Genomic DNA, 57,671 nt, shown 5'->3' on the forward strand with positions numbered 1-57,671 from the left:
CTTTTTGTCGCGTTTGACAAAAAGTGACTCGCCGTAAGGGCGAAAAGGTGATTAAGCGTCTCCATCGTAAATGGACTAAGCCCACTCTCAATACCCACGCAAAACTTCAAGCTTCAAGCCTATCCAGAATGTGCTCATATACCGAGCAAACACTCTCAATAGATAAACAAACGTCCAATTCGAACACTAGAATTCGGCAAGGCGCCATACCTCATAAGCCGGCGTCTCATAAGGATGGCTCCCCTTGAGCGCAGCGACGACCTGAGCAATCAGGCCGTCAGCAACCACAAGCTCCACCTTCCACTCCTCCACCACCTCGACCTGGCCAGCCTGCCCGAGGTACGGCTGGCTGCCGTCCAACGGGCGAAACTGCCCCTGGCCCAAGGCCTGCCAAGCGCAGTGGTCATACCCACCGATGCGCCCGCCACCAGCGGCGAACACAGCAGCCTTTACCACCTCCACATGGCTGGCAGGGACAAAGAAGGCGAGCTTATACACGCCTTAGTTCACCCACACCCGAGCATTGCGGAACATGCGCATAAGTGCCGCGTCTTCCTGCCACTCATCCGGGCGCCAGGAGTTCTGCACGGCACGGAACATACGCTCCGGGTGCGGCATCATGATGGTTACACGGCCATCGCGGCTGGTGAGACCAGTGATACCGCGCGGCGAGCCGTTCGGGTTGGCCGGGTAGGCTTCGGTGATCTTGCCGTGGTTGTCGACGTAGCGCATTGCCACGCAACCGGAAACATCCGCTTCCACCAATGCCTCTTCGCTGGCGAACTCGGCATGGCCTTCACCGTGGGCGATGGCAATTGGCATGCGCGAACCGGCCATACCCTGCAAGAAGATCGAGTTGGACTTCTGCACCTCGACCATGGCCACCCGCGCCTCGAACTGTTCGGACCGGTTGCGCACGAAGTGCGGCCAGTACTCGGTGCCCGGGATCAGCTCGTGCAGGTTGGACATCATCTGGCAACCGTTGCACACGCCCAGGGCGAAGCTGTCGCTGCGCTCGAAGAAGGCCTGGAAAGCATCGCGGGCGCGGCTGTTGAACAGCGCCGACTTGGCCCAGCCCTCACCTGCACCCAGCACGTCACCGTAGGAGAAACCACCGCAGGCGACCAGGCCCTTGAAGGCCTCGAAGTCGACACGACCCGCCAGGATATCGCTCATGTGTACGTCGATGGCGGCGAAGCCTGCGCGGTCGAAGGCGGCAGCCATCTCGACCTGGCCGTTGACGCCCTGCTCACGCAGGATGGCCACCTGTGGGCGAATGCCTTTCTTGATGTAGGGGGCAGCCACGTCATCGTTGACGTCGAAGCCCAGCTTCACCGACAGGCCAGGGTTGTCTTCTTCCAGCAGCAGGTCGAATTCCTGATCGGCGCAATCGGCGTTGTCGCGCAGGCGCTGCACCTGGTAGCTGGTTTCGGCCCACTGACGCTGCAGCATGCGGCGGTCGTCGTCGAACAGCACTTCACCGTTCAGGCTGATGGACACCTCGGCGTTGTTGACCGGCTTGCCGATCACGGCCACGCACTGCTCGCCCAGGCCGGCGGCGCTGAACTGGGCCAGAACGTCCGGGGTGGCATCCTGGCGAACCTGGATCACCGCGCCCAGCTCTTCGTTGAAGAGGATGGCGGCCACATCGGCCTTGCTGTCGGTCAGCGGATCGAGTTGCAAGTCCAGGCCACAGTGGCCGGCAAAGGCCATTTCCAACACGGTGGTCATCAGGCCGCCATCGGAGCGGTCGTGGTAGGCCAGCAGGTGGCCGTCTTCGTTCAGGCCCTGGATCACCGCGAAGAACGCCTTGAGGTCTTCGGCGTCGTCGACGTCGGGTGCCTGGGCTGCGATCTTGCCGTAGGTCTGGGCCAGGATCGAGGCGCCCATGCGGTTCTTGCCACGGCCCAGGTCGACCAGAATCAGGTCGGTCTCGCCCTTGTCCATACGCAGTTGCGGGGTGAGGGTCTTGCGGATGTCGGTGACCGGAGCGAAGCCGGTGATGATCAGCGACAGCGGCGAGGTAACGCTTTTCTCGACGCCCTCTTCGCTCCACTTGGTCTTCATCGACATCGAGTCTTTACCGACCGGGATGGTGATGCCCAGTTCCGGGCACAGCTCCATGCCGACGGCCTTGACGGTGTCGTACAGGCGGGCATCCTCACCCGGGTGGCCCGCAGCGGACATCCAGTTGGCCGACAGCTTGATGTCGGACAGCTTGTCGATGCGCGAGGCGGCCAGGTTGGTCAGGGTCTCGCCAATGGCCATGCGACCGGACGCCGGGGCATCCAGCAGGGCCAGCGGGGTGCGCTCGCCCATGGCCATGGCCTCACCGGTGTAGACGTCGAAGCTGGTGGCGGTCACTGCGCAGTCAGCCACCGGCACCTGCCAGGGGCCGACCATCTGGTCGCGGGCGACCAGGCCGGTGATGGTGCGGTCACCGATGGTGATCAGGAAGCTCTTGCTGGCCACGGCCGGGTGGTTGAGCACGCGCTGAACGGCGCTGTCCAGGTCCAGCTCGCTCGGGTCGAAGTCATCGCCCAGCTCGGCTTCGCGGGTGACCGAACGGTGCATGCGCGGCGGCTTGCCCAGCAATACGTCCAGCGGCATGTCCACCGGGGTATTGCTGAAGTGGCTGTCGCTTACGGTCAGGTGTGGTTCCTCAGTCGCTTCACCGACCACCGCGAACGGGCAACGCTCGCGCTCGCAAATGGCCTGGAACCGCTCGAAGTCGCCAGCGCTGACGGCAAGCACGTAACGCTCCTGCGATTCGTTGCTCCAGATTTCGTGCGGGGCCATGCCCGGCTCGTCGTTGGGCACGTTACGCAGTTCGAAGCGGCCACCGCGGCCACCGTCGTTGACCAGCTCGGGGAAGGCGTTGGAGATGCCACCCGCGCCTACGTCGTGAATAAAGGCGATGGGGTTGCTGTCGCCCAGCTGCCAGCAGCGGTCGATGACCTCCTGGCAGCGGCGCTCCATTTCCGGGTTCTCGCGCTGTACCGAGGCGAAGTCCAGGTCAGCCGAGCTGGCACCGGTAGCCACGGACGAAGCAGCCCCGCCGCCCAGGCCGATGAGCATGGCTGGGCCGCCGAGCACAATCAGCTTGGCGCCAACGGTGATTTCGCCCTTCTGCACATGGTCTTCACGGATGTTGCCCATGCCGCCTGCGAGCATGATCGGCTTGTGGTAGCCGCGCACCTCTTCACCGTGGGGGGTGTTGATGGCTTGCTCGAAGGTACGGAAGTAACCGGTCAGGGCCGGGCGGCCGAATTCGTTGTTGAACGCAGCGCCGCCCAGCGGGCCTTCGATCATGATGTCGAGGGCGTCGACGATGCGCTCGGGTTTGCCATAGGCCTGCTCCCATGGCTGCTCGAAGCCGGGGATGCGCAGGTTGGACACGGTGAAGCCGGTGAGGCCAGCCTTGGGCTTGGCACCACGGCCGGTGGCACCTTCGTCGCGGATTTCACCGCCGGAACCTGTCGAGGCACCCGAGAACGGGGCGATGGCGGTCGGGTGGTTGTGGGTTTCCACCTTCATCAGGATGTGCACCGGCTCCTGCACCGCACCGTACTGGCGGGTTTCAGGGTTGGGGAAGAAACGCCCGGCGACGTTACCGACGATGACCGAGGCGTTGTCCTTGTAGGCCGACAGCACGCCCTCGCTGTGCATCTGGTAGGTGTTCTTGATCATGCCGAACAGGCTTTTTTCCTGGGCCTGGCCGTCGATGTCCCAACTGGCGTTGAAGATCTTGTGGCGGCAGTGCTCGGAGTTGGCCTGGGCGAACATCATCAGTTCGATGTCGTTCGGGTTGCGCTTGAGGCCCTGGAACGCATTGACCAGGTAGTCGATCTCGTCTTCGGCCAAGGCCAGGCCCAGGTCGATGTTGGCCTTGGCCAGCGCATCACGGCCACCGGCCAGGATGTCTACCGAGGTCATCGGCTTGGGCTGGGCATGGCTGAACATGTCGGCGGCCTGCTCCAGCTGGCCGAGCACGCGCTGGGTCATGCGGTCGTGCAACTCGGCAGCGACGCGGCTGGCGTCGGCCTCGCTGAGGTTGCCGGCAACGTAATAGGCGATGCCGCGCTCCAGGCGCTGGATCGACTGCAGGCCGCAGTTATGGGCGATGTCGCTGGCCTTGCTCGCCCAGGGCGAGATGGTGCCCAGGCGCGGCACGACCAGGAACAGACGACCGGTGGGTTCCTGTACCGGTACGCTGGGGCCGTACTTGAGCAGACGGCCCAGCACCTGCTGCTGGTCAGCGGTCAGCTCGCCGTCGACATCGGCGAAATGGGCGAATTCGGCATACAAACCAGTAACAGCGGGGACTTTCTGGCTCAGTTGCTCGAGTAATTTACCGTGGCGAAAGGCAGAAAGGGCAGGAGCGCCGCGCAGGATCAACATCGTCGGGACAGCCTCAGAAGGGGTGTACTTGGAGGCCGTGCATTCTAGCCTAATTCGATGGCTTCGGCACCCGCTCTGCGCCACGCCTGCCAAGCGGCCGAACCGGACTTTCGGGTCAGAAAAGCAGCGGTAAGCTGCAAGCGTCAAGCTGCAAGAAAGAGCGAACCGTGCCGCATCCGCTTTTTCTTGCAGCTTGCAGCTTGCAGCTTGCAGCTTGCAGCTTGCAGCTTGCAGCTTGCCGCTTGCCGCTTGCCGCTTGCCGCTCAAAAGCCGCTATCAGACTCCCTGGTAGTTGTCGAGATATGGCGCAGCCAGTCCTTTGCGTATACTGCAACCTATGTTCGCCCACACTGCTTTGCGCCAGCGTTGCGCCAAATGGCTTTTCGCAACCGGTCTCTTTCTGCTGCTCGGTGCCTGCGTTGAAAAACCCAGCACCCTTGAGCGCGTGAAGGAGGACGGCGTGCTGCGCGTGGTCACCCGCAACAGCCCGGCCACCTACTTCCAGGATCGCAACGGCGAAACCGGCTTCGAGTACGAGCTGGTCAAGCATTTCGCCGACGATCTGGGCGTGAAGCTGGAAATCGAAACCGCAGACAACCTCGACGAACTGTTCGACGACCTGGGCAAACCGTCCGGGCCAGTCCTGGCGGCGGCGGGGCTGGTCACCAGCGAGCGGCGCAAGGCCCAGGCCCGGTTCTCCCACCCCTACCTCGAGGTGACCCCCCAGGTCATCTACCGCAACGGCCGCCCACGCCCTACCGATGCCCAGGGCCTGGTCGGCAAGAAGATCCTGGTGCTCAAGGGCAGCAGCCATGCCGACCAGCTGGCCGAATTGAAAAAGCAGTACCCCGGCCTGCAATACGAGGAATCCGATGCCGTCGAGGTAGTCGACCTGCTGCGCATGGTGGACGAAGGCCAGATCGACCTGACCCTGGTGGACTCCAACGAACTGGCCATGAACCAGGTGTACTTCCCCAATGTACGCGTGGCCTTCGACCTGGGCGACACCCGCGACCAGCGTTGGGCCGTGGCACCTGGCGAAGACAACAGCCTGCTCAACGAGGTGAATGCATTCCTCGACAAAGCGCAGAAGAACGGCACCCTGCAGCGCCTGAAAGACCGCTACTACGGGCACGTCGACGTGCTGGGCTATGTGGGCGCCTACACCTTCGCCCAGCACCTGCAGCAGCGCCTGCCCAAGTACGAAAAACACTTCAAAAGCTACGCCAAGGTCGAGCAGGTGGACTGGCGCCTGCTGGCAGCCATTGGCTACCAGGAATCCATGTGGCAGCCGGAAGTCACCTCCAAGACCGGCGTGCGCGGCCTGATGATGCTGACCCAGCGCACGGCCCAGGCCATGGGTGTGTCCAACCGCCTGGACCCCAGGCAGAGCATCCAGGGCGGCGCCAAGTACTTCATGAAGATCAAGGCCGAGCTGGACGACAGCATTCAGGAACCGGACCGCACCTGGTTCGCGCTGGCAGCCTACAACGTGGGCACCGGGCACCTTGAAGATGCACGCACCCTGGCCAAGCGTGAAAAGCTCAACCCCAATAAATGGCTGGATGTGAAAAAGATGCTGCCACGGCTCTCGCAGAAGCAGTGGTACCGCCAGACCAAATACGGGTACGCCCGCGGCGGCGAGCCGGTGCACTTCGTCGCCAACATTCGGCGGTACTACGACATCCTGACCTGGGTGACCCAGCCTCAGCTGGAAGGCCAGGTGGCCGAGGGCAACCTGCATGTCCCCGGCGTGAACAAGGACAAGCCCGCGGAGCAGTCACCGCCGATGTAAGCTCGCGGGCCCTGTCGCCTGCAAGCCACCGCACAAGGCTCATGGATTTAGCAGGGCCCTGTGGAAGCAACTGTCTTCCACAAGATCTCAAAGCTCGCGCAATCACTGTGGGAGCGGGTTTACCCGCGAACACCGGCGAAGCCGGTGCCATGCACCGCGCTGCCTGCTTCGCGGGTAAACCCGCTCCCACAGGTGGCGTGGCGTGCTTGAGAGATCGGTGGCTTGCCGAGATCAGGGCCGCAGCCGCTCAGCTCTTGGCGCGGCGAGCTTTGAAGAACTCGCTCAAGATCTGCCCGCATTCCTCGGCCAGTATCCCACCCTCGAACATCACGCGATGGTTGAGAAAGCCTTGGTTGAAGAACTGGCCCTGGCTTTGCACGATACCCGCCTTTGGCTCCAGCGCCCCGTATACCACCCGCGCCACCCGCGAATGCACAATCAGCCCCGCACACATGCTGCAGGGCTCAAGCGTCACGTAAAGCGTGCTGCCCGGCAGGCGGTAATTGCTGACCGCGTGCGCGGCAGCACGGATGGCAACCATTTCGGCGTGCGCGCTGGGGTCGCTGTCGGTGATTGGCCGGTTAAAACCTTGGCCAATCACCTGGCCATGTTGCACCAGCACCGCTCCCACCGGCACCTCACCCAGTTGCGCACCCTCGGCGGCCAGGGCCAGGGCCATGCGCATGAAGTCCTGGTCGCGGCTGCGGTCGATGATCTGCGGGCGCATCAAACCACCGCGATCGCGGCCATCAGGCCGGTTTCCATGTGGTCGATGACATGGCAGTGGAACATCCACGTGCCAGGGTTATCGGCCACCAGCGCCACCTGAGCACGCTCGTTGCGGCCCAGCAGGTAGGTGTCGGTAAACCAGGGCTCCTTGATGTCGTGGCGATTCGACCCGATCACCTTGAAGCTCATGCCATGCAGGTGGATGGGGTGCTGGTACTGGGTCATGTTCTTCAGCTCGAAGATGTAGCTCTTGCCCTGTTTGAGCGTAGCGATCGGGCGGTCGGCGCAGGTCTTGTCGGTGATATCCCAGGCCTGGCCGTTGATCTGCCAAAGGCTGGGGGGCTTGCCCTGGTCGGTGCCTACCGACACCTTGCCCGCCCATTCGAAATTGAAGTTCAGCTTTTCGGCATTCTCCAGGTCCGGCTCGGCGATCGGGTTGGCGGGCAATGCCGCCGGCCAGTCACCGGGGGTGTCGTTGCTGGCCACCGAACGCAGGGTACCCAAACGTACAAAACCGTCGCGCAGCGAGATCTCTTCACCCGCCTGTGGGATGCGAATGGCCAGGCAGATGCGCATGCCCGGGCCCAGCCAGTACTCATCCTCCAGCGGCCGCGGAGTAATGGGGTTGCCATCCAGCGCATATACCCGTGCCTCGCAGTTGCCCTTGAGGTTGAGCCGGTAGGTCCAGGTGTTGTCCAGGTTCAGCAGCCGCACCCGCACCACTTGCCCGGCCGGCAACTCGGTGACGGCATCGGCCTGGCCATTGATGGTGATCAGCCGCCCGGCGGTGCCGTTGCGCGCAGCTTCGCGTGGGACGCTGAAGGGCATCCAGGCGCCCTGCTCGTCCACATGCCAGGTTTTCAGGCTGAGGGTGCGCTCGTGCTGGAAGCCCGTGGGCTCGCGCTCCTCGACAATCAGCGGCCCAACCAGGCCACGGCCAAGCTCTTCGGAGCTGCTGACGTGAGGGTGGTACCAATAGCTGCCGGCGTCTGGCACGCGGAACTTGTAGTCGAAATACTCCCCCGGTTTGACCGGCAACTGCGATACGTAGGGCACGCCGTCCATTTCCAGCGGCAGGCGAATGCCATGCCAGTGGATGGTGGTTTCGATCGGCAGGTGGTTGATGAAGCGTACCCGCAGCCAGGTGCCCTGACGCACCCGCAATTCGGTACCCGGGGCGCTGGGGCCAAAGGCCCAGGCCTCGGTCTTGTGCCCGGCCACCAGCTCTACCTCCAGCGGCGCCGCAATCAGCTCGTAGTCGTGGCCCGCGTTATCGTCCTCGACCTTGCCCAGCCAGTACCGTGCAGCGCCACCGGCGCCCAGGCCAACCACAACCAGGCCGGTCAGGCCTTTGAGCATTTGTCGACGGGTGAAGGACATGCAGCGGGAACCTCGTGTTAGGCGCTATCAAGCTGCCAGCATGGCTGACGATCAAGGGCGAATACGATACACCTGCATTTGCGAAAGATTAAGTGAAGTGTTGCCGCAGCGCCCACCGCGTCCCGCAAAGCGGGTTGCAATACGGAAAATGCCGCGCCAAATTCCCATTTACACCTTATTCAACAGCCCGAAGCACGGTCTCGCAGGGCACACGCCGTTGCCCATTCGTGGCGCAGCAAGGCGTACTGCTGGGTGTTTTCGTAGATCGGCAGCCCGTCCTGGTCGTTCTTGAACGTCACGAACTCTTTGAAGACGCCTTCGCGGCGCATGCCGAGCTTCTCGCACAGCCGCTCGGATGACTTGTTAGTGTCTTCCACGTAGGCGTACAGCCGGCGCGCCGCGCGCTGCTCGAACAGGTGGGCGAACAACTGGGCAGCGGCCTCATGGGCATAGCCTTGGCCGCCGAAGGCTGGGTTGAAGTTCCAGCCCACCGAGAACGTATCGTCCTCGGCTTCAGCGAACAGATCGCCAATCAGCTTGCCGGAGGTACGCAAGCATACCGCCAGGTACTTGCTGCCGGATGCCCGGTCCAGCGCTTCGCACTCGGCCGCCTGCACGTTCGCGAGGGCGAGCGACAGGAAGCAGCTGGAGACGGGTTGGTGCAGATACTCGAAAAGATCAGCCGCATCCTCCTTGGCGAATGGCCTCAAGATCAGCCGCTCGGTTGCAATGACTTCCATCTAGGTCTCCTGGCGCTCAACGGCGCACTGGGTAAGCTCACGATTATATTGACATGCGCCGCGTATGCAAATTAACGTACGCGGCGTATGCGATTTGTTCAGGACAGCCCATGACCCAGCCACAACGGCGCACCCGCTCCAGCATGATCGAGGAAACCCGTGCCAAGCTGGTGGCGATCGCGCGGCAGGTGTTTGCCACCCAAGGTTTCGCCAATACCTCAATGGACGACTTCACGGCGCAGGTGTGCCTGACCCGTGGGGCGCTGTACCACCATTTCGGCAACAAAGAGGGGCTGCTGATCGCGGTCATCGAGCAAATCGAGGCGGAAGTGGGCGAACGCCTGCAAGCTGTCTCCGACGCGGCCCCTACGCCCTGGGAGGGTTTCCGCCGCCGCTGCCGCACGTACCTGGAGCTGGCGCTGGAGCCGGAAATACGCCGGATCATCCTGCAAGATGCCCGCGCGGTGTTTGGCGATGTGCCCCCCGCTGCGCGTTCGGTCGGCGTTGCTGCTTTGCAGCAGGCGCTGGACGGGCTGGTCGCCGAGGGCAGCGTGGCGCCACTGCACACCGGGGTGACTGCGCGGATGATCTATGGCGCGGTCACCGAAGCGTCATTCTGGATCGCCGAGCCGGACGCCGAAATCGAAACACGCCTGGGCGAGGCCCTCGACAGCCTGGATCGCCTGTTGGGCAACCTGCTTACCCGCTGACGCCACCCTGCCAGGAGAAACACAATGCAATGGCGCAACACCGCCACACGTTTTGGCGCCCTCGCCAAGTTCTTCCACTGGACCACCGCCGCCGCGTTCATCGCCGCCTACATCGTGGTCTATTACGTCATCTGGTTCATGGACGACACCTCGCCAGAGTCCTGGCCCGTGCTGAACGTGCATTGGGCGCTGGGTTTGCTGGTGGGCTTCCTGGTGCTGCCGCGGCTGCTGTGGCGCCTGCTGCAGGTACAGCCACACAGCCCGCCTGGCTCGAAGCTCGAGCACCGGCTGGCGCAGGTAGCCCATTGGGGGCTTTACGGGTTGCTGATCGTCATGCCGCTGACCGGCTACCTGGGTACGGGGGCGCCTACGGACTACGGCGTGTTCAGCGTGACAGGCTTCAACGAGACAGCCGCGTTTGCGTGGATCAGTGCCACGTATGGGGTGAGCTATGAAGCGTTCGAAGTCCCCATCGACGATATTCACCATTTCATCGGCAAATGGGTGGCGTGGGGGGTGGTCGGGCTGCACGTAGTGGCGGCAGTGTTCCACCATCGGGTACGGCGTGACGATGTACTGGTGCGTATGCTGCCGGGTCACTGAGCCGCAAGGGGTACAGGGGTTGCCTCTTCGCGAGCAGGATGCAGGCTTTCGAAGCAGGCATTACCCCTGCAAAGCTGTCTTATTTCTTGGCAGCGAGGTAATCGGTGAGGAAGGCTTCGGCATTACCCTGCTGTGACAGGCCTTCTGAATAGCCCACCGGGCGCGGCTGCGCTTCGCCGGGCAGGTACAGCTCGCCGCCCCACGTGCCCTGCACGATCAGCGCGACGAATTTCTTGCCGTCAACGGTGGTCCAGTAGCGCGTGTCCTTGCTGGTCTTTTCAACGTGCATTTTCTGAATGCGCATATCCCAGTCGTGGTCGATGCCCTCGACCTGCACCAGCGCCTCGTTGGCGGCGCGGTCGCCAATACGCAGCGTCCATACCTTGGCACCTTCAGTGCCCAGGTAAGCGACAACATGCTTTGCCACTTCAGGGCGCTCCTCGGCCTGAGCCTGGCCGAACCACAAGCTGAAGCAAGCAGCCAGCAAAGCTGGCCATTTAAGATAACCGGTCATGATTTTGTTTCCTGATCTGCAACAAACGCGTATTGAAAGCCTCAATATGCACGCTGCCAAGTCACCTGCCCGACCCTCACAACAATCAGCCGGCTGATCACAACGGCCATTGCCGAAAATGCGCGCGCGGTCCCACTTCTGCCCTACGCAACCCTGACGAGAACCACTGCCCCCATGCAATCGCTGACCCCTTACCTGGACACCACCTTCAGTTTCGACAGCCCCGGCTCGCTGGCCCAGGCTGGCGTGCTGGATACGCGTGCAGCGCAGGTAATGGGCAGCGCCACAGGGCACTATCGGGCGCAGACGGTGCGGGAGGGTTTGCAGTACTTCGATTGCCATCTGCATTTTGCAGAACCGCTGCGCATCGACAAGGTGCTACCTGAAAGCCTGTGCATCGTGCAGGTGTTCGACGGGATATGGCAGCACAAGGTAGATGGCACGCTGAACCAGTACGATGCCGGCCGTTTGCATGTGCTGGGCTTGAGCGAAAGCCTGGAAGCTCAAGACCAGTTGCCGGTCCACAGCCATGCGCGCATGGCGGGTGTGCGTATTGCCGGCGATGCGCTGCGCGAGCTGGCCCAGGACGATGTGCAGTTCAAGCCGCTGCTGGCGCTGATGGGCAACGGCATGCAGTTCAACCAACTGCCCCAAAGCCCTTCCTTGAGCCGTCTGTTCCAGCAACTCTACCGCTCGCCCTACCACGGCAGCTTGAGGCGCTTGCACTATGAAAGCCTCAGCCTTGGGATCGTTGTGGAGTTGGCCAGCCATCTGTCTGGCCTGGCCCCAAAACCCACGCTGCACGAAGACCGCAGCCGCAGTGACCTGGCACTGGAAACACGCCGTTTGCTCGACAGCAGCCCAACTGCCCCGCCAACCGTCGCCCAGCTTGCCCGCCAGTTGAACGTGAGCGAAACCACGCTGCGCCGTACGTTCAACCAGCAGTTTGGGTATTCCATCCTGCAGCACGTACGGCGGCAGCGCCTGGAGCTCGCGCGGCTGCTCGTGCTGGAGCGCAAGTGGCAGATCTCGCAGATTGCCTACCATGTCGGCTATGCCAACCCGGCCAATTTCTGCCATGCGTACAAGGCCTACTTCGGGCACACCCCGGGTTCCGAATAAGGCCTTGCTCGCCGCGACAGCTTCACACGGTAATGGGGTCGACCTTGTCCACGTCGATTTCCATGTCCGCCAGCGTCTTGGCCACCACATCGCGGCCAAGCACGCCGTCGTCCGCCAACGCCTTCAGCGCTGCCAGCACCACAAACTGCCGGTCCACCTCGAAGTGCCTGCGTAACGCCTCGCGGGTGTCGGACTGACCGAAGCCGTCGGTGCCCAGCGCCACGAAACGACGGTTGCCCACCCACGGCCGGATTTGATCGGCATGGATCTTCATGTAATCCGTAGCCACCACCACCGGGCCAGGGTGGCCTTCCAGCACTTCAGTCAGGTAAGGCACTTTGGGCTCATCCAGCGGGTGCAACAGGTTCCAGCGCTCGGCCTGCTGGGCATCGCGCCGCACCTCGGTGAGGCTGGTCGCGCTCCAGATTTCACTGCTGACCCCGTAATCACGTGCCAGAATATCGGCCGCCGCGATGACCTCGGGCAGGATCGAGCCGCTGCCCATCAGCTGGACATGGCGCTTTTCGTTGCTGGCGTGCTCGATAGGCAGCCGGTACAGGCCTTTGAGAATGCCCGCCTCGCTACCCTGCGGCAGGTCGGGGTGCGGGTAGTTCTCGTTGAGTACGGTGATGTAGTAGTAGATGTCTTCCTGCTCGACGTACATGCGGCGCATGCCGTCGTGCACGATCACTGCCAGCTCGTAGGCGTAGGTGGGGTCGTACGACACGCAGCAAGGCACGGTAGCCGACATCACATGGCTGTGGCCGTCGTCGTGCTGCAAGCCTTCGCCCATCAGCGTGGTGCGCCCCGACGTAGCGCCCAGCAGGAAACCACGGGCGCGCGCATCGCCTGCGGCCCACAACAGGTCGCCCACACGCTGGAAGCCGAACATCGAGTAGAAAATGTAGAACGGCAGCGTCATGACGCCGTGGTTGGCATACGAGGTACTGGCGGCAATCCACGAGGACGTGGCACCCGACTCGTTAAGGCCCTCCTGCATGATCTGGCCGTCTACGCTCTCTTTGTAGTACGACAGCGTACCGGCGTCCTGTGGGGTGTAGAGCTGGCCCACATGGGAGTGGATGCCGATCTGGCGGAACAGGTTTTCCATGCCGAAGGTACGTGACTCGTCCGGCACGATGGGCACCACAAGCTTGCCGATGTTGGGGTCCTTCAACAAGGTGCTGAGGATACGCACAAAGGCCATGGTGGTGGAAATGGAGCGCTCGCCCGTGCCCTTGAGCTGAGCGTCGAGCGTGGACAACGGCGGGATTTGCAGCGGCTCCACCTGAGCGTGACGCGCCGGCACCTGGCCACCCAGGCTGTCGCGGCGGCCTTTGAGGTAGCGGGCCTCTACGCTGTCATCCGCTGGGCGCAGGTAAGGCAGCTCACCCAGTTGGTCGTCAGTCAGTTCCAGGCCAAAGCGGTGGCTGAATGCCTTCACCGCATCGGCGCCCATCTTCTTCAACTGGTGGTTGATATTCTGCCCTTCACCCGCCTCCCCCATACCGAACCCCTTGACCGTTTTGGCCAGGATCACCGTGGGCCTGCCTTTATGACGGGTGGCCGAGGCATAGGCGTTGTAGACCTTGACCGGGTCGTGGCCGCCGCGCGACAGCTTCCAGATCTGCTCATCGCTCAGGTCGCTGACCAGCTCCAGCAGCTCAGGGTACTTGCCAAAGAAATGCTCACGCACGTAGGCGCCGTTCTGCGACTTGTAGGTCTGGTACTCGCCATCCACACATTCCATCATGCGCTGGCGCAGCAAGCCGGTTTTGTCCTTGGCCAGCAGTGCGTCCCAGCCACTGCCCCAGATCACCTTGATGACGTTCCAGCCAGCGGCGCGGTACAGGCTCTCGAACTCCTGGATCACTTTGCCGTTGCCGCGCACCGGGCCATCCAGGCGTTGCAGGTTGCAGTTGACCACGAAGATGATGTTGTCGAGCTTCTCGCGGCCGGCCAGCGAGATGGCGGCCAGCGACTCGGGCTGGTCCATCTCGCCATCGCCGAGAAACGCCCAGACCTTGCGGCCCTGATGCTCCTTCAGCCCACGGCTTTCGAGGTAGCGCATGAAGCGCGCCTGGTACGCCGCGGTGATCGGGCCCAGGCCCATGGATACCGTCGGGAACTGCCAGAAGTCCGGCATCAGGCGCGGGTGCGGGTAGGAAGACACACCATCACGGTCGGTTTCGCGGCGGAAGTTGTCCAGTTGCTCTTCACTCAGGCGCCCTTCGGTATAGGCGCGGCCATAGATGCCGGGTGCCGAGTGGCCCTGGATGTAGACCATATCGCCCGCAAAGGTGTCGCTGCGGCCACGGAAGAAGTGATCGAACCCCACGTCATACAGCACCGCCGCCGAGGCATAGGTGGCGATATGGCCACCAACGCCGGAATGCTTGCCGGCGCGCAGCACCATGGTTAGCGCGTTCCAGCGGATGTAGGCGTTCAGGCGTTTCTCGACATCCAGGTCACCCGGGTAAGGCAGCTCGCGCTCGGGGGGGATGCTGTTGACATACGGGGTGGTCACCCGCCCGTGGAAGTCGCCGTGCACGGAAACGTCGAAGTCGAGCAGCTGGTCGATCAGGAAGTGCGCGCGTGGGCGCCCCTCGACCTCGACGACCGATGCAATCGAATCGATCCATTCGCGGGTTTCTTGAGGGTCTTCATCGCGAAGCGGATAGCCCTGCGCCATTGGTCACTCTCCTTGATGTGGCATCAGCTGGTCGTTGTTCAACCAACCCTTAGTTGCACTTGCAATTAAATCTATCGTCAATGTCTGTATGATTGCAACTGCAATGAACAGCCCTGACCTGGAAGAACCCATGACCATCCCGACGCCAGACCTCTGGTACAGCTTCATCCGTGCGCACCGCTGCCTCATCCGGGAAATCGAGCGGCGCCTGGCCGAACAGGGGCTGCCGCCCTACGCGTGGTACGACGCCCTGTGGGGGATCGAAAGCGGCGAACAGGGCGCGCGACGCATGCACGAACTGGCCGACGTCATGGCCATCGAACGCTACAACCTGACCCGCCTGGTCGACCGCCTGGAGAAGGACGGCTACGTGGCCCGGGAGAAAGCGGCCGAGGACGGACGGGGTGCAATTGCCCGTATCACAGACAGCGGCCGGGACCTGCGCAAACGGATGTGGGCGGTGTACAAGCACTCCGTCGAAGAGCTGTTTCTGGTGGCATTCGACGAGGAACAACAGCGCGTCTTCGCCAGTGCATTGGAGCAGGCGAGCCGTAACGCTCGCCTGTCGCCAACACCCGGTCAGGCCAAGCGGTAGCGCGACAGCGCCTCGCTCACACTTGCAGTGCTCACTTCGCCACGCTCGGCCAAGGCGCGCAGCACCGTAACCACGATCCAGTGGCGATCGAGGTGCTGGTTAGGGTCCAGGCTATCGGCCCCCAATGCCGTGAAGGGCGCCGCGACATAGGCGCCGAGCTGCGCAGCGACAAACTCGGCATAACCCGTGACCGCGACCACCGGTACCTCACTGGTACCCAGGCACTGTTGCAGGTGGCAACTGACAGGCGGCTCGGCGCGCTGCAGGCGCCTGGACCGGGCCTGCCGCTCGGCATCACGTGCCAGCCGTGTGTAGCTGGGGCAACTCCAGACCTCTGCATCAAGCCCCCACTCCCCGTGCAGCAAAGCCGCCGCCGCGCGCACCTCGCGCAGCATCAGCCCTGCTCCCAGCAAGCGCACCTGCGCCAAGGCCCCCTCAGGGGCCGACGTCAGGCGGTACATGCCCAGATGCGCGGCCGAACGGTCGCAGGCCAGCCCTTCGCCAGGGATATCGTGCAACGTCATGTAGCAGAAGCCTGGCGCGCCTTCCAGATACAGCTCGTGCAGTGCACCGACCAGAATCGCCTTGGCCTCATCCCCGCAGGCCGGGTCGAACGGCGTGCACCTGCGGTTGGACGCCAGCCACAGAGGTAGCCAGGGATGCGCGCCCTTCGCCCAGCGCGACGGTGAGGACTCGATGTCATTGAGGATGATCCCGCGTTCAGCCGTCTGGGCAGTCAGCATGGACACCTCGGCCGACGTCGGTGCCTGCGTCATGTAGAAAAGCGGGCGCTCGTCGCGGCGCGACTGCTCGCTGAACCACAAGGGCCATGCGCTGATCGCCGTACCGCCCTGAGGGTCGGTGGCGCGGTCGTTGATCATCCAGAATTGCCCACTGGTCGTGGTACTGCCCTGCAGTCGCTTGAGCAAATCAAAGACCGTGAACAGCGGCGAGCCGTGAGTGCCCGCCTTGTCCCGGTACCCCCGCTCGATCTCGGCGATGCAGGCTTGAGCGGCCGACATGGTATTGGGGGTGTGCTGTAGGCGCAGGTGGTCCATCCTTGAAACTCCTCATGCAGGTCTTGCGATCTGCAATAGGGATAATGCAGACTGATTGCAAATGCAACCACAAAGGAAGGATCCTATGGCTACGTCTGCATCGCTGCGCCTGTACACCGCCGACACCCCAAACGGCCAGAAAATCTCGATCGCTCTGGAAGAACTGGGGCTCGACTACGAGCAGACCGACCTCGACCTGGGCAAGGGCGACCAGAAGCAGCCCGACTTCGTGAAGCTCAACCCTAACGGCAAGATCCCCGTGCTGGTCGATACCGCACAGGGGCGCACCTTGTTCGAGTCAGCGGTAATCCTCACCTACCTCGCCGAGCAACAGGGGCAACTGGGCGGTGAACAGGGCGTGGACAAGCTGCTGATCCAGCAATGGCTGAGCTTTCAAATCGCTAGCATTGGCCCGATGCTGGGGCAACTGTGGTGGTTCAGGCACGGCACCGACGTCAAAAATGCCCAGGCGCTGGAGCGCTACACCCGCGAGTCCTTGCGCCTGTATGGGGTGGTCGAGGGCGAATTGAGCAAGCGCCCGTTCATTGCGGGAGACCGCTACACCATTGCCGACATCGCGCTGTTCACCTGGCTGCGCACCTATGAGGAGCTGGGCCTGGACATCGGCGCCTTTCCTGCCGTCAAGGCATGGCTCGACCAACTGGAACAGCGCCCTGCCGTGCGCCAGGGCCTGAAGAAGTCCCGCGCCAACGCCTGAACACTTTCCCGCCTGATATAAAGAAGATGTTGATCATGAATATCAACGCTCACCTTCCCATCAGGCCTGGCCAGGACCCCAACCTGGCCAACCTGATCGAATTGCTGCCCTGCGAAATTGACTGCCCCTTCACCTACACCATCATCGACAAGCGCACGCTTGGCTTGTCGACGTTTCTCTCCAGCTACCCGCTGGCCTGGCAACAGGAGTACTGCAGCAAGGCGCTATACCGCGTTGACCCGGTGGTCGCCCACGGCGTGGAAAGCGTGGCGCCCTATTCGTGGATCGAAGCCTTCCAGCGCAAACCGATTGCCGGGCAAGGCGAGTTCGAAGCGCTGATGCGCCAGTTCTCCCTGGACGACGGCTACACCTTCGTGGTGCATGACCCGCAACACAGAATGGGCCTGCTGAACCTGTTCAACCGCGAACACAGCCCAGACTTCCATGCCAGGATCGATGCGATCAAGGGCACCCTGCAACTGGCTTTGGTGGCCTTCCACAGCTCGCTCAACGTCAGCACGAGCAATGTGTCGAGCATCGATCAGGCGCTCACACTGCGCGAGCAAACGATCCTCGGCTGGGTCGCCATGGGCAAGTCCTACAGCGAGATCGCCTGCATCTGCGACATACGCGAGCGGACGGTGAAGTTCCACATGGCCAACGTGGTACGCAAACTCGACGTTCAAACCGCCAAGCAGGCAGTGTTCGAAGCATCGCGTCTAGGTATTGCCTGACGGCAGCGCCACCCACCCAGCCTGCCCGACAGCCTGGCCTGTACCTAGGTACAGTTATCAAGGGGCGCGGAAACCACAATGATTGAGCAGCACTACTGGTCAACCCAACAAGAAGAAGGGAATCACCATGAACCTGTCAGTCCTGCCCGCCCCCGCCTCCACCAGCCGTGCCCTGGAGGACATCACGCAACACGAGATCTCGGCGCTCAAGACGCGCCACAATCTTGCTGATGCTCACACGCACCAACACCAAAGTGCGAGCCAGGCGGCCATCGTTCGAAAGCTGCCACAGCTGTGGAACCGTGCGCAAAGCCTGACCCAGTACGAAAGCGAACAAGCCTTTATCAAGGCGTTTTATCAATTCCATGGCCAGCATCACGCGCTCAAGCGCAGCGATGAGATCTACCTGGTGTACGCCGCGTCGATCGCCATGCACATCACCGCGACCTACCTGCGCAAGCACAACCTGAGTGTGGGCCTCATCGAACCCTGCTTCGACAACCTGCACGACTTGCTCAAGCACATGGAAGTGCCGATGACGCCCCTGCCCGAAGCCATTCTGGCGGACCCCACCCAGGTGTATCAGTTGCTCGAGAAGCATGCGGCCAAGCTCGATGCGATTTTCCTGGTAGACCCGAACAACCCGACCGGCAGCTCGATGTTCGCCGACGGGCCGGAAACCTTCATCGAAGTGGCGCGCTACTGCCGCGATCACCAGAAGATCCTGATTCTGGACTTCTGCTTCGCATCGTTCATGAAAGTAGGCCACCGTGACCGCGTCGACGCGTACGCGATCCTGGACGAAGTGGGTACCGACTACCTGGTGATGGAAGACACCGGCAAGACCTGGCCGCTGCAGGACACCAAGTGTGCCACGCTGATGAGCAGCACTCGCCTGAACCCTGAGATCTACAGCATCGTCACCAGCGTGTTGCTCAACGTTTCCCCGTTCATTCTGCAGGTGGTCACCGAGTACATCCAGGACAGCGAGGCCGACGGTTTCGCCTCGGTGCGCGATGTGCTGCAAACCAACCGCAAGGTGGCACGTGAGTATCTTGACGGTACTTTGCTGCGGTATGTGGAGCCTGCGATCGAAACCAGCGTGGCCTGGTTCGAGATTCTGGACAAGGACCTGTCCGGCGACGACTTGCAGGCCTACCTGCTGGACCACCAGGCCTACGTGCTGCCCGGCCGCTACTTCTTCTGGAGCAACCCGGAACAGGGCCGCCATTATGTACGCCTGGCCCTGGCCCGCGACCCGGGTGCCTTCGAAGCAGCCATGCAGGTGATCCGCCATGCCCTGGAGGCCTACAATGCCTAAGCACCTGCCCATCATCGATGCCACCGTGTTCATGGGCATGCACCACACCGATGCGGCCATTCGCAACCAGTCGCTCAATTTCTTCACCGAGCGGTTCAGCGATCAGGTGAGCATGAGTTTCAGCCAAATCGGCATCTGCGACGCCATCATCTGGAAGAAGGCGCGTGAACTACAGGATGTCTACTACCCCTTCATGGATGTGCTGCATTCGGAAATGGCAATCCAGCGCGGCGGTTACAGCGATCGGGTGATCGAAATGGCGGCCAGCAGCGCCGAGCTGTCCGGGCTTGCCCCTGAAAAGCGGCTGCAGGCGGCGCAGGTGCTCGAATCAGAAGTGCCGTTCTACACCCACGACCGCGACTACCACCAATGCATCGCCTTGCGACCGTTTCTGGCCAGCTTCCGCGAAACGGCGGTACCTGGGTCGTTCCATGGGGCGCTGCAGGCCCTCTACCAGGCATCGCTGGCGCTGAGCGTCGCGCCGGAGGACTTCGCGCATGTCTAAGCATCAGGTGTTGGTACCGCTGGTCACGCCCCTTGATGCGCAGGGGGCCGTGTGCCGGCAAAGCGTTCAGCAATTGATACACAGCTGCGCAGGCGTGGTCAGCGGCTTCATTGCCTGCCTGACCTCAGGCGAAGGGTGGAAGCTGTCCGAGCAGCAGTGGGCAGACATGCTGCGCTACACGCTGGAGTTCGCGGGTGACAGCCATCGTGTGGTGGCCGGTATCGAACTGCCCAGCACTGAAGCGGTGATCCAGCGCGCGGCCCTGGCCGAGCGGTTGGGGGCCAAGGCCATCATGGTCACCTCGCCCTTCGGTGGGCAACTGCATCAGGATCAACTGCTGTCGCATTACCAGCGCATTCATGAACAGGTCCCGCTGGAGCTGCTGATCTACAACGAGGCGGCACTGTCGGGGAACGAAAAGTCTTTCGAGACCCTGCTCCAGATCGCGCGGCTACCGCGTGTCACGGGGCTGAAGGATTCCCCCACCCAGCCGCCCAGCCAGGCACAGGTGGATCGGCTGCGTAGCGAAGGCATCGACTACTTCATCGGCTGGGAGCACCAGCTGGCGGGCACCTTGGTGAGCGATGGCAACGTGGTCTCGCTGGCGAACATCGAGCCCACGCTGTGTCGCATCGCCGCTGAGTCCCACCAGCCAGCGATCGCCGGGCTGGTGGAAGTACTGGATAAGCGTTACGGGTTGGGCGAGGAAGACTGGTATGCCCATGTGAAACGCGAATTGGTCGGCAGGGGGGTGATCGGTACTGCCCTGACCGTACAGGAGCGAGAACGATGAAAACCTCTCAAAAAGCACTGTTTCGCGCCAACCGGGCGCTGATCGAGCGGATGGTACCTCTGCCGGCCGACCTGGTGCAGTTCGAGCGCGCCTGGATCGACAATGCGATCCGTGAAAGCCAGACGCCAGAACAGCCCGCAAGCTTTGCCGAGCTGCGCAAGATGCTGGCCGCGCTGGTGGAGCAGGACAAGGCCGACGAACCGCCCACAGCGCGCTACGTGGCGCAGGACATGAACCTCGACGAGTTCAAGATCCTGGTACAGGAGTTTGCCCTCGATGGCCTGACCGAGGCACAGGTGTTCTACCACCTGATGCCACGCTTGAGCCTGGAGGCCCAGATGCCCATGCTGCGCATGATGATCGACGAGTTCGGCTCCGGTAACATCAAGCGCTCCCACACCACGCTGTACAAGGTGCTGCTCGACGAACTGGGCATGCCAACAGACCTTGAGAGCAACATCAAGGCAAACGGTGAGGCCGGCTGCTCGTTCCCCAACATGTTCTGCTGGTTGACCATGCGGGCCGATGATCCGTCGTATTTTGCCGGGGTGATCACGTACTTTGAGACCGTGGTGCCCTTCTTCTTTGGCTGCTACACCGCGCTGTGCGAGCGGCTGAGCATCAAGGCCCATACCTACTACACCGAACACGTGCACATTGATGCTTTCCATGCCCTGGAAGGGCAACGGCTGCTCAAGGCCATGGATAATGACCGCGCACTCGACTACGTCAAGGCGTGGCAAGGCATCTGTATGGGCCGCCTGATCACCAATACCGCGTTCGATGAGGCGGTGTACAAAGCTCAAGCCTCCAAGGCGGGCAAGGAGGTGGCGCATGCTTGAAGAGGCGGACGTCGCCCTGCGGCCAGCCACCTTCACCGTGCAGGTAGGTGACCAGACCTACGAGGTGCCGAGCCTGTGCCCGCACAGGCAAGGCTGGCTGGAGCATGGCATGGTCAATCATGACCGTCGCACCATCATGTGCCCGCTGCACTTCTCGGTGTTCAGCCTGGAAACAGGCGAACAGTTGAGCGGCCCGGACTGCGGCAGCCTCGCCTGCCGGAAGCTCACTTAACCCCCTGAGCCGCAGCAGCGGCCACTCGACTTAATGATGTGCTGCCTTGCCTAGTCAGCCCCAAAAAGCCGAAAGCCCGCAATTACGCGGGCTCCCGGGGTTTATCTGACCACGTGCTCCTGGCTTACACCGGACGCAGGATCACTCCCACTCAATCGTCGCAGGCGGCTTGCTCGACACGTCGTAGGTCACCCGCGAAATACCTTCGATTTCGTTGATGATACGGCCGCTGACGGTTTCCAGCAGTTCGTACGGCAGGTGTGCCCAACGGGCGGTCATGAAGTCTACGGTTTCGACGGCGCGCAGCGCGACGACCCAGGCGTAACGGCGGCCATCGCCTACCACGCCCACCGACTTCACCGGCTGGAACACCACGAAGGCCTGGCTGGTTTTATGGTACCAGTCAGCCTTGCGCAGCTCTTCGATGAAGATATGGTCCGCACGGCGCAGGATGTCGGCGTATTCCTTCTTCACTTCGCCGAGGATGCGCACGCCCAGGCCCGGGCCTGGGAATGGGTGGCGGTAGACCATGTCGTACGGCAGGCCCAGTTCCAGGCCGATCTTGCGCACTTCGTCCTTGAACAGCTCACGCAGTGGCTCGACCAGCTTGAGGTTCATCTCTTCCGGCAGCCCACCCACGTTATGGTGCGACTTGATCACGTGGGCCTTGCCGCTCTTGGCGCCAGCCGACTCGATCACGTCGGGGTAGATGGTGCCCTGGGCCAGGAACTGGATGTTGGGCAGCTTGCTGGCTTCGGCATCGAAGATGTCGATGAAGGTGCGGCCGATGATCTTGCGCTTCTTCTCGGGGTCGGCTTCGCCGGCCAGGTTGTCGAGGAACTGCTTTTCGGCGTCGGCGCGGATCACCTTGACGCCCATGTTCTCCTTGAACATGGCCATCACCTGGTCGCCTTCGTGCAGGCGCAGCAGGCCGTTGTCGACGAACACGCAGGTCAGCTGGTCGCCGATGGCGCGATGCAGCAGCGCCGCAACCACCGAGCTGTCAACGCCGCCGGACAGGCCCAGCAGGACGTTGGCCGAACCCACCTGCTCACGCACCTGGGCAATGGCGTCTTCAACGATGTTGGACGGGGTCCACAGGGCTTCGCAACCGCAGATGTCCTGCACGAAGCGGGACAGAATGCGACCGCCCTGCTTGGTGTGGGTCACTTCCGGGTGGAACTGCACGCCGTAGTAACCACGGTTGTCGTCGAACATGCCGGCGATCGGGCAGCTGGGGGTGCTGGCCAGCACGTGGAAGTCGGCCGGCATCTGGGTGACCTTGTCGCCGTGGCTCATCCACACGTCCAGGCCCAGCACGCCGTCGGCGTCGATATGGTCTTCGATGCCGTCGAGCAGGCGGCTTTTGCCTACCACGTCGACACGGGCGTAACCGAACTCACGCAGCTCGGAGCCTGCAACCTTGCCGCCCATCTGTTCGGCCATGGTCTGCATGCCGTAGCAGATGCCCAGCACGGGTACGTTCAGGTCGAACACTGCCTGCGGCGCACGGGGGCTGTTGGCTTCGTGAACCGACTCGGGGCCACCGGCGAGGATGATGCCGCGCGGGTTGAATTCGCGGATCGCTTCATCGTCCATGTCGAACGGGTGCAGTTCGCAGTACACCCCGATCTCGCGCACGCGGCGGGCGATCAGCTGGGTGTACTGGGAGCCGAAATCGAGGATCAGGATACGGTGGGCGTGAATATCGAGGGCCATGGGGGAATCTCTGATTCAGCTGCGAGCTTGAAGCTGCAAGCTGCAAGTTGATCGGGGAAAACGCGGTAGCTGCTGAACGCAGCCACCGCTTGGAGCTTGAAGCGCGAGGCTTACCGCTGCCAGCAATCAGCCGACCCGGTAGTTGGGGGCTTCCTTGGTGATCTGTACGTCGTGCACGTGGGACTCGGCCATGCCGGCACCGGTAATGCGCACGAACTCCGGCTTGGTGCGCATCTCTTCGATGGTCGCGCTGCCGGTGTAGCCCATGGACGAACGCAGGCCGCCCATCAGCTGGTGGATGATCGCGGCCAGCGCGCCTTTATACGGGACACGGCCTTCGATGCCTTCCGGCACCAGCTTCTCGGCGCCGGCCGAGGAGTCCTGGAAGTAGCGGTCGGACGAGCCTTGCGCCTGCGCCATGGCACCCAGCGAACCCATGCCGCGGTAGGCCTTGTAGGAACGGCCCTGGAACAGCTCGACTTCGCCTGGAGCCTCTTCGGTACCGGCAAACATCGAACCCATCATCACGCAGGACGCACCGGCAACGATGGCCTTGGACAGGTCACCGGAGAAGCGGATACCGCCGTCGGCGATCAGCGGCACGCCTGTGCCTTCCAGCGCAGCGGCAACGTTGGCGATGGCGCTGATCTGCGGCACGCCGACACCGGCAACGATACGGGTGGTGCAGATGGAGCCTGGGCCGATACCGACCTTGACCGCATCAGCACCCGCTTCGGCCAGGGCCTTGGCAGCAGCGCCAGTGGCGATGTTGCCGCCGATTACCTGCACGTGCGGGTAGGTTTCCTTGACCCAGCGAACGCGGTCGATCACGCCCTTGGAATGACCGTGGGCGGTGTCCACCACCACCACGTCCACACCGGCAGCGACCAGGGCGGCTACGCGCTCACCGGTGTCCTTGCCAGTGCCGACTGCGGCGCCGACACGCAGGCGACCCTGGTCGTCCTTGCTGGCCAGCGGGTAGGCCTTGGCTTTTTCGATGTCCTTGACGGTCATCATGCCCTTGAGGCTGAACTTGTCGTCGACAATCAGCACCTTTTCAAGGCGGTGCTTGTGCAGCAGCTCGCGCACTTCGTTCTTGTTGGCGCCTTCGCGCACGGTGACCAGCCGCTCTTTGGGCGTCATCACGTCGCGGACCTTGGCGTCCAGGCGGGTTTCGAAGCGTACGTCGCGGGAGGTGACGATACCGACCAGATCACCGTTCTCCAGCACCGGAACGCCGGAGATGTTGTTCAGGCGGGTGAGGTCGAAGAGGTCGCGCACGGTGGCATCGGCTTCGATGGTGATCGGGTCCTTCACCACGCCAGCCTCGAACTTCTTGACCTTGCGCACTTCGCCGGCCTGCTGTTCGATGGTCATGTTCTTGTGAATGATGCCGATGCCGCCTTCCTGGGCCATGGCAATGGCCAGGCGCGCTTCGGTGACGGTGTCCATGGCGGCGGAGACCAGCGGAATGTTCAGCTCGATGCCACGGGTCAAATGGGTCTTGAGACTGACTTCATTGGGCAGTACCTCGGAGTAGCCAGGTACAAGGAGAATGTCGTCGAAGGTCAGGGCTTCTTGGCTGATACGCAGCATCGCGGGGGCTCCCGGGCGGGAAAAATGGAAGCGCGCCATTATACTGATGCACGGCGCGCCGCTCAATGTAAATCAAGCTTCAAGTTACAGGCGGCAGGCTACAGAACGGTGTGTGCCACAGGACCCAGGCCTTGACCGACTGGCACTGGCTTATGCCTTGGCGTTCACCTGCACTACTGCCACCGGCTGGTCGAGCCAGTCGGCGAAGTTGTCGAGGAAGGCCTGGGTGAAGCCGGCCTCGCCCCAGTTGTTGAACATGAAGCCCAGGTTGGAGAAGGCGCACGGTTGCAGGAAGATGAAGCCATTGATGTCATCTTCGAACCCACACAGCGGGCAGGTGAAGTTGTCGCTGACCCCAGGCATCCACTCTTCGAGGCTTTCGAACAGCGGCTCGCCCACCTCGCGCCGGCATTCGGGGCAACCGGCTTCTTCAAGAAACCCCTCGGTGGGGGTATAGATGCAGCGCTTGAGCATCACTTCAAGGCCGTTCACCGCTGTGCCAAACGGCAGCTTTTCGGGGTGCAGGGCCACCTTGCGCGCCCCTTCGGCCAGGGCATGGCCCATGCGGTTGCCGGCTAGCCCGCAGGTGGTCAGTTGCTCCTCGACGACCTTTTCCCGTACCAACCAGCGCAGGATGGCACGGGCACGTGCCTCGTGCACGGGGACGGTAGACAGCCGGGGAACGATGATGCTCTGGGTATTCATGAACGGTACAGGCCTGGGAAGCTGCAAGGGTCGGGCTATTCTACCCCCTGCTCAGGTGCTCAGGTACCGGCCGATGAGCGCCAGGCCGCTGGCCAGTACCAGCCAGGTGACCAGCCGAACGAAGGCTTCGCGCGACAAGCGACAGGCGAGCCTGCGCCCGCACCACAGGCCAACGAACATCACTGGCAGCAAGCACAGGGCGAGCAACAGCAACCCCTTGTCGGCATACACCCCGGCGAGTATGAACAGCGACAGCCGTACCACCGTGCTGCAACTGATCAAGGCGCTCTGGGTGGCACGCACCTGCTCCTTGGCCTCCAGCCGCGCGCTCAGGTAGAGGGCGTAGAGAAACCCGCCACTGCCGAACAGCGCCCCGAACAAACCGCCCACCGTACCCATCGGCGCCGCCCACCAGCCGGCCAGGGTGGCCGGCCGCACCTTTACCGCCAACCCGTACAGCGCATACCCCGTCACGAACAGCCCCATCAACAGCAACAGCACGTCCGACTTGAGCTTCAGCAGGAACACCACGCCCAAGGTACAACCGATGGCCATGAACGGCAGCAGCCGCAGCAACTCGCCACGCACTACATCGCGGCGCGAGGGCAGCAGGTTGCCCAGAGCTGCCACGAAGTCCAGCAACACCAGCAGGGGGATGATCCGGGACAACGGCATGAAGTTGATCAGAATGGGCCCGGCCACCAGCGCGGTACCAAAACCGGCAATGCCGAATACCACATAGGCTGCAGCCACCCCCAGCAGGATGGGCAGCCAGCCGAGCGGGCTGAACGGCAGTTGGGCGAGCAGATCAGCGAGCATCCGGGGCACACCTTATAGTCATTTCAACCTACCTTAACCAGACCACAGGCATGCCGGCTAATATCCAATATCGCCACCCGCCATCTCGAAACGGCATAGCCCATGATCTCTACCCGCCAATTACGCTACTTCGTCGAAATCGCCGAAAGCGGCAGCTTCAGCGCCGCTGCCGAACGCCTGTACATTGCCCAGTCAGCCCTCAGCCGCCAGGTGAAGGAACTGGAGCAGCAACTGGGCACGCCGTTGTTCGAGCGCACCGCCCGCCTGCCTCGCCTGACGGCCGCTGGCGCGGCGTTCCTACCGCGTGCGCGCAACGTGCTGCAAGACCTGGAAAAAGCGGGTGACCTGGCCCGCGCGGTCGGCCAGGGCCTGCGTGGCAGCCTGCGGCTCAGCCATTCCAGCACCGTGCCGCTGACCGGGCTGCTGCTGCAACGCCTCAGTGGCTACCTGCAGGAAAACCCAGAGGTGTGCATGGAAATCGCCCAGCTGTCCTCTGAAGGCCAGCTTGAAGAGCTGGCCCACGGGCGCCTGGATATCGGAATGCTGCGGCTGCCGGTACTGCGTCAACACGAAGGGGTATGCATCGAGCCACTGTTCGATGAGCCGCTGTTATTGGCGGTGGCGGGCCACCACGCCCTGGCCAACCGAAAAAGCATTGGCCTGAACGAGCTGCGTGAGCAACCGTTCATCTCCCTCCCCCATCACCAGCGCGGCGGGTTGAGCTACCTGTCGGCAGAACTGTGCATGGCCGCCGGGTTCTTCCCACGGCCGGCCCAGGTGGTTTCGCGCAAGACCACCCAGTTGCAACTGATTCAGGCCGGGTTCGGGGTGGCGTTGCTGCCGCGGTGCATGCAAGACATCGCCCCCGCTGCACTGCGGTTCATCCCTGTGAACGACCACGGTTGCGTCAGTACGGTGGCGGTTGCCTACCGTCGGGATGCCGGGGCACTGGTCAAGCAATTCAAGGATCACCTGGGCGGCGGCGCTTGACCTTGAAGTAGCTACAGGGTCCACGCTAGGCAAAACACGGAGGTTTTGCAATGAGCATTCAACAGCATTATCTGCAGCCCACGCCGATACTCGACTTCGACGCGCCGGCAATCAGCCGCCTGATTGAAACCCGCGGCTGGCGACAGCTGCCGCCGCAGCGCGGCGCCCAGGCAGTCTACGAGTTTTGCCGCGACGAGATTCTGTTCGGCTACAACGCCGGTGCCGACAGCACACCTGCGTCAGTAACCCTCGAAGAGGGGCTGGGTCACTGCAATACCAAATCGACCCTGTTGATGGCCTTGCTGCGTGCCCTGGGCATCCCTTGCAGGCTACGCGGCTTCACCATCGACAAGCGCCTGCAAAAAGGGGCGCTGACAGCATTTGTCTACTGGCTGGCGCCTCAGGAAATCCTGCACACCTGGGTCGAAGTTTTGCTGGACGGCAGTTGGGTGGTACTGGAGGGAGTGATTCTCGACCAACAGTACCTGCAGGCCGTGCAGGCCCGGTTCAGCGATTGCCGGCATGCTTTCGTGGGGTATGCGGTGGCCACTCCGTCCCTGGCCGAGCCACCTGTTCAATGGACCGGGCGCGACACCTACATACAACGCGAGGGCATTGCCCGCGAACTGGGGCTATATGCTTCGCCCGATGCGTTCTATCGCGAGCACAACACCAACCTCAGCGGGGTAAAAGGTTGGGTGTACCGGCACTTTTTCCACAGGCAGCTGAACGCTAACGTGCAACGGATTCGCGCAGGCGCAAAGGGTGAGCGGCCCTGCGACCACGCCGGTCAATGACCCGCTTGCAAGCACTCGGCAACTGGCAACTACGACACAGGCACGACACCCTGCCCCGCTATCCTTTATAGTGCCGCCCATGATCAGAGACCCTTTCGAACGCCTCGGCCTTGACCGGGAAGTGCTCACCGTCAGCCAACTCAACGGCCGCGCCCGGGTGCTGCTGGAAGACGTATTCCGCAGCGTGTGGGTGGAGGGTGAAATCTCCAACCTGGCCCGCCCTGCCTCCGGGCACATGTACTTCACCCTCAAGGACAGCGGCGCCCAGGTGCGCTGTGCGCTGTTCCGGCAAAACGCCACGCGGGTGCGACAGGCATTGCGCGATGGCCTGGCAGTGCGCGTGCGCGGCAAGGTTTCGCTGTTCGAGGGCCGCGGTGACTACCAGCTCATTCTCGACACGGTCGAGCCGGCCGGTGACGGCGCGTTGCGCCTGGCCTTCGAAGCACTGAAGGAAAAACTCGGCGCCGAGGGGCTGTTCAGCACCGAGCGCAAGCAACCCCTGCCGGCCCACCCGCAGCGCATCGGCATCGTGACCTCCCCCACCGGTGCGGTGATCCGCGACATCATCAGCGTGTTCGCCCGGCGTGCACCCCAGGTGGAACTGAACCTGATCCCCACTGCCGTGCAGGGCCGCGATGCCATCGCGCAGATCGTGCGGGCCCTGCGCCTGGCCGACAGCCAGGGCTTCGATGCGTTGATCCTGGCCCGCGGCGGCGGCTCGCTGGAAGACCTGTGGTGCTTCAACGAAGAAGCCGTAGCGCGGGCCGTGGCCGCCTGCCGCACCCCTGTCGTGAGCGCCGTAGGCCACGAAACGGACGTCTCGATCAGTGACTTTGTCGCCGATGTACGCGCCCCAACCCCCTCGGCTGCCGCCGAACTGCTGGCCCCTGACAGCAGCGGCCTGCAACATCGCCTCGATGGCCTGCAACGGCGCCTGCTGTTGCGCATGCAGAACCGCCTGGCCCATGACCGCCTGCGCGTCGAGTCGCTGGCCCGGCGCCTGCGCCACCCAGGCGAGCGCCTGCGCCAACAGGCCCAGCGCCTGGACGACCTGGACATGCGCCTGCGCCGTGCATTCACGCACACCCTCAACCAGCGCCGCGAACGCATGGTGCGCCTGGAAACCCGGCTGGCCGCGCAGCACCCCGGGCGTGCACTGACGTTGCTCGGCCAGCGCCTGGACAGCCTGGCCGAGCGCCTGCCACGTGCCATGCGCGACGTGCTCAAAGACCGCCGGCAGCGTTTTCAGGCACAACTGCAGACCTTGCAGGTGGTCAGCCCGCTGGCCACCCTGGCACGCGGCTACAGCATCCTGCTGGACGAACGCGGCCAGGCCGTGCGCAGCGCCGAGCAGACCCACAACGGCCAGCGCCTGACGGCCCGCCTCAACGAAGGCGAGCTGCACGTACGCGTCGAAGACAACCACCTGACCCCGGTCACCCTCTCTTTACTGGACTGACACATGCCACGTCTGCTCGCCCCCCTGTTTGCCCTTACCCTCACGCTGCTGGCGACCGGCGCCCAGGCCAGCTACATCACCCGCACCCTGGACAAGCCGGTGCCCGGTGGCGTTGCCGTGGTCGACCTCGGCCCGGCCGCCAGCGCCCCCAGTGCGCGCTTCGACGGCAAACCGGTACTGGTGGTGAAGGAGCAGGGCAACTGGCTGGCGATCGTGGGCATACCGCTTACCCAGAAGCCCGGCAGCGCTGTGCTGCAGCAAGGCAGCCGCAACCTGCCGTTCACCGTGGGCACCAAGCAGTACCCCGAGCAGCGCATCACCCTCAAGAACACCCGCCAGGTAAACCCTAACCCGGCTGACCTCAAGCGGATCGACCGCGAGCTGGCCGAACAGATCAAGGCCTACCGCAGCTTCAGCCCTGGCCTGCCCAGCAACCTGATCCTCGACAAGCCGGTGAATGGGCCGCTGTCGAGCAAGTTCGGCGTGCGCCGCTTCTTCAATGGTGAAGAGCGCAACCCGCATGCTGGCCTGGACTTCGCCGTACCAGCCGGCACGCCGATCAAGACACCCGCCAACGGCCAGGTGATTCTGGTGGGGGACTATTTCTTCAACGGCCGCACGGTGTTCGTCGATCATGGGCAGGGCTTCATCAGCATGTTCTGCCATATGTCCAAGATCGATGTGAAGGTTGGCCAGCCCTTGCGGCGCGGGGACGTGGTGGGGCGCGTGGGCTCGACCGGGCGTGCCACCGGGCCGCACATGCACTGGAATGTCAGCCTGAACGATGCGCGGGTGGACCCGGCCATTTTCATCGGGGCGTTTCAGCCCTGAGATCGGCGGCAGGGCTAGCACGCGCCCTGCTTCCCTCGATTTGCGCCATCGAAAAATACCCAGCAAAAATACAAAAGCCTGAGCTGGATTAGTGCCATAAAATCTCGCAAAATGGCTTTTTTTAAGCATTCCTCTCAATTTTTTTCAAGCGCTTGCCATCCCCCACCCCACTGGTTAGGGTTGAGGGCATGAAAACCTTCAGCACCCTCATTCTGCTCCGACAACATCGCAGCCTTTGCCTGGTCAGCGCTCGACTACCAGGCTGAATCGCGTCGCCTCGCCCCTTACCTCGTTATTGCCCGGCAGGCCCGACCTCGGCCGCACACAAAAGGATTGCTTCCATGACCATGCTCAAAGACCCTTCGAAGAAATACCGCGCGTTCCCGACCATCGACCTGCCTGACCGTACCTGGCCGTCGAAAACCATCACTGCCGCGCCCATCTGGTGCAGCTCGGACCTGCGTGATGGCAACCAGTCGCTGATCGAGCCGATGGACGCGGAGAAGAAGCTGCGTTTCTGGAAGACCTTGGTGCAAGTCGGCGTGAAGGAAATCGAAGCCTCGTTCCCGTCCGCCTCGCAGACTGATTTCGACTTCGTGCGTACGTTGATCGAAGACGGCCACATCCCGGATGACACCACCATTCAGGTGCTCACCCAGGCCCGTGAAGACCTCATCGCCCGTACCTTCGAGTCGCTGCGCGGTGCCAAGAAAGCCATCGTGCACCTGTACAACGCCACCTGCCCGGCCTTCCGCCGCATCGTCTTCAACCAGGACAAGCAGGGCGTGAAGGACATCGCGGTGAACGCGGCCAAGCTGTTCGTCAAATATGCTGCCCAGCAGCCGGAAACCCACTGGACCTTCCAGTATTCGCCCGAAACCTTCAGCGCGACCGAAATGGAATTCGCCAAGGAAGTATGCGACGCGGTGATCGAGGTGTGGAACCCCACCCCTGAGCACAAGCTCATCCTCAACCTGCCGGCCACCGTGGAAGTTGCCACGCCGAATATCTACGCCGACCAGATCGAGTGGTTCTGCCGCAACATCAACCGCCGCGACAGCGTGATCATCAGCCTGCACTGCCACAACGACCGTGGCACCGGCATCGCCGCCACCGAACTGGGCCTGATGGCCGGCGCCGACCGTGCCGAGGGCTGCCTGTTCGGCAACGGCGAGCGTACCGGCAACGTCGACCTGGTCACCCTGGCCCTCAATCTCTATACCCAGGGTATCGACCCGTTGCTGGACTTCTCCGACATCGACGGCGTGCGCAAGGTCGTGGAAGAGTGCAACCAGCTGCCGGTCCACCCGCGCCATCCGTATGTGGGTGACCTGGTACACACCGCCTTCTCCGGCTCGCACCAGGATGCCATCCGCAAAGGCCTGGCCAAACAGCAGGACGGCGCGTTGTGGGAGGTGCCTTACCTGCCGATCGACCCGGCCGATATCGGCCGCAGCTACGAGGCCGTCATCCGTGTGAACAGCCAGTCGGGCAAAGGTGGCATCACCTACCTGCTCGAACAGGAATACGGCATCAGCCTGCCGCGCCGCATGCAAATCGAGTTCAGCCAGGTGGTACAGGGCGAAACCGACCGCCTGGGCCTGGAAATGACCGCCCAGCAGATCTACAGCCTGCTGCACAAGGAATACCTCCAGGCTAATGCGCCCTATGCCTTGGTCAGCCACCGCCTGCAGGAAGAAAACGGCCACAGCGCCGTGGAAGTGGAAGTCGCCGGCGAAGGCGAAACCACCCTGCACTGGCGCGGCAAGGGCAACGGCGCCCTGGAAGCCCTGGTGGCAGGCCTGCCAGTGGCCGTGGAAATCATGGACTACAACGAGCACGCCATTGGCGCGGGCACCAATGCCAAGGCAGCGGCGTACATCGAGTTGCGTGTGGCAGGTGGTCGCCCGGTGCACGGTGTGGGCATCGATGAAAACATCACCACAGCCAGCTTCAAAGCCCTGTTCAGCGCGCTGAACCGCTCGCTGAGCCAGCAGGAAGCCAAGGCGGCCTGATCAGCCATCGCGAGCCACCTCGCTCCACCGGAGGCCACGCTTCCCGGCAGGAGCGAGCCAAGTTTGCGATGCGCCGCCTGCGGCGCACCTTCCCCAGGCCAAAAAAAAGGGCGCCGACCAAGCGCCCTAAAAGCCGTAAAGCACACAACAAATTCAGTTGCCTTCAACCAGCGCCATCGCCTCGGCGCTGCAGGCCTGGATCCGCGCCCAGTCGCCGTTCTTGACCCAGTTGCTGTCCAGCATCCAGGTGCCCCCCACGCACATCACATTCGGCAGCGCCATGTAATTGCGCACATTGGCCGGGTTCACGCCGCCCGTTGGGCAGAAACGGACATCGCCGAACGGCCCGCCGAAGGCCTTGATCGCGGCAACCCCACCACTGATCTCTGCCGGGAACAGCTTGAAGCGGCGATAGCCCAGCGCATAACCCATCATGATCTCGGACGGTGTGCTGATACCCGGCAGCAGCGGTATCTCGCTCTCCACACCCGCCAGCAGGATGTCCTGGGTAATGCCCGGGGTCACCACGAACTGGGCACCAGCAGCCTCGACCGCGGCAAACATTTTACGATCGAGCACGGTACCTGCGCCCACGCACAACTCTGGGCGCTGCTCACGCAGCACCTGGATGGCCTTCAGCCCGTGCTGCGAGCGCAGCGTTACTTCCAGCGTGCGGATGCCACCTGCTGCCAGTGCGTCAGCCAGTGGCAGGATGTCTTGCTCGCGGGCAATGGTAATCACCGGCAGGATGCGCGCCGCTTCGCAGATGGCGTCGACCCGGTCGGCTTTCCCGGCCATGGAAAGCAGGGGCTGTGGGCGTTCGAGGGTGGTCATGACTGTGGATCCTTGGCTCATGGGCACCAGTAGATGTCCAGGGGGGCATGTAGAAAGGCGCGAATCGGCATTTGCGCGAGGTCGTTGCCAGCCAGCGCGGCGCGCAGGGTAGCGAGTTTGCCCTGCCCTTGCACGGACAGCGCAGTGAAAGCGGCGCCCGCCAGCAGCGAGCGGGTCATGGACAGCCGCTGGTGCGGTACCACCGGCGCGAGCATTGGCAAACAGCGACGCGGGTGGGTGGTGTCCAGCCCCAAGGCCAGGTTGGGGCTGCCGGGGAAAAGCGAGGCGGTGTGCCCGTCATCCCCCATGCCCAGCACCAACACGTCTATCGGCGGCAGCTCGGCCAATCCCTGGTCGGCCAGCTCGGCGGCCACCTCGAGGTTGGGCGCCTGCTGGTACAGGCCGAGGAAGCGGGCCTTGGCAGCAGCGCCCTTGAACAGATGCCGAGCCAGTAGTCCGGCGTTGCTGTCCGCATGTTCGACCGGCACCCAGCGCTCATCGGCCAGGCTGACCGTGACGTTGTTCCAGTCCAGAGGCTGGCCGGCCAGTTGTTCCAGGAAAGCCACCGGGCTGCGCCCACCCGACAACACCACGCAGGCATGCCCTTTGGCGGCAATGGCGGCGCGCAGGCGTGCAGCCACGTCTTCGGCCAGCGTTGTAGCCAGGGTACGGGCATCTGCCAGGGCGTGCGCTGTAGCGCTCGCGGGCAGTTGCAGTTCAGATATCGCCTCAGATGTCGCCATACCAGGCCCTCCCATCGCGTGTGATCAATGCAATCGAGCTCATCGGCCCCCAACTGCCGGCCGCATATGGCTTGGGGGCGTCACCGGCGTTACGCCAGCCGGCGATCAGCTGGTCGCACCACTGCCAGGCGTGCTCGATCTCATCCTTGCGCACGAACAGGTTCTGGTTGCCACGCATCACTTCGAGCAACAAGCGCTCGTAGGCATCCGGAATCCGCGCACTGCGCCAGGCATCGGAAAAATTCAGCTGCAACGGGCCGCTGCGCAATTGCATGCCCTTGTCCAGCCCCTGCTCCTTGGTCATGACCCGCAACGAAATACCTTCATCAGGCTGCAGGCGAATGATCAGCTTGTTCCCCACCTGCAAACGTTGTTCCGGGGCAAAGATATAGTGGGGCGTTTCCTTGAAGTGGATGACGATCTGCGACAGTTTTTGCGGCATGCGCTTGCCGGTACGCAGGTAGAACGGCACACCCGACCAGCGCCAGTTGCGAATGTCGGCGCGCAAGGCCACGAACGTCTCGGTGTCGCTCTGGGCGTTGGCGTTGTCTTCTTCAAGGTAACCGGGTACCGGCTTGCCATCGCTGTAGCCGGCAATGTACTGGCCACGCACCACACGGGTGCTCAGCCCATCGCCGGTGATCGGGGCCAATGCCTTGAGCACCTTTACCTTCTCGTCGCGGATGGCGTCTGCGGACAGTTCGCTGGGCGGGTCCATGGCGATCAGGCACAGCAGCTGCAGCAGGTGGTTCTGAATCATGTCGCGCAGTTGCCCTGCCTTGTCGAAGTAGCCCCAGCGGCCTTCGATGCCGACCTTCTCGGCCACGGTGATTTCCACGTGGGAGATGGAGTTCTGGTTCCACTGGGTTTCGAACAGGCTGTTGGCAAAGCGCAGGGCAATCAGGTTCTGCACCGTTTCCTTGCCCAGGTAGTGGTCGATGCGGTACACGCGGTTCTCCGGGAAGAACCGCGCCACGGCGTCGTTGACCCGGCGCGACGACTCAAGGTCGTGCCCAATGGGCTTTTCAAGCACCACACGGGTGCGCGCACTGAGGCCTGCGTTGTCCAGGTTTTCGCAGATCGCCCCGTACACCGCGGCGGCAGTGGCAAAGTAGGCAATCAACGGCTGCTCGCCCGGCACCTGCTCGGCCAGGGCTTGATAACCCTCGGGCTGAAGAAAATCCAGGTGCTGGTAATGCAGCCGGGCCAGGAAGCGAGCGAGTGCCACCGGCTCCAGGTCCGCTTGGGCCACGTGCTGGCGCAGGTGCGCTTCGATGGTGTTCAGGTGGTCCTGGGCGCTGCCCGCCTCACGGGCCAGCGCCAGCAGGCGCGTCTGGGGGTGCAGCAGGTTGGCCCGGTCGAGTTGGTACAGCGCAGGAAACAGCTTGCGCAGCGCCAGGTCGCCCAAGGCGCCAAACAGGGCAAAGGTGCAAGGTTCGACACTGATTGCAGCCATGATGTTGGTTCTTTCCTAAAGTTGGACTAGGAATACCGCTTTCACATACGGTTTTCAAGGGATAATGTAGTAAAAACCATAACATTAGACAGAAGTACGACAGACAAGTGGTGCGCAACCCGCACCGCCAGTACGATAGACGACCGTGCAAAAGGCCTGCTGCTCCCACAGCCGCCTGTCTTCCCGACCCAAGGACACCCCATGGACCGCGTGAGAAACCTCCTGGAACAGATCCAGGGACGCCTCGACGAGCTGAACAAGGCCGAACGCAAAGTCGCCGAAGTCATTCTGCTCAACCCGCAACAAGCCACCCGTTTCAGCATCGCCGCACTGGCCCAGGCGGCCAAGGTCAGCGAGCCTACCGTCAACCGCTTCTGCCGTTCGTTCGGCGTTAGCGGCTACCCCGAACTGAAGCTGCAGCTGGCGCAGAGCCTGGCCAGCGGCGCCGCCTATGTCAGCCGGGCGGTGGAGGCCGACGATGACCCGGCGGCCTATACCCAGAAGATCTTCGCCAGCGCCATCGCTTCGCTCGACAGCGCCTGCCAGCAGCTCGACCCGCAGCAAGTCAGCCGCGCCGTGGACATGATGATCCAGGCCCGGCAGATCCATTTCTTCGGCCTGGGCGCCTCTGCCCCGGTGGCGCTGGACGCCCAGCACAAGTTCTTCCGCTTCAACCTGGCCGTGTCGGCCCACGCCGACGTGCTGATGCAACGCATGCTGGCCTCGGTGGCGCATACCGGCGACCTGTTCGTGATCATTTCCTACACCGGGCGTACCCGCGAACTGGTCGAGGTGGCGCGCCTGGCGCGGGAAAACGGCGCCTCGGTACTGGGCCTGACTGCTGCCGGTTCACCGCTGGCCAATGCCTGCAGCCTCAGCCTGCACATTCCGCTGCCCGAGGACACCGACATCTACATGCCCATGACCTCGCGCATCATCCAGCTGACCGTACTCGACGTACTGGCCACCGGCATGACCCTGCGCCGCGGTGTGGACTTCCAGCCGCACCTGCGCAAGATCAAGGAAAGCCTCAACGCCAGCCGCTACCCCATCGAGGACGACGAGCTCAACTGAGCCGGTGCGCTTGCAGGCTCAGGTGCGCGCGCTGCCCCGGTGCCAGGCTCAGGCCTTCGTCACTGCCGCTGGCCGCTTCGACGCACACGAAGCGCTGGCACTCGCGGCCCGTCACACCCAGTAAAGGCCGGCTGCCCGGGTGCCAGACCACCGTGTCATCGCTGTCACCGGTGTCGATGCACAGCTCGCGCTGCCAGGCCGGGTCCTGCAACTGCACACGGGGTATGCCCGGGTACACCCGCTGGCAGCCGCCCTTGAGCTTCAAGGCGCCACCCTGGCGGCAGGCCTGACGGCTGAGCCGGTCATAACCTTCGATGTCTTCCAGCCCGGACAGCGCTATCTCGGATACGTCACTGATACGCCAGTACGCCAGCAGCGCATGGCTCAGCTGGCAAGGCTCGCTGTCCTGGTGCTCGGTGCTCAGGCTCAGCTCCATGCGGCTGCCCAACTGGGCGTGCAGGTCCACCTGCCAATCGCAAAGCTCCAGCCGCCACCTGAGGCTGACCCCCTGCTCGTCCTCCTGGCTGTCCATCAGCTTCCAGTCCAGCAACCGCGCCCAGCCATGGGCTGGCCACAAATCCTCGCTAGGGTGGCGGCCATACCACGGCCAGCACACCGGCACACCGCCGCGGATGGCACCCACCTGCGGCCACTGCTCGGCGCACCACAGCCAGGGCCGTTCGCCTGCCGGTTGGAAGTGCAGCAGTTGCGCGCCCTGGCGGCTGAACACCGCCTGGCAGCGGGGGTGATCGATGACCAGCACATCACGCTGCTGGTAACGCTCCCACTCGAACGTCGGCCGCGGCCGCTGCGAGGCAAAGAAGCGATGAAGCGGATGTTCCGGCATGGTTCAGGGCTCTTGTTGTTTGAGGTAGCGCTGTCTCGGCCTGTCCCGCTACCCACTGCTGGGCAGTGGGTAGCGGGCGCCAAAAAGGGATTGGCGTAAATTTACAACAAATGGCGTCAGAATGACGACTGAATCTTCAGGCCTGCGACCAGCGCGTTATCCACTTCGTCCACCCCGCCCGGGCTCTTGATGTACTGCAGGTTGGGGCGCACGGTCAGCCAGTTGGTCACGTGGAAACCGTAGTACAGCTCCGCGTTGTACTCGGTGCGCTGCAGCGGCACGAAGCCCGGGTTGTCGTAATCGTCGATGCCGCTTTGCGCGTTGAGCTGCTGCGCGCGCTTGCGCACATCGTCGTTGACATGGATACGCGCGATACCAAAGCCGATGTCGTCTTTGGGGCGTGCATCGAACGCGCCTTTGTACACCATGCCCACCTGCTGGTAGTTGTCCACCACGTTGGTGGCCTTGTCATGCACGGTGAAGTTGGCGAACAGGCTGAGGCCACGGTTGACGTCCCCGGCCTGGGCCGTGACTTGCTGCTGCGCCACCACCCACCAGCCATGCTTGCTGGAATGGGACTTGAAGCCCGACCCGCTGATGCCCTGGGCATTGCCGTTCACGTCCTTGTAAACGTCCTGGGCGTCGGCAGTGCTGTAGTAGTAACCCAGGCGGTACTCGCCCGGCAGGCCGTTGACCTTGGGCGACCAGACCATTTCCACCGGCAGGATCGCCCCCTTGGTGCCGCTGCCGCTGAGCTTGAAGCCATTGCCGGTTTCCAGGTTGGAGGGGTTCTGCTCGTAGGCGCCCACCTGCACGAAGAACTCCGGCGTGATGTTGTACTTGACCCGCAGCGCCCACTGGCTCACCGGCCAGTTGTACCAGATGCCGCCCACCCAGTTGCCCACCTGGGAGCCGCAGAACGACAAGTTCTGGAAGTCGCACGGGAAGCTGTTGAAGTCCTCGCCCTCGCCAAACCGACCGAATTTCACGTCCAGTGCGCCATCGAAGTACTTCTGCTTGATCCACATCTGGGTCAGGCGCCAGGTCTGGCCACGGCCCCATACTTCCTGCACCGAGCTGAACTGCCCGGCGCGCGGGTCGCTGATGCGGTCGTTGGACAGGTTGCGGCCGCTACGCTCGGTGATCGCCAGCTTGAACTCGGCATCGTGCCAGCCAAGAATCTTTTGCAGGTCCAGGTGCGCGCCCAAGGCAAACTGATCGCTGTAGCGCGCCGTCTTGTCGTGGTTGTAGCCGCCGCGCAGGTTACCGGCCACCTCCCCCACGTAGTCGACGGTGAAGTCGTAACCCTTGTCGAGCAGCTCGGTACGGGTGCCACCCCAGTCCCCGGTCATCCATTTTGATTCACTGGAAAAGGCCTCGGCAGCTTGAGCGGCAGTGCTGCAGGCCATTGCCAGCGGTGCCAACAGGGCCAATGAGCCCCAGGCGGTGGTACGTTTGCGCTGTTCCATCCCTTTACGTCCTCTTTTTTCTTATTTGATGGTGTTGACGAGTCAACGGCCCGTACTGGCAGCCGCGTTGTCCATTACGCTTGCGGTGGTGCTGGCCAGGCGCAGCCGTTCGCCGCTTGCAGCGTCGAACAGCAGCACCCGTGCCGGGTCGAATTGCAGGGCAAGCGTGTCACCCACCCGGCACGCCACATCCGGCGCCAGTCGGCAACACACCTTGGTGTGGTTGAGGGTGACGAACACCAGCAGGTCGGGGCCGGTGGGTTCGGTAACCTGCACCTCGGCGCGGATGCCGGGCAGGCCATTGGCCTGCGCACCGCCCAGGGCGATCTGCTCGGGGCGGATACCCAGTATGACCTCGCGCCCTTCCAGCTCGGCAGCAGCGCCGGGCAACGGCAATTCGCAACGCGCCTGGCCACTGTCCAGCACGGCCACCAGGCAGCCGCCCTGCGCCGTCACCCGCACGGGCACGAAGTTCATGGGCGGCGAGCCGATGAAGCTGGCGACGAACTGGTTGGCAGGGTCGTTGTAGATCTGCTGCGGGGTGCCGAACTGCTGGATGATGCCGTCCTTCATCACCGCCACCTTGTCACCCAGGGTCATGGCCTCGATCTGGTCGTGGGTGACATACACGGTGGTGGTTTTCAGGCGCTGGTGCATCAGTTTCATTTCGGTGCGCATCTCTACGCGCAGCTTGGCATCGAGGTTGGACAACGGCTCATCGAACAGGTAGATCTTCGGCCTGCGCGCCAACGCACGGCCCATGGCCACCCGCTGCTGCTGGCCGCCAGACAACTGCGCGGGCTTGCGCGCCAGCAGGTGCTCGATCTGCAGCAGCTTGGCCACCCGCGCCACCTCTTCGTCGATGGCCGCCTGGGGCATCTTGCGGATCTTCAGGCCGAACTCGATGTTTTCCCGCACGCTCATGGTGGGGTACAGCGCATAGGACTGGAACACCATGGCGATGTCGCGGTCCTTGGGGCTCATGCCGCTGACGTCCTGCTGGTCGATCAGAATGGCGCCGCCAGTGATCTGCTCAAGGCCAGCGATGCAGTTCATCAGCGTGGATTTACCGCAGCCCGAGGGCCCTACCAAAATCAGAAACTCCCCGTCCTTGATGGCCAGCTGAATATCCTTGAGGGTGTCCGGCAGGCCGCTGCCGTAGGTCTTGTTCACATTGCGAAGTTCGAGCGTTGCCATGACTTACCCCTTGACTGCGCCGGCCGTGAGCCCGCGCACGAAATATTTGCCTGCCACCACATAGACCAGCAGCGTCGGCAGCCCGGCGATCATTGCCGCGGCCATGTCGACGTTGTATTCCTTGGCCCCGGTGCTGGTGTTGACCAGGTTGTTCAGGGCCACGGTGATCGGTTGCGAGTCGCCGCTGGAAAACACCACGCCAAACAGAAAGTCGTTCCAGATCTGGGTGAACTGCCAGATCAGGCAGACCATGATGATGGGCGTGGACATGGGCAGGATGATGCGCCGGAAGATGGTGAAGAACCCGGCCCCGTCCAGCCGTGCGGCCTTCACCAGAGCATCAGGGATGCTCACGTAGAAGTTGCGGAAGAACAGCGTGGTAAACGCCAGGCCGTAGACCACGTGCACCAGCACCAGCCCGGTGGTGGTGCTGGCCAGCCCCAGCTTGCCCAAGGTAAACGAGGCGGGCAGCAGCACGGTCTGGAACGGCAGGAAGCAGCCGAACAGCAACAGCCCGAAAAAAAGCTGCGAGCCGCGGAACCGCCACATCGACAGCACGTAGCCGTTCAGCGCACCGATGGCAGTGGAAATGGCCACCGCCGGCACGGTGATCAATATCGAGTTCCAGAAGTAGCCACTCACCGTGCCCCAGGCCTTGACCCACCCCACAGTGGTGATCGCCGTCGGCCAGCTCAGCAGGTTGCCGGTACCGATGTCTTCGGGGGTTTTGAAGCTGGTCAGCAGCATCACCACCAGCGGTACCAGGTACAGCAGTACCGCCACCAGCAGCACGGCATGGATGGCCAGCCGCGCCGGGCTCAAGGCCGGTTTGTCGACAGCGCTATGCATGGCGTTTGCTCCGCAGTTCGGAATACAGGTAGGGCACCAGGATGGCCAGCACGGCGCCCAGCATCAGAATGGCACTGGCCGAGCCCATGCCCATCTGCCCACGGCTGAAGGTGAACGAGTACATGAACATGGCCGGCAGGTCGGACGAATAGCCCGGGCCACCTGCGGTCATCGCTGCCACTAGGTCGAAGCTCTTGATGGCGATGTGCGACAGGATCATCACGGCGCTGAAGAACACCGGGCGCAGGCTGGGCAGCACCACCTTCCAGTAGATGCGCGGCAGGCTGGCACCGTCGATCTGCGCCGCACGGATGATCGACGGGTCGACGCCGCGCAAACCCGCCAGGAACATCGCCATGATGAACCCGGACGCCTGCCACACCGCCGCAATCACCAGGCAGTACACCACCCGGTCAGGGTCGATCAGCCAGTCCAGGCGAAAACCCTCCCAGCCCCAGTCGCGCAGCAGCTTGTCCAGGCCCATGCCCGGGTTCAGCAGCCACTTCCAGGCCGTACCGGTGACGATCATCGACAGTGCCATGGGGTACAGGTAAATGGTGCGGATGAAGCCTTCGCGGCGGATGCGCTGGTCCAGCAGCACCGCTAGCAACACGCCGATGGCCAGGCTGATGGCGATGAACAGGCCACCGAACACCAGCAGGTTCTTGCTCGCCACCCACCAGCGGTCGTTGTCGAACAGCCGCACATACTGGGCCAGCCCCGCCCACTTGTAAGTGGGCAAGAAGGTCGAGGTGGTGAAGGACAGCACGAAGGTCCAGAGGATGTAGCCGTAGAACCCTACCAGCACGATGAACATGCTGGGCGCCAGTACCAGTTTAGGTAGCCAGCGCTGCAAGGCGTCCAGGGGGGATGCCCGCAGTTTCGCGGTTGCTGTAGTCATGGTGTGATTACCCGGGGCCTGGGCAGCCCCTTGTACAAGTCAGTCCCGGCCCTGCCGCCAGCCAGCCCGCGCCACACAGGCATGCCTGCAGGCGCCGGCTGGCCGGCGATACGGCCATGAGCACGTTACTTGGCCGCTTTGATCGCCGCCGCCAGCTTCTTCGCCGCATCGGCCGGGTCGGCCTTGGGGTCGTTGATGTAGTTGGTCACCACATCGAAGAAGGCCCCCTGCACGGCCAGCGTGGTGGCCATGTTGTGCGCCATGCTTGGCTGCAGGCCGCCATTTTTGGCGTCGGCCAGGAAGTCCTTGGCCGATGTCTGGGCGCAGGCATCGAAACCGTACTTGCCCATGTCGGCGAGCATGTCGTTGCGCACCGGGATGGACCCCTTGTTGGTGCTGAACACCTTCTGGAATTCCTCACCCATGACCTTGCGCGCGATGTCCTGCTGGCCTGCGGCGGTGCCGGCGTCCTTCTGCTTGAACACCACCAGCGAATCGATGTTGTAGAGGAAGGCCTTGTCGGTACCCGGGAAGGGTACGCACTGGTAATCCTTGCCGGCGGTTTTCTTCGCCAGGGTCCACTCGCTCTTGGCCCAGTCGCCCATGATCTGCATGCCGGCCTTGCCGTTGATGACCTTGGCGGCCTCCAGGTTCCAGTCCTGGCCCTTGCCGTCCGGGTCCATGTAGGTGGCAAGCTTCTTGAGTTCGGCCAACGCCTTGATCATTTCGGGCCCGGTGAGGGTTGCGTTGTCCAGGTCGACGAAGGCCTTCTTGTAGCCATCCGGCCCCATTACCGACAGCACCACGGTCTCGAACACCGTGCTGTCCTGCCAAGGCTGGCCGCCGTGGGCGAGCGGGATGATGCCGGCGGCCTTGAGCTTGTCGGCGGCTGCGTAGAATTCGTCGAGGGTAGCGGGCGCCTTGTCGATGCCGGCTTTCTTGAAGGCTTCGGGGTTGATCCACAGCCAGTTGATGCGGTGGATGTTCACGGGCACGGCCACGTAGTCACCGTCGTACTTGACCGTGTCGGCGACTTTTTTGTCGAGCAGCGAATCCCAGTTCTCTTGCTTGGCAACGTCCTTGAGCACGTCGCTGTCCAGCAGCCCGGTGGCGGCCCAATCCTGGATGTCCGGCCCCTTGATCTGGGCCACGCCCGGCGGGTTGCCCGCTACCGCACGGCTTTTTAGCACGGTCATGGCGGTGGCACCACCGCCACCGGCAACAGCGCCATCCTTCCAGGTGAAACCGTCTTTTTCGACCTGGGCCTTGAGCACGTCGACGGCGGCTTTTTCACCCCCGGATGTCCACCAGTGCACCACTTCGACAGTGCCTTTGGCGTCGGCAGCCTGGGCAGCAAGGGGGGTTAGCGAGGCCAGCGAGATAGCGGCAGCGAGACGAAGGTAGGAAGTCATTGAAACACCTTATTGTTGTTATGCCGTGCAAGTCGGTCGCTTGCGTTGCATGGAGTCTAAACAGCGTGCGCGCCCCGCCAGGTAACGAAGCGATGCGCGATTGTCATCGTTTGGTTACATTGCCGGCCAACGCCGTGGCCAGGCTCGGGGCAAGCGGCAGCCCTGGCAGCAGCAAGGCCTGGTAGGCGTGGTAGAGGTCGGGCCTGCCTGGCCAGAGGGTGCCGGCCGGGCAGTTGTGCGGGTCGAGTTCGTGGTGCCAGCTGCCGCCTTGCAGGTCGATGAAATGCTCGGCGATGAAGTCCCAGCAGCGGCGGTACCACAGCTCGTAGCGCGGGTCTGCGGTGCGCTGCAGCAAGGCAGCCGCACAGGCGCAGGCCTCTGCGTGCACCCAGTGCAGGCGCGCCCGTACCAGCGGCTGGCCAGCCCAGTCCAGGGTGTAGGCAAACCCTGGGCTGCCATCGGCCTGCCAGGCCTGCTGGCAGGCCGCCTCGAACAGCGCCTGGGCACTGTCCACCAGCCAGCCCGGCGCCGGCAGGCCAAAGCGCTGCAGGCTGGCCTCCAGGTGCAGCAGCAGCCGCGCCCACTCCAGGGAGTGCCCGGGGGTGGTGCCATAGGGGCGGAAGTGATCGGCCGGGTGGTCCTGGTTGTAGTCCTTGGCCGGCTGCCAGAAGGCGTCGAAGTGTTCGATCACCCGGTAGCCACTGGCGGCCGCGTGGGTGTGGATGATGCGTTCGGCGATGCGCAGGGCGCGCTGCAACCACAGGCTGTTGCCGGTGACATCGGCCAGGGCCAGGAACGCCTCGATGCCGTGCATGTTGCTGTTGGCACCTCGGTACGGCTCGGGCAATTGCCAGGCGCGGGAAAAGGTTTCCTGCAGGGCGCCCTCTTCTTCATTCCAGAAATGCTGCTCGATGACCTGTATGGCGAATGTGAGCAGCGCCTGCGCACCGGCAACGCCGGCCACCACTGCCGAGCTGGCAGCCAGGGCAACGAAAGCGTGCAGGTAAGCATCCTTGCCACTGTCTTCACGCCCTTCTGCATGGGCGAACCAGCCGCGGTAATGCTCATCCCACAGCGGGCCGCGCAATGCGGCCACGCCGTGTTCGGCGTAGGCCAGATAACCCGGGATACCCTGCAAATGGGCCAGGGCAAAACAGTGGGTCATACGCGCGGTGGTCAGCGTTTCTGCGCAAGCACCCGGCGCAAGTTGGCCGTTGGCCTGCAGGTTGCCGAAGCCACCGGGCAGCCTTGCCGCCTTGGCGAAGGCCAGCAGCCGTTGGCCTTCGGCCAGGCGCCATGCAGTATGCGCCGGGGCGTCCAGCCAGCTGTTCGAAGCGGTGTTGTGGTTATTCATGGCCAGCTCGATCCTTGCCAGTCGTGGGGCGATTCTAGCCAGCGGGGCTGGGCGGGGTGTCACGAACGGGGGCATGTTTGTCACCAGTCAGTGACATGCCAACGCCAACGGCGGCGCGGGGGTCAGTCCATGCCCCGGGGCAGGTACAAGGTTACGCGCAGGCCACCCTCACGCAGGTTCAGCAGGCTTACCTCGCCCCCATGGCTATGGGCGATGTTGCGCGCGATACCCAGGCCCAGCCCGTACCCCTGCTGGTGCCCGGCAAGCCGCACATGGGGCTCGAACACTTCCTCCAACTGCTGCTGCGGCACGCCAGGGCCTTGGTCATCGACCTGCAGCACGAAGCCGGCCGCACCGTCGATGATGCGCAACCGCGCCCGCTCGCCGTACTTGATGGCATTGTCGATCAGGTTGCCTATGCAGCGGCGCAGCGCCAGCGGCTTGCCTGGGTAGGGCGCCAGTGCCCTGCCTTCCAGGGTGATGCGCCCATCGCGCAGATAGGGCTCGGCGAGAATCTCCAGCACTTGGTTCAGGTCCACCGGCTCGATGTTTTCATGGATGTCGGTGTCTTTTACGCACTGCAATGCGCCCTTCACCAGCAGCTCCAGTTCGTCCAGGTCCTGGCTGAACTTGGCTTGCAGGTGCTCGTCCTCCAGCAGCTCCACCCGCAGCCGCAGACGGGTGATGGGGGTGCGCAGGTCGTGGGAAATGGCACTGAACAGCTGGCTGCGTTCGGTCAGGTAGCGGCTGATGCGCTCGCGCATGCTGTTGAACGCCCGGCTGACTTCGATCACTTCGATGCCACCTGCCTCGGCCACCGGCGGCACGTCCGCTCCCAGCGACAGCTCACGCGCCGCACGGGCCAGGCGCTTGAGTGGCCAGCTTTGCCAATGCACCAGCAAACCGATGAACAGCAACAGCAACGCCGTGGTCAGGACGATGAAGCCAAGCTGCTGGCGCGGCAGGCGCTGCGCCTCAAGGCTGGTGTAGGGCTCTGGCAGCAACGAGGCGATGTACAGCCACTCCCCTTCGCCCAGGCGGATCTGCGTGACCAGCACGGGCGGCTTGAGCGGCTCCAGGGTCAGGGAATAATGGGCCCAGGAACGCGGCAGCTCGTCCAGCTTGAGCCCGCTATTGAAAATACGCAGGTCGTCCGGCCCGACGAATTCGACTGACACTTCCATCTGCGAACCCAGCCCTTCGTGCAGCACTTGCTGGAACACATCGATCACCGCCTGCTTGCGCGGCGTAACCGGCAGCACCGGCATGTCCAGCGGGCGGGCGTTGAGCGACACGAAGAAGCGGGTGCCCCCCATGCTGCGCAACTGGTCGAGCACCAGTGGCCGGTAGGCCACCGGCAACGAGCGGAAGTAACTGACGCTGGCACTCATGGAATGGGCCAGGCTGCTGGCACTGGCACGCAGGCCTTGCAGTTGGCTGGCGCGCAATTGCGCCACCCAGATGATGCTCGACAAGCCTTGAGCCAGCAGTACCACCAGCAAGGTCAGCAGCAGCATGCGCCCCAGCAGGGAGCGCGGCAGCAGGCGCCAGCGCCGTTCAGGGCGCATTGCAGACATGCGCCGCCAGCAGGTAGCCGCTGCCGCGCACCGTGCGGATCAACCGGGCAGGTTTGTCGGTATCGCGCAGCCGCTGGCGCAGGCGGCTGACCGCCATGTCGACGATGCGGTCCAGCGGCATGGGCTCGCGGCCCCGTGTGGCATTGCCGATGGTGTCGCGGTCGAGAATCTGCTGCGGGTGGTCGAGAAACAGCTTGAGCAGGGCAAAGTCGGCGCCAGACAAGATCACCTCTTCACCGTCACGGTGGAACAGGCGATGGCTGACGGTGTCCAGGCGCCAGTCGTCGAACGCCAGCACGGCGGTGCCCGGCGCAGCCTGGCCGAACTCTGCACGGCGCAGCAGGGCCTTGATGCGCGCTTGCAGCTCACGCGGGCTGAAGGGCTTGCCCAGGTAGTCGTCGGCACCCAGTTCCAGGCCGATGACCCGGTCGGTTTCGTCGGAGCTGGCCGTGAGCATGATGATCGGCACGCGGGCCTGGCGCGGGTGCTGACGCACCCAGCGGCACAGGCTGAAGCCATCTTCATCGGGCAGCATCACATCCAGGATGACCAGGTCGCAGGGCGTGGTTTCCAGGGCGTGGCGAAACCCTGCACCGTCGGCCTGGGCATTGACCTGGAAGCCCGAGCGGCTCAGGTAGGTTTGCAGCAGTTCACGGATTTCCTGATCGTCGTCCACCATCAGGATGGATTTGCCGGCAGCGCTCATGTCAGTGGTCCAGCGCCTGCTGCAGGTTCACCCCGGCCCCCAGCAACCCGGAAAACTCCGCCGTCACCAGCCACACCGGAATGCCGGGGAAGTACCCGCTCATGCAGCCCTTGTCAGCGAAGCTGGCCGCAAACCCGCTGTGCAGGAACAGCTCGGCAAAGCGCGGCACCACGCCGCCGACGATGTACACACCGCCACGGGCGCCCAGGGTGAGCACGTTGTTGCCGGCAACGCGGCCCAGAAAGCGGCAGAACTGCTCGACCACCGCCCGTGCCCGCGGCTCGCCGCCCAATGCGGCATCGGTAATGTGCGCGGGGGTCTGATGTTTGGGCGTGTCGCCATCCAGCGCGCACATGGCCTGGTACAGGCGCACCAGGCCACCACCACTGAGCACGGTTTCGGCGCTGACATGGCCAATCTGCCCGTGGATATGCTGGTGAATCGCCGCTTCCCGGGCGTTGCCCACCGGCAGGTCGACATGGCCTCCCTCCCCTGGCAAGGCATGCCAGCGCCGCTCGCCCAGGCGCAGCAGCGAACCCACGCCCAGGCCCGTGCCAGGGCCGATCACCAGCGCTGGCCGGGACGGGTCTGCCTGGCCCGCGCACACCTCGCGAAACTCGCCGTCGCGTAGCCGGGTCATGCCCAGGGCCATGGCGGTGAAGTCGTTGATCAGCAGCAGTTGGCCAACCTGCAGCCGTTGGCAGAACGCGCTGCGGCTCAGGCGCCAGTGGTTGTTGGTGAAACGGAATTCGTCGCCATTCACCGGGCCGGCCACCGCCAGGCAGGCAGCAGCAAGCCCGCCGCGCGGAATACCCAGGCCTTCCAGGTAGGTTTCAATGGCCTGCTCCGGGCTGGTGTAGTCCTCTGTGGCGAAGACCCGCACCTCGTGCAACTGGTTGTCACGCCACAACGCAAAACGGGCATTAGTGCCGCCGATGTCGCCGACCAGCAGGTCCTTCATTTCAGGTTCTCCAGGGCAGAGGTAAAGGCGCTGGCGCCCTGCTCTGCCGGGCTGAACGCCATGCGCATGAAGCCGAACAGCTCACGCCCGCACCCCAGGTCGTTGCCTTGGGGCGCCGGCGGCAGGTCGCGGCTGGCCAGCACATCGGCCGGCACCATGACCTGTAGCGTACCTTCAGCGCCATCGACACGCACCCTATCACCCTCGCGCACCCGTGCCAGCGGCCCACCGTCATAAGCCTCGGGGCATACATGGATGGCGGCCGGGATCTTGCCTGAAGCACCCGACATGCGCCCGTCGGTCACCAGTGCCACCTTGTAGCCGCGGTCCTGCAGCACGCCCAGGAACGGCGTGAGCTTGTGCAGCTCGGGCATGCCGTTGCAGCGTGGGCCCTGGAAGCGCACCACGGCAACGAAATCGCACTCCAGTTCGCCGGCCTTGAAGGCATCGGCCAGCGATTGCTGATCGTGGAAGATTCGCGCTGGCGCCTCGACCACGCGGTGTTCAGGGGCCACGGCGGACACTTTCATCACCCCGCGGCCCAGGTTGCCCTCCATCACCCGCAGGCCGCCTTCGGCCGAGAATGGCCGGGCCACCGGGCGCAGGATGCTTTCGTCCAGGCTTTGCTGCGGGCCTTCGCGCCATACCAACTTGCCGTTGTCGAGGAAGGGTTCCTGGGTGTAGCGGCGCAAGCCATGACCCGCCACCGTGTTGACGTCTTCGTGCAGCAAGCCGGCATCGAGCAGTTCGCGGATCAGGAATGCCATGCCCCCTGCGGCCTGGAAGTGGTTGATGTCGGCCTTGCCGTTGGGGTAGACGTGGGACAGCGTCGGCACCACGTCGGACAAGTCGGCCATGTCCTGCCAGGTGAGCTGTATGCCAGCGGCCTGGGCGATGGCGGGAATATGCAAGGTGTGGTTGGTGGAGCCCCCGGTGGCATGCAGGGCCACGATGGAGTTCACCAAGGCCTTCTCGTCGACGATTTCGCCCAGCGGCATGAAGTTGCCGCTGGCCTTGGTCATGCGGGTGACCTGCTGCGCCGCCTCGGCGGTGAGCGCGTCACGCAGCGGCGTATAGGGGTTCACGAACGACGCACCCGGCAGGTGCAGGCCCATCACTTCCATCACCAGCTGGTTGGTATTGGCGGTGCCGTAGAAGGTGCAGGTGCCAGGGCTGTGATAGGACTTCATCTCCGACTCCAGCAGCTCCTCACGGCTGGCCTTGCCCTCGGCGTAGCGCTGGCGCACGTCGGCCTTCTGCTTGTTGGAAATGCCCGACACCATGGGCCCGCCCGGCACGAACACGGTGGGCAGGTGGCCGAAGCGCAGGGCGCCCATCATCAGCCCCGGCACGATCTTGTCGCAGATACCCAGCATGAGCGCCGCGTCGAACATGTTGTGCGACAGGGCCACGGCGGTGGACATGGCGATCACTTCACGGCTGGCGATGGCCAGTTCCATGCCAGGCTCGCCCTGGGTGACGCCGTCGCACATGGCCGGCACGCCACCTGCAAACTGGCCGACCGAACCCACCTCGCGCAGGGCCTGCTTGATCTGCTCGGGGAAGTGCAGGTACGGCTGGTGGGCCGAGAGCATGTCGTTGTAGGCCGAAACGATGGCCACGTTGGCCGCGTTCATCAGGCGCAGGGTCTGTTTGTCTTCAGTGCCGCACCCGGCCACCCCATGGGCGAAGTTGGCGCACTGCAGGCTGGCACGCATCGGGCCCTCGCTGGCAGCGCCACGAATCAGCTGCAGGTAGCGTTCGCGGGTGGCGCGGCTACGCTCGACCAGCCGTTGGGTGACCTCAAGGATGCGCGGATGCATGTACTGGACTCCAGGCTAATTGTAAGGGCGGTTTACCAGGCGCCGGCGCCCCGCCGATTGCAGCCTAGGCTCATGGTAGAGCGTCGCGCGCCATCGGCAAGGCCAAGGGCCAAACCACTCGTTGTAGGTTTAAACAAAATACTGCCACTAAAAAGGCTTGTTTTCTATCTGCAAGTGAATAATCTTGTAATTCCAACAACAAAACCGTTTCAGTGAAGCATCTTTGTGCCACAGGTTTCACTCGGACTGCCAGAGGTATCGCCATGACCCTTCGCATCGCCATCAACGGATTCGGCCGCATCGGGCGCAACGTCCTGCGCGCACTCTACACCCAGGGCTACCGCCAGGACCTGCAGGTGGTCGCCATCAACGACCTGGGCGACAGCACCATGAACGCCCACCTGCTCAAGTACGACAGCGTGCACGGCACCTTCGACGCCACGGTAGAGGCCGACCACGAAAGCCTTACGGTCAACGGTGACCGCATTGCAGTCAGCGCCATTCGCAACCCCGCCGAACTGCCCTGGAAGGCCGAAGCCATCGATGTGGTCTTCGAGTGCACCGGGCTGTTCACCGACCGCGCCAAGGCCGCTGCACACCTGGCGGCAGGCGCTGGCAAAGTGATTGTGTCGGCCCCCTCCAAAGGCGCGGATGCCACCGTGGTGTACGGGGTCAACCACGACGTGCTGCGTGCCTCGCACCAGGTCATTTCCAACGCATCGTGCACCACCAACTGCCTGGCGCCGATCGCCCAGGTGCTGCACCGCGAGTTCGGTATCGAGCAGGGCCTGATGACAACCATCCACGCCTACACCAATGACCAGGTGCTGACGGACATGTACCACAGCGACCCCTACCGCGCCCGCTCCGCCACCCAGTCGATGATCCCGAGCAAAACCGGCGCTGCCGAGGCAGTGGGCCTGGTGCTGCCGGAACTGGCAGGCAAGCTGACCGGCATGGCCGTGCGGGTGCCGGTGATCAACGTGTCGCTGGTGGACCTCACCGTCAACCTCAAGCGCGAAGCCACTGCCGAGCAGGTCAACCAGCTGTTCCTCGAAGCCGGCCAACATTCCAGGGTACTGGGCTACAACGCCCTGCCGTTGGTGTCCTGCGACTTCAACCACAACCCGCTGTCTTCCATCTTCGATGCCAACCACACCCGGGCCAATGGGCGCATGCTCAAGGTGCTGGCCTGGTATGACAACGAGTGGGGCTTCTCCAACCGCATGCTGGACAACTGCCTGGCCCTTTGCCAGGCGCGCTAGGTGCCGCGCCGTGTCTGCGGGCACGGCGTTTACCTTTCCATGACATTTACCCGCTTGACCTCCGAAGGTGATGATAAGCATTATCATTAACCCTTCGTCGGCCAGGTTTCCCCGTGAGTCAGTCCCGGTTCAACTCCGTCTTTCTCGTTCAGCGCCTCTCCCTGCTGCGCACCTTGCAGCGCATGGTCGGTAACCGCAGCACCGCCGAAGACCTGCTGCAGGAAACCTACCTGCGGGTGGCCCGCGCGCTGGGTGAGCGGCCCATCGAGCACATCGAGCCCTTTGTGTTCCAGACGGCCCGCAACCTGGCACTGGACCACCTGCGGGCTCGCCGGGTGCAGGCACGCATGCTGGTGGACGATGTGCCAGAAGCCGTGCTGCACAACGTGGCCGCCCCGGCCAGCAGCAGCGAAGATGCCGCCCACGCCGAACAGTTGCTCAAGCACTTGAGCGTCAGCCTGAACCAGCTGAGCCAGCGCCAGCAGCGCATCTTCATCCTCAACCGCCTGCACGGCGCCACCTACCTGGAAATTGCCGAGCAGTTGGGGGTGTCGTCCAGTACGGTGCAAAAGGAACTGAAACTGATCATGGCGATCTGCTTGGGTGTGGCCGAGCGGCTCGAATGAGCGTTGCGGGCCCGTAGCAAACCCAGCCACTTGCCACGCCGTGCCGGAGCCCTGATCATCCGGAATCAACCACGCAAGGACTCACCGTGACAGACCACCCCGCCCCTCGCCCGTCACCTGCCGGGCCCAGCCCCCGTGCACGTGCCCAGGACGAGGCGCTGGACTGGCTGGTGCGCCTGCAGTGCGCCGACGCCGCCGACACCCAGGCGTTCGAGGCCTGGCTAAGCGCCGCGCCGGAAAACGCAGAGGCCTACGTTGCAGCAGAAGCCTTGTGGAACGGCGCAGCGGTGCACCACGCCGCTACCCGGCTGCACCGGCAACAGCGCCGCAGTTGGCGTGGCCGCGTACGCAGCCACTGGAAACCCCTGGCCACGGCAGCCTTGCTGGTGGCCGGGCTGTTCACGTTCGGCAACCTGCCCGTGCGCCTGCAGGCCGATCACCTCACTGTGGTGGGTGAACGCCAGCGTGTGGAGCTGCAAGGTGGGGCCAAGGTGCTGCTGAACACCAACTCAGCCTTTGCCAGTGACCGCAAGGGCGGGCGCGAAGTTGCCCGCCTGCTGCAGGGCGAAGCCTACTTTCAGGTACCCGAGGGCGCGCCGCAGCCGCTCGAAGTGCAGGCGGGGCCGTTGCGCGCACAGGCCCGCGACACCGATTTTGCCGTGCGCTACCTCGGTGGTGAGGCACTGGTCAGGGTGCAGCGCGGCGATGTCGACCTGCAGGGCGAACGTGATCAGCGCATCCGCCTGCGCGCGGGCGACAGCATCAGCGTGGGCCCCCAGGGCTTTGGTACACCCCAGCGCCTGGACATGCGCAAGGACCTGGCCTGGGTCGACGGCCGCCTGGTATTCGAGAACTGCCCACTCAGCCAGGTACTGGCCGAAGTGCGCCGCTATTACCCAGGCTGGATCATCAACCGCAACGCGCGCCTTGAAGACGTTGCGGTCACCGGCAACTATCGCCTGGACCAGCCGCTGGAAACCCTGCGCGCGCTGGCACACATCACCTCCGCACAGCTGCATGAATACCCCGCGCTGGTCATCCTGAACTGACCACTTTCCACCCGCAGCAGGCGCCGTGCGCGAATTATTTTTACGCACTCTGAAGGGCTCGTCCGTCTCGTCATAGCCAATGCAACTGATTCTTGTTCAAAACAAGAGCAGCCATCACCTATTACAGACCGCGCGTCAGGGAGCGCTTTCGATGTCCACAGGTACCCATTGCCCGTCCACCCGCCCTCACCGTTCGGGACGTCTGTCCCTGCTGACCCTGGCGCTGCTCGCCTGCGGGGCCTGCAGCCTGCCGGCCTGGGCGGACCAGCCCGCTGCCAGCGCCAGCACCTCGCGCATGGGCGACTACCGCTTCAGCATCCACCAGCAACCCCTGGTATCGGCGATCAACACATTCAGCCAGGTCACCGGTTGGCAGGTGGGTTTCAACGCCCAGCTGGCCGACGGCGTCGCCTCCCCAGGGGTGCAAGGCTCCCTGACACCAGAAGCAGCACTGGAGCGCCTGCTGCGGGGCACGGGCCTGGCGTATCGCAAGATCAGCAACGGTAACGTGGTACTTGAAAGCAAGGCCGGTGGCAGCGTGGTCGCCCTGCAGCAGATGACCGTCAGTGCTACCCGCAGCGCCCAGGACGTGGCCCAGGTGCCCAGTACGGTCAGCGTGCATACCCGCGAGCAACTGGACCGCAACAACGTCAACAGCATCCAGGACCTGGTGCGCTACGAACCCGGTGTCTCGGTAGCCGGCACCGGGCAGCGCAGCGGCCTCAACGGTTTCAACATCCGCGGCATCGATGGTGAGCGAATCCTCACCCAGATCGACGGGGTGTCGATCCCGGACAGCTTCTTCTACGGCCCATACGCGCAAACCCAGCGCAATTACGTAGACCCGGAAATCGTCAAGCGCGTGGAGATCCTGCGTGGGCCTGCGTCGGTGCTGTACGGCAGCAATGCCATCGGCGGTGCCGTGAGCTACTTCACGCTGGACCCGGAAGACATCATCAAGCCCGGCCAGGACGCCGGCGCACGCCTGAAAGCCGGCTACAGCTCGGCAGACGAAAGCTGGCTGACCTCCGCCACCGTCGCTGGGCGCCAGGGTGACGTGGATGCCCTGCTGCACCTGAGCCAGCGCAACGGCCACGAAACCGAGAGCTACGGCAAGCATGGCGGCACCGGCCTGTCGCGCACCGAAGCCAACCCCATGGACGCGCGCACCACCAACGTGCTGGCGAAGGTAGGCTGGAACCTGGCGGATGACGCACGGCTGGGCCTGACCTACGAACGCTACAAGGACGACCGTGACCAGAACATTCTGAGTGCAGTGGGCGGCCCGTTCATTCCCGGCTTTGGCGCCATGAATTCCTACCGCATGCGCACCGGCAACGACACCATCACCCGCGAGCGCTTTGGCATCAACCACCAGTTCGCGCTCGACAGCGTGCTCGCCGACCAGGTCAAGTGGAGCCTCAACTACCAGATCGCCAAGACCGACCAACGCACCGACGAGTTGTACGTGGCCTCCGGGCGGCAGGTGCTGCGCGACCGGCAGACCACCTACAAGGACCGCCAATGGGTATTCGACGCCCAGCTGGACAAAGCCTTCAGCCTGGGCCAAACCGACCACCTGCTCACCTACGGCACGACCCTCAAGCACGAGAAGATCACCGGGTCACGCAGCGGCACTGGCACCTGCGTGAACATCGGCGGCACCTGCCGTGGTATCGGCCAGGACAGTGCCCGCGATGGCCAGGCGCTGGTCAGCGATTTCCCGGACCCGACCGTGAACACCTACAGCCTGTTCGTGCAGGATGAAATCCGCTGGCACAACTGGACCTTCCTGCCCGGTGCCCGCTACGACTACACCCGCATGGAGCCGCGCTTCACCGAACGTTTTCTGCGCGGGTTGGAAGCCACCGGTACGGCGCCTACCTCCCAGGACGATTCTGCCCGCAACTGGCACCGGGTTTCGCCCAAGTTCGGCCTGACCTACGCGTTCGACGACCACTACACCGCCTATGGCCAGTACGCCGAGGGCTTCCGTACGCCAACCGCCAAGGCCATGTACGGTCGCTTCCAGAACCTGGACCAGGGTTACCGGGTTGAGGGCAACCCAAACCTGGAACCAGAGAAGAGCAAGAGCTTCGAAACCGGGCTGCGTGGCAATTTCGATGCTGGCCACTTCGATGTGGCGGTGTTCTACAACAAGTACCGCGACTTCATCGACGAAGACGCCGTGCAGAGCAGCAACCTGGAGCAGACCTTCCAGGCCAACAACATCAAGCACGCCACCATCAAGGGCGCCGAGGTCAAGGGCCGCCTGAACCTCGATCAGCTTGGCGCTGCGCCAGGCCTGTATGCGCAGGGCTCGCTGGCCTACACCTACGGCCGCAACGATGACAGCGGCCAGCCGCTGAACACCGTCAACCCGCTCAAGGGCGTGTTCGGCCTGGGCTATGACCAACAGCACTACGGTGGCCTGCTGAGCTGGACGCTGGTCAAGCGCAAGACCCGCGTCGACGACAGCACCTACTACGCCCCCGATGGCTCGGCATCGAAGTTCCGCACCCCCGGCTACGGCGTGCTGGATTTGACCGGGTACTACAAGGTGACCGACGACGTCACCATCAACGCGGGCCTGTACAACCTCACCGACAAAAAATACTGGCAGTGGGACTCGGTGCGCAGCTATGACGGCCAGGGTGAAGCAGCAGTGACCCAGCCCGCCAACATCGACCGCCTGAGCATGCCGGGCCGCAATTTTGGCATCAACGTCGTCTGGGATATCTGACAGGCCCTCGGTGGCGCGAGCGTTGCTCGCGATGCGCCGCCCACGCGGCGCCCCACCAGCCGGTCATCACTTTTTTTACGCACCCGCCCCCACTGCTTCGTCTTGTATTCAAACACCCCTCATCCAAGGATTGCCCCATGCCCGACCGCCCAGCCCTGCGCTCCCAGCGCCTGAACCAGGTCACCCACGCCCCGCACGCCGAGCTGGATGCCCTGGTCAAGGCCCACGCCCCCTTCGACACCCGCGAAAGCTTTGCCCGCTTCGTCGTTGCCCAGTACCTGTTCCAGGCCGAACTGCAGCCCTTGTACAACGACCCCGACCTGGTCGCCATTGTCCCCGACCTCGCCCAGCGCTGCCGCGCCCAGCAGGCACTGCTGGACCTGGCCGACCTGGGCACGCAAGCACCCGCCGCCCTGCGTGGTCCCCTGCAGGCCCCCAGCCTGGGTGAAGCGATGGGCTGGATCTTCGTCTCCGAAGGCTCCAAACTGGGGGCTGCGTTTCTGATCAAGCGCGCCGCTGCGCTGGGCCTCTCCGACAGCTTCGGCGCCCGCCACCTGGGCGAGCCGCTAGGCGGACGGGCCGAGGGCTGGAAGCAGTTCACCCGCATTCTTGATGGCCTGGACCTTACGGCCGAGGAAGATGCGGCGGCAGAGCGCGGCGCAGTGGCTGCCTTTGCGCGTTTCACCGAACTGCTGAAACACGCCTACGCCGTGGACGCCCAGTTGGTCTGATACGCTGTACCTGGCACCTGACCGGTGGCCGAACCGTTTTTGCAGTGAGACCATGACCCAACCTGCCCGCTCGAAACTCGCCCGCCTGCTGTATGGAATCCTGGCTTACGTAAGCCTTGGGGTGGGCTTGGTCGCCATCGTCATTCCTGGCCTGCCGACCACCGAATTCATCCTGTTGTCGGCCTGGGCGGCGACGCGCAGCTCGCCGCGCCTGTCAGCCTGGCTGGAAAACCACCGCCTGTTCGGCCCCATCCTCTACAACTGGCGTAACGGCAAGGTGATCAAGCGGCGGGCCAAGGTCAGCGCCACGGTCAGCATGTTGCTGTGTGCAGGGTTGATGCTGGTGTTTCTCGAGCATCACTGGCCCGTGTTCCTGGCCATCGCCGGCATGACCCTGGGCAACCTTTGGATCTGGTCCCGGCCAGAACACACCTGCCCGGCCCCGTCACAGGCTCAGCAGCCCTGAATACAGCGCGTAGGCCGCAAGGCCTGCGCCTGCCAGCACGGCTGCGAATATCAGCTTTTCCCACGGGCTGAACAGCGCCAGCCCACGTTCGTGCCGGGCCTTGGCAAACAGGATGACACCAGGCGCATACAGCAACGCCGACAACAGCAGGTACTTCAGGCCACCGGCGTACAGCAGCCACAGGGCATACAGCAAAGCCACCAGCGCCACCGCCAGGTCCTTGCGGCGCACAGCGGCCTGCCCTGCGTAAGTCTCTGCGCGTATGGCCAGCAACACCGCGTAGGCAGCTGACCACAGGTAAGGCACCAGAATCATCGACGATGCCAGGTAGATGAGGCTGGTATAAGTGCCAGCAGACACCAGCGTAATCAGCAGGAACCCCTGGATCATGCTGTTGGTCAGCCACAAGGCATTGACCGGCACCTGGTTGTTGTTCGCCCTGGCGAGAAAGCGCGGCATGGTGTGATCCCGAGCCGTGGCATAGAGGATCTCGGCGCACAACAGCGCCCACGACAGCAAGGCACCCAACAGTGACACAGCCAGGCCAAGGCTGATCAGCAACGCACCCCACGGCCCGACGACATGCGCCAGTACTGCGGCCAGCGAGGGGTTCTGCAGCCCGGCCAGCTCCGGTTGGGCCATGATGCCCAGCGACAGCACGTTGACCAGCACCAACAACGCCAGCACACCGACAAAGCCGACCACCGTGGCCTTGCCCACGTCCGCCCGGCGCTGGGCTCGCCCGGAATAGACACTGGCCCCCTCGATGCCGATAAACACAAATACCGTCACCAGCATCATGTTGCGCACCTGCTCCAGCACACTGCCCAGCTGTGGGCTGCCCTGGCCCCAGATATCCCGGGTAAAGATATCGGCGCGAAACGCGCAGGCCGCGATCACCACGAACAGCACCAGCGGCACCACCTTGGTCACGGTGGTGACCAGGTTGATGAACGCGGCTTCCTTGATGCCGCGCATCACCAGAAAATGCACGGCCCACAGCAGCACCGATGCGCAGCCGATGGCAGCAGGCGTATTACCTTCGCCGAACACCGGGAAGTAAAAGCCCAAGGTGCTGAACAACAGCACGAAGTAGCCGACATTGCCCAGCCAGGCACTGATCCAGTACCCCCAGGCCGACGAAAAGCCCATGTAGTCGCCAAACCCGGCCTT

At 63.5% G+C, this 57,671-nt stretch carries 51 protein-coding genes (1 of these 51 running past the window's edge); 24 read left to right on the plus strand and 27 right to left on the minus strand.

Going from position 1 to position 57,671, the window contains the following annotated elements:
* Positions 1-186 precede the first annotated feature (186 nt).
* Positions 187-498, minus strand: coding sequence for an NGG1p interacting factor 3 protein, NIF3 (locus IAE33_RS08930; RefSeq protein ID WP_028634831.1), 312 nt, complete (start codon positions 496-498; stop codon positions 187-189).
* 3 nt (positions 499-501) lie between these two features.
* On the minus strand, positions 502-4,401 hold the full coding sequence (gene purL / locus IAE33_RS08935) for a phosphoribosylformylglycinamidine synthase (protein WP_201163229.1): 3,900 nt from the start codon (positions 4,399-4,401) through the stop codon (positions 502-504).
* 337 nt (positions 4,402-4,738) lie between these two features.
* Between purL and mltF the strand changes: the two genes are divergently transcribed.
* Positions 4,739-6,196 carry a membrane-bound lytic murein transglycosylase MltF gene (gene mltF / locus IAE33_RS08940; RefSeq protein ID WP_201163230.1) on the plus strand — a complete coding sequence of 486 codons (1,458 nt, stop codon included), beginning with the start codon at positions 4,739-4,741 and terminating at the stop codon, positions 6,194-6,196.
* A 247-nt stretch (positions 6,197-6,443) separates the two neighbouring features.
* Here mltF and tadA read toward each other — a convergent pair whose 3' ends face one another.
* From tadA to IAE33_RS08955, 3 genes are all read right to left on the minus strand, one after another.
* On the minus strand, positions 6,444-6,923 hold the full coding sequence (gene tadA, locus IAE33_RS08945) for a tRNA adenosine(34) deaminase TadA (RefSeq protein WP_201163231.1): 480 nt from the start codon (positions 6,921-6,923) through the stop codon (positions 6,444-6,446).
* On the minus strand, positions 6,923-8,305 hold the full coding sequence (locus tag IAE33_RS08950) for a multicopper oxidase family protein (RefSeq protein ID WP_201163232.1): 1,383 nt from the start codon (positions 8,303-8,305) through the stop codon (positions 6,923-6,925). The genes tadA and IAE33_RS08950 overlap by 1 nt, the downstream gene beginning before the upstream one ends.
* A gap of 179 nt (positions 8,306-8,484) precedes the next feature.
* Entirely contained in the window at positions 8,485-9,045 is a 561-nt protein-coding gene (locus tag IAE33_RS08955) for a GNAT family N-acetyltransferase (protein WP_201163233.1), read from the minus strand.
* Between the two features lie 110 nt (positions 9,046-9,155).
* On the opposite strand from IAE33_RS08955, the gene IAE33_RS08960 reads away from it, so the two are divergent.
* Together IAE33_RS08960 and IAE33_RS08965 are read left to right on the plus strand one after the other, a co-directional pair.
* A complete protein-coding gene (locus IAE33_RS08960) occupies positions 9,156-9,755 on the plus strand; it encodes a TetR/AcrR family transcriptional regulator (RefSeq protein ID WP_201163234.1) in 600 nt (199 codons plus the stop codon).
* A 24-nt stretch (positions 9,756-9,779) separates the two neighbouring features.
* Positions 9,780-10,358 (plus strand): cytochrome b, encoded by a 579-nt coding sequence (locus tag IAE33_RS08965; RefSeq protein WP_060483452.1) that lies wholly within the window; start codon positions 9,780-9,782, stop codon positions 10,356-10,358.
* A 79-nt stretch (positions 10,359-10,437) separates the two neighbouring features.
* On the opposite strand, the gene IAE33_RS08970 is transcribed toward IAE33_RS08965, so the two are convergent.
* Positions 10,438-10,872 carry a hypothetical protein gene (locus IAE33_RS08970; RefSeq protein WP_033728165.1) on the minus strand — a complete coding sequence of 145 codons (435 nt, stop codon included), beginning with the start codon at positions 10,870-10,872 and terminating at the stop codon, positions 10,438-10,440.
* Positions 10,873-11,046: 174 nt separating this feature from the next.
* Here IAE33_RS08970 and IAE33_RS08975 point away from each other — a divergent pair, with 174 nt between their 5' ends.
* Positions 11,047-11,994, plus strand: coding sequence for a helix-turn-helix transcriptional regulator (locus IAE33_RS08975; protein WP_201163235.1), 948 nt, complete (start codon positions 11,047-11,049; stop codon positions 11,992-11,994).
* Positions 11,995-12,016: 22 nt separating this feature from the next.
* Here the strand turns inward: IAE33_RS08975 and aceE are convergent, their stop codons facing one another.
* On the minus strand, positions 12,017-14,686 hold the full coding sequence (gene aceE, locus IAE33_RS08980; protein ID WP_201163236.1) for a pyruvate dehydrogenase (acetyl-transferring), homodimeric type: 2,670 nt from the start codon (positions 14,684-14,686) through the stop codon (positions 12,017-12,019).
* Between the two features lie 130 nt (positions 14,687-14,816).
* Here aceE and IAE33_RS08985 point away from each other — a divergent pair, with 130 nt between their 5' ends.
* The gene (locus IAE33_RS08985; RefSeq protein ID WP_201163292.1) at positions 14,817-15,281 is read left to right on the plus strand and encodes a MarR family winged helix-turn-helix transcriptional regulator; all 465 of its coding nucleotides are present in this window, start codon (positions 14,817-14,819) and stop codon (positions 15,279-15,281) included.
* Here IAE33_RS08985 and IAE33_RS08990 read toward each other — a convergent pair.
* Positions 15,266-16,339, minus strand: a complete 1,074-nt coding sequence (locus IAE33_RS08990) for a transketolase-like TK C-terminal-containing protein (protein ID WP_201163237.1) — start codon at positions 16,337-16,339, stop codon at positions 15,266-15,268. The genes IAE33_RS08985 and IAE33_RS08990 overlap by 16 nt on opposite strands.
* An 85-nt stretch (positions 16,340-16,424) precedes the next feature.
* Between IAE33_RS08990 and IAE33_RS08995 the strand changes: the two genes are divergently transcribed.
* The 7 genes from IAE33_RS08995 to IAE33_RS09025 all read left to right on the plus strand — a co-directional run bounded on the left by IAE33_RS08995 (position 16,425) and on the right by IAE33_RS09025 (position 21,484).
* Entirely contained in the window at positions 16,425-17,057 is a 633-nt protein-coding gene (locus IAE33_RS08995) for a glutathione S-transferase family protein (protein WP_028634815.1), read from the plus strand.
* 35 nt (positions 17,058-17,092) lie between these two features.
* Complete coding sequence (locus tag IAE33_RS09000; RefSeq protein ID WP_236403161.1) at positions 17,093-17,791, plus strand: LuxR family transcriptional regulator; 699 nt, start codon at positions 17,093-17,095, stop codon at positions 17,789-17,791.
* 127 nt (positions 17,792-17,918) lie between these two features.
* Entirely contained in the window at positions 17,919-19,112 is a 1,194-nt protein-coding gene (locus IAE33_RS09005; RefSeq protein ID WP_201163238.1) for an aminotransferase class I/II-fold pyridoxal phosphate-dependent enzyme, read from the plus strand.
* Positions 19,105-19,617 carry a DUF6190 family protein gene (locus tag IAE33_RS09010; RefSeq protein WP_028634813.1) on the plus strand — a complete coding sequence of 171 codons (513 nt, stop codon included), beginning with the start codon at positions 19,105-19,107 and terminating at the stop codon, positions 19,615-19,617. The genes IAE33_RS09005 and IAE33_RS09010 overlap by 8 nt, the downstream gene beginning before the upstream one ends.
* Positions 19,610-20,410: a dihydrodipicolinate synthase family protein gene (locus IAE33_RS09015; RefSeq protein ID WP_201163239.1), complete on the plus strand. Its 801-nt coding sequence runs from the start codon at positions 19,610-19,612 to the stop codon at positions 20,408-20,410. The genes IAE33_RS09010 and IAE33_RS09015 overlap by 8 nt, the downstream gene beginning before the upstream one ends.
* Entirely contained in the window at positions 20,407-21,252 is an 846-nt protein-coding gene (locus IAE33_RS09020) for an iron-containing redox enzyme family protein (protein ID WP_201163240.1), read from the plus strand. The genes IAE33_RS09015 and IAE33_RS09020 overlap by 4 nt, the downstream gene beginning before the upstream one ends.
* A complete protein-coding gene (locus IAE33_RS09025) occupies positions 21,245-21,484 on the plus strand; it encodes a Rieske (2Fe-2S) protein (protein WP_060483445.1) in 240 nt (79 codons plus the stop codon). Before IAE33_RS09020 ends, IAE33_RS09025 begins: the two co-directional genes overlap by 8 nt.
* Before the next feature lie 141 nt (positions 21,485-21,625).
* Here the strand turns inward: IAE33_RS09025 and guaA are convergent, their stop codons facing one another.
* The 4 genes from guaA to IAE33_RS09045 all read right to left on the minus strand — a co-directional run bounded on the left by guaA (position 21,626) and on the right by IAE33_RS09045 (position 26,311).
* On the minus strand, positions 21,626-23,203 hold the full coding sequence (gene guaA / locus IAE33_RS09030) for a glutamine-hydrolyzing GMP synthase (protein WP_028631457.1): 1,578 nt from the start codon (positions 23,201-23,203) through the stop codon (positions 21,626-21,628).
* Positions 23,204-23,329: 126 nt separating this feature from the next.
* Positions 23,330-24,799, minus strand: a complete 1,470-nt coding sequence (gene guaB / locus IAE33_RS09035) for an IMP dehydrogenase (protein ID WP_201163241.1) — start codon at positions 24,797-24,799, stop codon at positions 23,330-23,332.
* Between the two features lie 150 nt (positions 24,800-24,949).
* A complete protein-coding gene (locus IAE33_RS09040) occupies positions 24,950-25,504 on the minus strand; it encodes a hypothetical protein (protein WP_060483444.1) in 555 nt (184 codons plus the stop codon).
* Positions 25,505-25,555: 51 nt separating this feature from the next.
* On the minus strand, positions 25,556-26,311 hold the full coding sequence (locus tag IAE33_RS09045; protein ID WP_201163293.1) for a sulfite exporter TauE/SafE family protein: 756 nt from the start codon (positions 26,309-26,311) through the stop codon (positions 25,556-25,558).
* A gap of 114 nt (positions 26,312-26,425) precedes the next feature.
* Here IAE33_RS09045 and IAE33_RS09050 point away from each other — a divergent pair, with 114 nt between their 5' ends.
* The 5 genes from IAE33_RS09050 to leuA all read left to right on the plus strand — a co-directional run bounded on the left by IAE33_RS09050 (position 26,426) and on the right by leuA (position 32,415).
* The gene (locus IAE33_RS09050) at positions 26,426-27,313 is read left to right on the plus strand and encodes a LysR family transcriptional regulator (protein WP_201163242.1); all 888 of its coding nucleotides are present in this window, start codon (positions 26,426-26,428) and stop codon (positions 27,311-27,313) included.
* A gap of 50 nt (positions 27,314-27,363) precedes the next feature.
* Complete coding sequence (locus tag IAE33_RS09055; protein WP_201163243.1) at positions 27,364-28,110, plus strand: transglutaminase-like domain-containing protein; 747 nt, start codon at positions 27,364-27,366, stop codon at positions 28,108-28,110.
* Between the two features lie 79 nt (positions 28,111-28,189).
* Entirely contained in the window at positions 28,190-29,569 is a 1,380-nt protein-coding gene (xseA, locus tag IAE33_RS09060) for an exodeoxyribonuclease VII large subunit (RefSeq protein ID WP_201163244.1), read from the plus strand.
* 3 nt (positions 29,570-29,572) lie between these two features.
* Entirely contained in the window at positions 29,573-30,400 is an 828-nt protein-coding gene (locus IAE33_RS09065; protein ID WP_201163245.1) for a M23 family metallopeptidase, read from the plus strand.
* Positions 30,401-30,741: 341 nt separating this feature from the next.
* Positions 30,742-32,415 carry a 2-isopropylmalate synthase gene (gene leuA / locus IAE33_RS09070; protein WP_201163246.1) on the plus strand — a complete coding sequence of 558 codons (1,674 nt, stop codon included), beginning with the start codon at positions 30,742-30,744 and terminating at the stop codon, positions 32,413-32,415.
* A gap of 153 nt (positions 32,416-32,568) precedes the next feature.
* On the opposite strand, the gene IAE33_RS09075 is transcribed toward leuA, so the two are convergent.
* The 3 genes from IAE33_RS09075 to zwf are packed head-to-tail and all read right to left on the minus strand — an operon-like array spanning position 32,569 to position 35,448.
* Positions 32,569-33,249 carry a bifunctional 4-hydroxy-2-oxoglutarate aldolase/2-dehydro-3-deoxy-phosphogluconate aldolase gene (locus tag IAE33_RS09075; RefSeq protein ID WP_201163247.1) on the minus strand — a complete coding sequence of 227 codons (681 nt, stop codon included), beginning with the start codon at positions 33,247-33,249 and terminating at the stop codon, positions 32,569-32,571.
* Positions 33,250-33,266: 17 nt separating this feature from the next.
* The gene (gene pgl, locus IAE33_RS09080) at positions 33,267-34,007 is read right to left on the minus strand and encodes a 6-phosphogluconolactonase (RefSeq protein ID WP_201163248.1); all 741 of its coding nucleotides are present in this window, start codon (positions 34,005-34,007) and stop codon (positions 33,267-33,269) included.
* On the minus strand, positions 33,979-35,448 hold the full coding sequence (gene zwf / locus IAE33_RS09085) for a glucose-6-phosphate dehydrogenase (protein WP_201163249.1): 1,470 nt from the start codon (positions 35,446-35,448) through the stop codon (positions 33,979-33,981). The genes pgl and zwf overlap by 29 nt, the downstream gene beginning before the upstream one ends.
* 210 nt (positions 35,449-35,658) lie before the next feature.
* On the opposite strand from zwf, the gene hexR reads away from it, so the two are divergent.
* A complete protein-coding gene (gene hexR / locus IAE33_RS09090) occupies positions 35,659-36,522 on the plus strand; it encodes a DNA-binding transcriptional regulator HexR (protein WP_169774905.1) in 864 nt (287 codons plus the stop codon).
* Here hexR and IAE33_RS09095 read toward each other — a convergent pair.
* The 11 genes from IAE33_RS09095 to edd form a co-directional block, all read right to left on the minus strand.
* On the minus strand, positions 36,515-37,369 hold the full coding sequence (locus tag IAE33_RS09095; protein WP_201163250.1) for a D-hexose-6-phosphate mutarotase: 855 nt from the start codon (positions 37,367-37,369) through the stop codon (positions 36,515-36,517). The genes hexR and IAE33_RS09095 overlap by 8 nt on opposite strands.
* Positions 37,370-37,485: 116 nt before the next feature.
* A complete protein-coding gene (locus tag IAE33_RS09100) occupies positions 37,486-38,778 on the minus strand; it encodes a carbohydrate porin (protein ID WP_236406332.1) in 1,293 nt (430 codons plus the stop codon).
* Positions 38,779-38,880: 102 nt separating this feature from the next.
* Positions 38,881-40,035 (minus strand): ABC transporter ATP-binding protein, encoded by a 1,155-nt coding sequence (locus tag IAE33_RS09105; RefSeq protein WP_201163252.1) that lies wholly within the window; start codon positions 40,033-40,035, stop codon positions 38,881-38,883.
* Between the two features lie 3 nt (positions 40,036-40,038).
* Positions 40,039-40,884: a carbohydrate ABC transporter permease gene (locus IAE33_RS09110; RefSeq protein ID WP_028631473.1), complete on the minus strand. Its 846-nt coding sequence runs from the start codon at positions 40,882-40,884 to the stop codon at positions 40,039-40,041.
* A complete protein-coding gene (locus IAE33_RS09115; RefSeq protein WP_201163253.1) occupies positions 40,877-41,785 on the minus strand; it encodes a carbohydrate ABC transporter permease in 909 nt (302 codons plus the stop codon). The genes IAE33_RS09110 and IAE33_RS09115 overlap by 8 nt, the downstream gene beginning before the upstream one ends.
* Positions 41,786-41,910: 125 nt before the next feature.
* Positions 41,911-43,197 carry an ABC transporter substrate-binding protein gene (locus IAE33_RS09120; RefSeq protein ID WP_201163254.1) on the minus strand — a complete coding sequence of 429 codons (1,287 nt, stop codon included), beginning with the start codon at positions 43,195-43,197 and terminating at the stop codon, positions 41,911-41,913.
* A 103-nt stretch (positions 43,198-43,300) separates the two neighbouring features.
* Positions 43,301-44,551, minus strand: a complete 1,251-nt coding sequence (locus IAE33_RS09125) for a D-mannose isomerase (RefSeq protein ID WP_201163255.1) — start codon at positions 44,549-44,551, stop codon at positions 43,301-43,303.
* 122 nt (positions 44,552-44,673) lie between these two features.
* Positions 44,674-46,128: an ATP-binding protein gene (locus tag IAE33_RS09130; RefSeq protein WP_201163256.1), complete on the minus strand. Its 1,455-nt coding sequence runs from the start codon at positions 46,126-46,128 to the stop codon at positions 44,674-44,676.
* Positions 46,109-46,834: a two-component system response regulator GltR gene (gene gltR / locus IAE33_RS09135; RefSeq protein ID WP_201163257.1), complete on the minus strand. Its 726-nt coding sequence runs from the start codon at positions 46,832-46,834 to the stop codon at positions 46,109-46,111. The genes IAE33_RS09130 and gltR overlap by 20 nt, the downstream gene beginning before the upstream one ends.
* A gap of 1 nt (position 46,835) precedes the next feature.
* The gene (locus tag IAE33_RS09140; RefSeq protein ID WP_060483430.1) at positions 46,836-47,795 is read right to left on the minus strand and encodes a glucokinase; all 960 of its coding nucleotides are present in this window, start codon (positions 47,793-47,795) and stop codon (positions 46,836-46,838) included.
* The gene (edd, locus tag IAE33_RS09145; RefSeq protein WP_201163258.1) at positions 47,792-49,618 is read right to left on the minus strand and encodes a phosphogluconate dehydratase; all 1,827 of its coding nucleotides are present in this window, start codon (positions 49,616-49,618) and stop codon (positions 47,792-47,794) included. Before edd ends, IAE33_RS09140 begins: the two co-directional genes overlap by 4 nt.
* Before the next feature lie 263 nt (positions 49,619-49,881).
* Between edd and gap the strand changes: the two genes are divergently transcribed.
* The 6 genes from gap (at position 49,882) to IAE33_RS09175 (ending at position 56,498) form a co-directional block, all read left to right on the plus strand.
* Positions 49,882-50,883, plus strand: coding sequence for a type I glyceraldehyde-3-phosphate dehydrogenase (gene gap, locus IAE33_RS09150; protein WP_201163259.1), 1,002 nt, complete (start codon positions 49,882-49,884; stop codon positions 50,881-50,883).
* A gap of 113 nt (positions 50,884-50,996) precedes the next feature.
* Complete coding sequence (locus IAE33_RS09155) at positions 50,997-51,509, plus strand: RNA polymerase sigma factor (RefSeq protein WP_028631482.1); 513 nt, start codon at positions 50,997-50,999, stop codon at positions 51,507-51,509.
* An 86-nt stretch (positions 51,510-51,595) separates the two neighbouring features.
* Positions 51,596-52,558 (plus strand): FecR family protein, encoded by a 963-nt coding sequence (locus IAE33_RS09160; protein WP_201163260.1) that lies wholly within the window; start codon positions 51,596-51,598, stop codon positions 52,556-52,558.
* 151 nt (positions 52,559-52,709) lie between these two features.
* Complete coding sequence (locus IAE33_RS09165) at positions 52,710-55,301, plus strand: TonB-dependent receptor (RefSeq protein ID WP_201163261.1); 2,592 nt, start codon at positions 52,710-52,712, stop codon at positions 55,299-55,301.
* A gap of 137 nt (positions 55,302-55,438) precedes the next feature.
* Positions 55,439-56,032 carry a biliverdin-producing heme oxygenase gene (locus IAE33_RS09170; protein WP_201163262.1) on the plus strand — a complete coding sequence of 198 codons (594 nt, stop codon included), beginning with the start codon at positions 55,439-55,441 and terminating at the stop codon, positions 56,030-56,032.
* Positions 56,033-56,084: 52 nt separating this feature from the next.
* Positions 56,085-56,498: a YbaN family protein gene (locus tag IAE33_RS09175; protein WP_201163263.1), complete on the plus strand. Its 414-nt coding sequence runs from the start codon at positions 56,085-56,087 to the stop codon at positions 56,496-56,498.
* Here IAE33_RS09175 and arcD read toward each other — a convergent pair.
* Positions 56,478-57,671: the 3' portion of an arginine-ornithine antiporter gene (arcD, locus tag IAE33_RS09180; protein ID WP_201163264.1), read on the minus strand. 234 nt of this gene lie beyond the right edge of the window; 1,194 of the gene's 1,428 nt are visible here — the last part of the coding sequence; the start codon falls outside the window, past its right edge; the stop codon is at positions 56,478-56,480. The genes IAE33_RS09175 and arcD overlap by 21 nt on opposite strands.

The organism is Pseudomonas sp. S60 (assembly GCF_016647865.1).
GTDB classification, from domain to species: Bacteria; Pseudomonadota; Gammaproteobacteria; order Pseudomonadales; family Pseudomonadaceae; genus Aquipseudomonas; species Aquipseudomonas parafulva.

Coding starts and splice junctions, on each gene's coding strand:
- purL (WP_201163229.1), bottom strand. CDS start 4,401: ATGTTGATCCTGCGCGGCGCTCCTGCCCTTTCTGCCTTTCGCCACGGT.
- mltF (WP_201163230.1), top strand. CDS start 4,739: ATGTTCGCCCACACTGCTTTGCGCCAGCGTTGCGCCAAATGGCTTTTC.
- tadA (WP_201163231.1), bottom strand. CDS start 6,923: ATGCGCCCGCAGATCATCGACCGCAGCCGCGACCAGGACTTCATGCGC.
- IAE33_RS08950 (WP_201163232.1), bottom strand. CDS start 8,305: ATGTCCTTCACCCGTCGACAAATGCTCAAAGGCCTGACCGGCCTGGTT.
- IAE33_RS08955 (WP_201163233.1), bottom strand. CDS start 9,045: ATGGAAGTCATTGCAACCGAGCGGCTGATCTTGAGGCCATTCGCCAAG.
- IAE33_RS08960 (WP_201163234.1), top strand. CDS start 9,156: ATGACCCAGCCACAACGGCGCACCCGCTCCAGCATGATCGAGGAAACC.
- IAE33_RS08965 (WP_060483452.1), top strand. CDS start 9,780: ATGCAATGGCGCAACACCGCCACACGTTTTGGCGCCCTCGCCAAGTTC.
- IAE33_RS08970 (WP_033728165.1), bottom strand. CDS start 10,872: ATGACCGGTTATCTTAAATGGCCAGCTTTGCTGGCTGCTTGCTTCAGC.
- IAE33_RS08975 (WP_201163235.1), top strand. CDS start 11,047: ATGCAATCGCTGACCCCTTACCTGGACACCACCTTCAGTTTCGACAGC.
- aceE (WP_201163236.1), bottom strand. CDS start 14,686: ATGGCGCAGGGCTATCCGCTTCGCGATGAAGACCCTCAAGAAACCCGC.
- IAE33_RS08985 (WP_201163292.1), top strand. CDS start 14,817: ATGACCATCCCGACGCCAGACCTCTGGTACAGCTTCATCCGTGCGCAC.
- IAE33_RS08990 (WP_201163237.1), bottom strand. CDS start 16,339: ATGGACCACCTGCGCCTACAGCACACCCCCAATACCATGTCGGCCGCT.
- IAE33_RS08995 (WP_028634815.1), top strand. CDS start 16,425: ATGGCTACGTCTGCATCGCTGCGCCTGTACACCGCCGACACCCCAAAC.
- IAE33_RS09000 (WP_236403161.1), top strand. CDS start 17,093: ATGAATATCAACGCTCACCTTCCCATCAGGCCTGGCCAGGACCCCAAC.
- IAE33_RS09005 (WP_201163238.1), top strand. CDS start 17,919: ATGAACCTGTCAGTCCTGCCCGCCCCCGCCTCCACCAGCCGTGCCCTG.
- IAE33_RS09010 (WP_028634813.1), top strand. CDS start 19,105: ATGCCTAAGCACCTGCCCATCATCGATGCCACCGTGTTCATGGGCATG.
- IAE33_RS09015 (WP_201163239.1), top strand. CDS start 19,610: ATGTCTAAGCATCAGGTGTTGGTACCGCTGGTCACGCCCCTTGATGCG.
- IAE33_RS09020 (WP_201163240.1), top strand. CDS start 20,407: ATGAAAACCTCTCAAAAAGCACTGTTTCGCGCCAACCGGGCGCTGATC.
- IAE33_RS09025 (WP_060483445.1), top strand. CDS start 21,245: ATGCTTGAAGAGGCGGACGTCGCCCTGCGGCCAGCCACCTTCACCGTG.
- guaA (WP_028631457.1), bottom strand. CDS start 23,203: ATGGCCCTCGATATTCACGCCCACCGTATCCTGATCCTCGATTTCGGC.
- guaB (WP_201163241.1), bottom strand. CDS start 24,799: ATGCTGCGTATCAGCCAAGAAGCCCTGACCTTCGACGACATTCTCCTT.
- IAE33_RS09040 (WP_060483444.1), bottom strand. CDS start 25,504: ATGAATACCCAGAGCATCATCGTTCCCCGGCTGTCTACCGTCCCCGTG.
- IAE33_RS09050 (WP_201163242.1), top strand. CDS start 26,426: ATGATCTCTACCCGCCAATTACGCTACTTCGTCGAAATCGCCGAAAGC.
- IAE33_RS09055 (WP_201163243.1), top strand. CDS start 27,364: ATGAGCATTCAACAGCATTATCTGCAGCCCACGCCGATACTCGACTTC.
- xseA (WP_201163244.1), top strand. CDS start 28,190: ATGATCAGAGACCCTTTCGAACGCCTCGGCCTTGACCGGGAAGTGCTC.
- IAE33_RS09065 (WP_201163245.1), top strand. CDS start 29,573: ATGCCACGTCTGCTCGCCCCCCTGTTTGCCCTTACCCTCACGCTGCTG.
- leuA (WP_201163246.1), top strand. CDS start 30,742: ATGACCATGCTCAAAGACCCTTCGAAGAAATACCGCGCGTTCCCGACC.
- IAE33_RS09075 (WP_201163247.1), bottom strand. CDS start 33,249: ATGACCACCCTCGAACGCCCACAGCCCCTGCTTTCCATGGCCGGGAAA.
- pgl (WP_201163248.1), bottom strand. CDS start 34,007: ATGGGAGGGCCTGGTATGGCGACATCTGAGGCGATATCTGAACTGCAA.
- zwf (WP_201163249.1), bottom strand. CDS start 35,448: ATGGCTGCAATCAGTGTCGAACCTTGCACCTTTGCCCTGTTTGGCGCC.
- IAE33_RS09095 (WP_201163250.1), bottom strand. CDS start 37,369: ATGCCGGAACATCCGCTTCATCGCTTCTTTGCCTCGCAGCGGCCGCGG.
- IAE33_RS09100 (WP_236406332.1), bottom strand. CDS start 38,778: ATGGCCTGCAGCACTGCCGCTCAAGCTGCCGAGGCCTTTTCCAGTGAA.
- IAE33_RS09105 (WP_201163252.1), bottom strand. CDS start 40,035: ATGGCAACGCTCGAACTTCGCAATGTGAACAAGACCTACGGCAGCGGC.
- IAE33_RS09110 (WP_028631473.1), bottom strand. CDS start 40,884: ATGCATAGCGCTGTCGACAAACCGGCCTTGAGCCCGGCGCGGCTGGCC.
- IAE33_RS09115 (WP_201163253.1), bottom strand. CDS start 41,785: ATGACTACAGCAACCGCGAAACTGCGGGCATCCCCCCTGGACGCCTTG.
- IAE33_RS09120 (WP_201163254.1), bottom strand. CDS start 43,197: ATGACTTCCTACCTTCGTCTCGCTGCCGCTATCTCGCTGGCCTCGCTA.
- IAE33_RS09125 (WP_201163255.1), bottom strand. CDS start 44,551: ATGAATAACCACAACACCGCTTCGAACAGCTGGCTGGACGCCCCGGCG.
- IAE33_RS09130 (WP_201163256.1), bottom strand. CDS start 46,128: ATGTCTGCAATGCGCCCTGAACGGCGCTGGCGCCTGCTGCCGCGCTCC.
- gltR (WP_201163257.1), bottom strand. CDS start 46,834: ATGAGCGCTGCCGGCAAATCCATCCTGATGGTGGACGACGATCAGGAA.
- IAE33_RS09140 (WP_060483430.1), bottom strand. CDS start 47,795: ATGAAGGACCTGCTGGTCGGCGACATCGGCGGCACTAATGCCCGTTTT.
- edd (WP_201163258.1), bottom strand. CDS start 49,618: ATGCATCCGCGCATCCTTGAGGTCACCCAACGGCTGGTCGAGCGTAGC.
- gap (WP_201163259.1), top strand. CDS start 49,882: ATGACCCTTCGCATCGCCATCAACGGATTCGGCCGCATCGGGCGCAAC.
- IAE33_RS09165 (WP_201163261.1), top strand. CDS start 52,710: ATGTCCACAGGTACCCATTGCCCGTCCACCCGCCCTCACCGTTCGGGA.
- IAE33_RS09170 (WP_201163262.1), top strand. CDS start 55,439: ATGCCCGACCGCCCAGCCCTGCGCTCCCAGCGCCTGAACCAGGTCACC.
- IAE33_RS09175 (WP_201163263.1), top strand. CDS start 56,085: ATGACCCAACCTGCCCGCTCGAAACTCGCCCGCCTGCTGTATGGAATC.